Source organism: Microcoleus sp. M2_D5 (assembly GCF_036701935.1).
Lineage (GTDB): Bacteria > Cyanobacteriota > Cyanobacteriia > Cyanobacteriales > Microcoleaceae > Microcoleus.
In genome coordinates this window covers 1-53,639 of the sequence record NZ_JAUBRP010000044.1, presented here as the reverse complement: position 1 = coordinate 53,639, position 53,639 = coordinate 1, and the positions used below count along the sequence as shown (strand labels likewise).

Sequence of the window (53,639 nt, the reverse complement as noted above, 5' to 3'; positions counted from 1 at the left end):
AATCACTCAACATTTTTGTGGTACAGGCATCTTGCCTGTACTTAACCTTTGTGCAACACCAAACTATTAGCAGAAGGGTAAAAATCTGCAATCACTCAACATTTTTGTGGTACAGGCATCTTGCCTGTACTTAACCTTTGTGCAACACCAAACTATTAGCAGAAGGACACAATTCTGCAAGTTCGCAAATATTGCAATCCGGATTTCTCGCATTACAAACTGCCCTGCCGTGATAAACCAACCGAATCGACCAATTTTCCCAATCGGGCTGCGGCAACAATATCATCAAATCCCGCTCGATCCTTGTAGGATCGGTATGTTCGGTCAATCCCAACCGCTGAGTCAAACGTTTGACGTGAGTGTCTACCGTCACGCCCATATTAATACCAAAAGCGTGGGCGAGAACGACATTAGCCGTTTTGCGGGCAACTCCGGGCAATTCTAGCAGCAGTTCCATCCGCTGCGGCACTTGATTGTTAAATTTATTGACGATCGCCTGACAAGCACCTTTAATATTTTTAGACTTATTCCGGTAGAAACCAGTCGATCGCACGAGACTTTCCAATTCTTCTATATCAGCATTTGCCAAAGCAACCGCATCGGGAAAACGCTCAAACAAAGCCGGCGTTACCAAATTTACCCGATCGTCCGTACACTGAGCCGAGAGAATCGTCGCCACCAGCAACTGCACGGGAGTTTCGTAGTTGAGAGTGCAAGGAGCTTCTGGATAGAGGCGTTTGAGGCGAATCAGAATTTCGAGCGATCGTTGTTTTAAACTTAACTTTTTAGTCATTAGTCAGTAGTCAGTAGTCAGTAGTCAGTAGTCATTAGTCAGTAGTCATTAGTCATTTATTATTTGTTTTTAACTTCCAGGCACGACCGGGGAACCCATAACTAGAGGCTTTGCCTCGCTTGCGTAGGAAAAAAAGAAGATGGAAAAATAGAAAAATAGGAAAACGGAAAACTAGACATAATTCTTCCTTCTTCCTTATTCCTGAAATCCGTTACATCCGTTACATCCGTTACAGAATCCGTTGCCGAACTTCCTTATTCCTGAAATCCGTTACATCCGTTACATCCGTTACAGAATCCGTTGCCGAACTTCCTTCTTCCCTCTTCCTTCAATTACTATTGCATGAAATTTCGCAAATCAAACCCAGCCAAATTAGCAGTATCGCGAATAATCAAGAAAATCCCCAAACCCAGCAACAACACCAAACCTGTCTGCATGACATTTTCCTGAATGCGGTTCGGCAGAGGCTTGCCCCGCAGTCCTTCTATTAACAGAAAAGCTAGCTGACCCCCGTCCAAAGCAGGTAAAGGCAAGATATTAATCACAGCCAAATTGATGCTAATTAGCACAGCATACTGAAACAAACTCGCAGCATCCGATTTGGCAATCCCTGCACCAATCGCCACAATCGCCACAGGCCCGGACAACTTGTCAGCAGTCTGGCTGAAATTGCTAAGTAACTGCCCGAAACCTTGAACCGTCAGCACCACAATCCGCTCAAATTCTTTGGCGGCCTTGCTAAACGCCTCTACAAATCCGGCCCTCTGCCGCACCACAGTGCCGTTAGAAGTTAGCTGCACGCCAATGCGACCTTTGCCGTCGGGCGACTCTTCAGGAGTTACTGTCACCACAAATTTTTGTTCTTGGCGCTGAATTTCCAACGCTAGGGGTTGGTTGGGACGATCTTGGATTGCTGCGACCAATAATTTGACTGCTTCGCCGGAAGCGCCCAATTCCTTGCCGTCAACAGACAGAACAACGTCGCCCGATCGAATTCCCGCTTGTTTCGCGGCCGAACTGACTTCCGCGGCAACTTCCGGGACTTTAACTCCCGGTAGATAGTTCATTTGTGCCGCGCCGACAGTGCTCAATTGCACCACCAGCAGGAAATAAGCAAAAATTAAGTTGGCAATTACCCCTGCGCTAATGACGATCGCCCGATCAAGTACGGGGCGATTTTTGAGCAAATTCGGGTCATTTGGGGGAATTGTACTGTCTGGATCGTCGTCCGGGAAACCCACGAAACCTCCCAGGGGAAAGGCGCGGAGGGCGTATTCAGTTTCCGGGCCTTGGTACTTCCAGAGGATTGGCCCGAAACCGATGGAGAAGCGGTTGACGTGGATGTGTTGAAGTCTAGCCGCCAAGAAGTGGCCGAGTTCGTGAACGACAATCAAGATACCTAAAACTGCGATCGCTGCCAAAACTGACATGAAGGATTCCACTAACACTTTTACTGGACTTTGATTTATTTTAATATCTTTTTAATATCGGTGGCTTCGGAGGGGCAATTTTCAGTCAAACTGGAAGGTAGTGTTTTTGTCGGAAGTCCCGGCTGCTGCGATCGACCCGACGCTGCCAAACCGATCGCGCGATCGTACCTGAGTTTACCTCTAAAACCCATTCCCATTACCAATTCCCTATTACAAATTACCCATTACTAATTCCCAGTTACCCATTCGCCATTATGAAAGACACTTCTTTGAATATTATCGCTATTTCTATCTTTGCCATCACCGTTTCCATATTGTTGGGGCCCCTATTCAACTTGCCAGAAGCCGTACCTGCGATCGCCACTTTTTGCCTTTTGGGGCTAGCCACCCTTGACAGTTTCCAGTGGCAAGGTCAAGGCGGTACTATTTTATTAGATTGGCTGGGGGGAACTTCCAAACAAAAGCGCGATCGTATCCTTCACCACGAAGCCGGACACTTCCTAGTCGCGCACCTGTTGGGAATTCCCGTAACCAGCTACGCCCTCAACGCTTGGGAAGCATTTAAACAAGGTCAAACAGCCCAAGGCGGCGTCCGATTTGAAGACGAACAATTAGCATCTCAACTCCAAAGTGGCACACTTTCCGCCCAACTTTTAGACCAATACTGCACAGTGTGGATGGCCGGAATAGTCGCCGAAAAATTTGTTTACGGCAGCGCACAAGGAGGATCAGAAGACCGCACAAAAATTAGTGCAATTTTAACACAACTGCGCCGTCCTAGTTCCGAAATTCAACTCAAACAAAACTGGGGTTTGCTGCGAGCAAAAAACCTGATCGAAAGCCACAAATCAGCTTATGAAGCTCTAGTAGTAGCCATGGAAAAAAGAGCCCCTGTTGCCGAATGCTGCGACATAATTCAGCAAAATTTATAGGATAAAAAAGATTACGCACTCTTGCCTTCTACACCCGGCTTCTCTCTAAATTTGTCACTAAGCTGTTCTGGATTTAAATTGTATTTCAAAAAACTTAAATTCTTGTGGGTGGGCGTCCCGCCCGCCCTGAATATACAATTTAAATGCGCGACAGCTTAAAACAAAAAAAATGCGTAGAAACCGAGTTTAACAGCGTATTATAGGGATTAAAAATTCATGTCAGAACCAAATATTTTCCCAACAACACTGCAAACAGCCAACCCAAATACAGAAAAATTGTTGTGGCTGTTCGGTTTCCGGATCGACCCTGGCACCGAAATACCAAATCTATATACTCTAATTGTCTATGGAGAACAAGAGCCACCCTTAGTAGCCGGCGGTCAACTTGTATTTTTTACCCGTCCAGAATTAGCGATTAACGCTCTCCAATTGTGCAATATCGATGTCAGCGAACTGGGAAACCCACCCACACAAATAGACGCTATTTGCGACATTGCAGAAACGCTGTACTTGCTCGATGCCGAAGATTTTGACGAGTCAGCTACTATCCTCAACTGTTTGAACGCGCTTTTCGATTTAGTGAAAGCTACTTTAATACCGATGCCAACTGAATATAAGCGCATACTTTATGATTTTGCAGACCATTTGAATATTGAGGAAGAGTTTGCAAGTTTTTTAGACGCAGAAGATATTCAGCGATCGGAAATTGTCAATGCCATTTTGTGGTGTGTGGGAGCAATTACAGCTAAATCTAGATTGTTGACCTAGTAATTTGAGATTTAAAGTGGTCCGGGAATATACCAAAGAAACCGGATTTTTTACCAGTGTTAAAGTCTCTCATCCAGTATTTTGATAAAAAACCCGGTTTCTGCCTCTAGGATAATAGATAATATCGCCCAAGGAAATTGTGCCATGACAGTAACAGATGTACGCTTGTGGACTGTAGCCGAATACCGCCGCATGACCGAAACAGGCATTCTAAATCCCGATGAACGAGTCGAATTAATTGACGGGCAAATTATCTCAATCAGTGCAAAAAATCCTCCCCACGCAGCAACGAACCTCTGTGCAGCCGACTATCTGATAAATCTGCTGGCAGGACTTGCTTTAATTCGCATTCAAGACCCGGTTACTCTAAGTATTAAATTCAGAACCACAACCCGATATTGCTGTAGTGCAAATTGACCCTCGGCTGTACCAAGATTTTCATCCCGCACCAGACAATATTTTATTATTAATAGAAATAACTGACACGACTTTAGAAACAGACCGCAAGCGGAAAGCACCGACCTATGCTAAGGCGGGAATTACTGATTATTGGATACTTGATGTTAACACGCGGCAAGTTTATGTTTTTCGCGAACCGGGCGAGGCAAAGTACCGACAAGAAACAGTATTTAATGAAGATGATGTTTTGTCTATGCTGGCCTTTCCAGAAATAGAAGTTCAGATTTCGCAACTGTTTCCTTAAGTCTGTGGGCTGCGGGTTTATCGATATCTTTAGCTACCGACCGATATTTCGGGTAAAACCCGCCCCTTGTATGGTGCGTAGCTGCTACGGTATCTACGGGTATTGTGTATATTGATATCGATATAATTACCACAACGTTGTAGGGGCGGGTTCACAAACCATACATAACAATGACCGACAATTCATATAAACCCGCCCCCACCCCACCGTAAATCTGAACGTACATTTAGCTTGGAAAGTTGGGTATGGGCGGGTTTATGAGATTGTTTGTTTTGGGGCGATTATTGTTGGTAAACCCGCCCCTTGTATATTCAAAAAAAGAGGTATCTTGCGATTTACCGTTGGGTGGGGGCGGGTTTATGAGATTGTTTGTTTTGGGGCGATTATTGTTGGTGAACCCGCCCCTACAAATCTATCAATGCCCAATTCCCAATTATCAATTACCAATTCTTCAGAATAATCCCGATCGCTACAAAAAACTTAGTATTAGGGCGTAGCGTGAGTTATACTCCTACTGGAAAGACTGTGACTGCCAAAAAATCTCGAAATCAAAGTTTATGAGCAACACTTCCGGGCCTCAACCAGCCGCCAACAATCCCGCAACACAAAAACTCAGTTTCTCTACAAAATTAGCTTACGGTGCCGGCGACCTCGGCCCGGCAATTACCGCGAATGTGTTGGCATTTTACCTCCTAGTTTTCTTTACCAATGTCGCTGGTTTACCTGCCGGCTTAGCCAGCAATATTTTGGTAGTTGGCAAGGTTTGGGATGCCATAAATGACCCGATTGTGGGGGTTTTGAGCGATCGCACTTCTCACCCTTGGGGCCGCCGATATCCTTGGATAATATATGGTGGCATTCCCTTCGGCATATTCTTCTTATTACAGTGGATAGTACCTAGCACGGATCACACAGTGTTATTTTGGTACTATGTTGCGATCGGGATTTTGTTCAACACCGCCTACACCGCTGTCAATCTTCCCTACACTGCCCTGACTCCAGAACTTACTCAAGACTACAACGAACGCACTAGCCTTAATAGTTTTCGGTTTGCTTTCTCCATTGGCGGCAGCATTTTTTCATTAATCTTAGCTCTAATTATCTTTGCTGTATTTGAAAAAGACCCGAATCAACAATATTTAGTATTAGGTGCAATCTGTGCAGTTATCTCTGTCTTGCCTTTGTACTGGTGCGTTTTGGGAACTCGCAAGCACGTCGCAGCCCAACTATTAGAAAACGCCGAACTCGATAATTCTACATCCTTGCCACTGAAAGAACAGTTGCAGATTGCATTTAGCAATCGCCCTTTTTTGTACGTCATTGGAATTTATCTTTTTTCTTGGCTGGGAGTGCAGTTGACGGCTACTATTATTCCCTACTTTGTTGTTAACTGGATGCAACAGCCACAGTACGTTTTTAGCTTGGTGGCGATCGCAGTTCAAGGCACTGCATTAATCATGCTATTTGTTTGGAGTAAAGTCAGCGAGAGATACGGCAAAAAAGCCGTATATTTTATGGGCATGAGTCTGTGGATTATTGCCCAAGCTGGACTATTTTTCCTGCAACCAGGACAAGTATTGCAGATGTACCTATTAGCAGTCATGGCAGGTGTGGGAGTTTCCACGGCTTATCTAATACCTTGGTCGATGATACCGGATGTGATCGAACTCGACGAACTGCAAACAGGTGAAAGACGCGAAGGCGTTTTCTATTCGTTTATGGTACTGCTGCAAAAAATCGGATTGGCAGGGGGTTTGTGGTTGGTAGGCCAAGCATTAGAAAAAGCTGGATTTCTATCTACAGTTCCGGGACAGCCTGCACCCGTACAGCCGGAGTCGGCACTGTTTGCGATTCGAGTTGCGATCGGGCCCCTCCCCACAATTGCTTTAATTGCTGGGATGATTCTCACATACTTTTATCCCATAACCCGCGAAGTTCATGCAGAAATATTGTTGAAGCTGCGAGAAAGAAAAGCACAAAATCAGTAAGCGCTAATAAGGAGTAGTTGGTAATTCGTAAACTCGAAAAATAACAACTACCGATAGCTAATCCGGGCGATATTAATAGCAATCCTCCCATCCTATGCAAACTTTTTTTTTCTTTAACAATGTGTCATCTTCTTATGGCATCGGTTAATTCAAAAAAAACCGTTGCGCGTTTCCCGAAAGGATTGCTATAGGTTGCTCGGAGGGCGAATAAAAGCGATAGTTTTAGTAATAGCCCCGGAACACAGAAACCTAGTTTTTTTACGAAAATACATAAATCGCGCCGCGCCATCCGCCCCGGTAGAAAAACCCCGAATGCTTGAGTTGTTCTAAATGTCGATCGGGCTTTAAAATACCAATTATTAAATTTTATGTCTATCGCGCACTATCGAAATGAGTTTGCGATATAATTAATGCGGTAAAATAAGTATATACACTTAATCATTCATCTAACTCTTCAAAAAGTTTATAATTAAAAGAAGAAACAGATTGTTTTCGGAAATTGATTCGATTATTTGCCGTTCCCAAAACTCTGCCGAATGTGGCTAATTATATCTATAGGGGAAATGCAACACTTTTTAGCCGATCGGTTAGCGCGTAAGTTAACAAGTGCTTCTGTCGTTGACTCCGAACCGAAAAATCGCATAGAGGACAAACCAATACCAGCGCAAGCGGCGGCTGAGGTGTTACGGTCAATTGTAAAAGTTTGGTAAAGTTATGGAACCCGCTGTAGCGAAGCTGAGCAACACCAGAAAAAGTTGGCTGCGTCGCCCGGAAACCCTAAATACAAGCACAACGCAGCAGAGCCAAATGCAGTCTGATATCACTCTCCAGCAGTTGTAAAAGAACTTTTACCGCCGGCCTAGCATAAGGATTTAGTGATTTTTGTATACTATGTGAAAGTAGTGAGAACTATTAGAAGGAAGTGGGATCGACCAACTAATAATTTCGTGTGATATCCTTAAGCCAATGCTCAAAGTATCAACCTGAAGGCTCGCAGAAGAAAGCTGATTTTACCCACAAAATATCAAAGAGGTCAACATGGAAAGAGAACAGGACGCTCATATCGTACCAATTAGCAACCACAGCCGACAGGTGCAGCAATTTTCCGTTGACGAGGGAGAAGATTTAAGCGCGCAGCCTCAGAAAGGATTGAATGTAAAGCCGTTGTTGAGGACTTTTCAGCGAAAAGGCCTAATCATTATTGGGATTATAGGTTTAGTAGTCGGCGGAGTTGTTTATCAGATCCAGGGAGCTAAGAAAACATATCAAGGCGATTTTCGGATGCTAGTGGAACCCGTGACAACGGAGGCAAGAATTGCTGATCCCGCTGCTCTAGCCACTCGCAGCGAGGGGGGAGGAGTACCTAGTAGAGATTTTTTTAGTTTGGACTATGCAACTCAACTGCAAATTCTCCAGAGTCCTCAGATGCTGGGGGCTATTGTTAAACAAGTCCAAAAACGATATCCAAAATTCACTGAGAAAATTCTCCAAAAAGAATTAGCCGTTTTGCGGCTGGGAGAAGATCAGATGACGATGACTAAAATTTTGGAAGTTCGCTTCATGGGGAATGACCCGGAATTTGTTGAGTTCGTTTTACAAGAAATTAAAAAGAAATATTTAAAGTACAGTCTTGATGAACGCAAGACTCGGATTGGTGAAGGTGTTAAATTTATTGAAGACCAGCTTCCGGGACTCAATAAGCGCGTAAACAACCTGAAATCGGAGTTACAGGTGATACAGCAGCAGCAAAAGATTACCAATCCTCAAGAACAAGGCGCACAATTAATCCAGCAAGTTCGTGCCGTAGAAACTTTAGAGTTAGAAACTCAAAGGCTACTGCAAGAACAGAAAACGCTGTACGCTAACTTGCAAAAACAATTAGATTTTACACCAAATGAAGCTATTGCTGCTTCAGCTTTAAGCGAAGAACCTCAATATAAAGAGTTGCTGACCAAGGTTAAGGAAGTAGAAGGTCAGATTGCTGTAGAAACAGCACGTTTTAAATCTGCTAACCCTATAGTGGAAGCTTTAGAGCGCAAGCGGGCAAATTTAGTAGCTTTGCTCAACCAGCAAACCGATCGAATTTTGGGGCAAAATTTAGTAGGCACCCAAGCCAATTCTAAAGTTCAGAATTTTCAAAATTCTATTCGCATAGGCTTGATTAAACAATTGGTTGATACTGCTAACCAAGTTGAAGTCTTAGAAGCTCGCCTTCAGGCGATCGCCCAAAATAAAAACAATTTAAACAGGCAAGCAACAGAATTCCCCACCATAGCCCGCCGCTACAACGAACTGCAACAGCAATTAGAAGTAGCCGCCCGCACCCGCGATCAACTTCTAAGCCAGCGGGAAACTCTGCGCGTCCAAGCAGCTCAAAGCCAAGTACCTTGGGAAATAATTTCTGAACCGCGGATACCGCTAGATGAGAAGGGCAACCTGATGCCAGTTCCATCGAAAGCTAAAAACAAATTGATGATGGCAGTTGTTGGGGCGCTAGTTTTGGGTCTGGGAACTGCTATCCTCATTGAAAAAATCCGCAATATTTTCTACTGTGCTGATGACGTGAAAGATGCGGTTGATGTGCCTTTATTGGGAGCAATTCCTCTGGACAAAAATGCTAGAAAATTGCCGCCTTCTATTGCTAATGCCTATGCTTATATTGAAGGAAAAGAGGGTAATAAGAAAATTGCTGCAGAATTTATAGAAGCTTTTGACACTCTTTATACTAATATCCGCTTTCTTTCTTCAAATCGAACGATTAGCTCTGTGGTAATTGGTTCGGCTACAGTTGGCGAAGGCAAATCTACCGTTGCTTTAAACTTAGCTCATGTGGCAGCGCTAGCGGGTCAGCGAGTGCTGTTGGTAGACGCGAATTTGCATTCCCCCAGCCTGCATTTGCTGTTGGAAGTGCCTAATGTCAAGGGATTGAGCAACTTGCTAGACCATAAAAACGAACCCCATGAAATTATCCAACGATCGCATCTAGCAGATAATCTTTTTGTATTAACTGCTGGTATCCCGAATCCTGGTACTGCCAGACGGCTGGCATCATCTCAGATGCAGTATTTAATGGAAGAACTTCAGGCAAAATTTGACTTAGTTATCTACGATACGCCGCCGCTAGTTGACAGTAAAGATACGAATTTTTTAGCGGCGCGCACCGATGGCATACTGATGGTTGTAGCAATTCGGCAGGTTCCTTTTTCAGTTGTCCAAAAAGTTTTCAGTCAATTAGAAAATTTTGGCATACCATGCTTGGGCACAGTTGCGAATCATGCCCCTAAACGCAAGAAGTATCCAGCATCGAGAGCATCAGTTGTTGAAGGTAAAAATGAATATTTGAATTTGACACCAGCACCGTCTCCTATCCGCAAACTAGCTCCCAAAAAAGAGTGAGATCCAACAAAGATGACCCCTAAAAAAGATACCAGCCCTCGACAGGAGTCAATCGATTTGAAATTTGAGATTTGAGATTAAAGAATTGACTTGCGCGAGATAAATGCTCTTTCTTGAGGATTTTTGATTTTCGATTTGGGATTGATTCCACGGATAAATCACGTGGCGGGTACCACCTTTGAAATTCGCGGTCATGGAACTCCCAAAATTTTAGATTCTTGTTCAATCTCCCAGATTCGTCTGTGGAGTAAATCGAAAATCTAAAATCGTTGGACTGAGCGCGACTTGAAGCTCGCGCTCAGTCCAACCTCTTAGGCAGAAGTCTAAAATCTAAAATCTAAAATCTAAAATTGACTGAGTGCGGACTAATTTCCATCCGGGTTCGTAGGAAATGTGACGATAAAATTAGTCCAGCCATTGCTGCTTTCAACCTCAATTTTTCCCTGCAACTGTTCCACAAGTTTTTGAACCAAAGCTAAACCCAAACCTGTACCTCCTTGTTTCCAAGGATCTGCGTTGGGAACTCGATAAAATTTCTCAAAGATTCGAGGCAATTCCTCTATTGAGATGGACGATTGATTGCTGAGTGTAAATTGGATTGCTGAAGCCACAGCACTTGCTTGTCGCGAATTTGTCCTTTGTTCTCCTTGTTCCCCCTCTCCGTTTTTGCACTCAACTTTCAGAAAAATTTCGCCGTCATTGGCAGTATATTTGCAGGCATTGTTGAGGAGTTCGGCTAAAATTCGTCCCAAACTAGCGCGGTTGGAACTGATCGTGGGGAGGTGGCGCGAGCACTCTACTCGCAAATCCTGGTGGCGGTCGTGGGCCCGGGTGTAAAACGGGTCGATAATAGTAGGCAGCCAGAGTTCTAAGTTTACTGGTTCGAGGTCGATCGGACAAGTTGCAGCTTCGAGCCGCTGCAAATCTAGCAAAGCATTAATCAAGTCTGTTTCTCTAGTACATTCTGTTTCTAAAATTTCTAGGTAAATCTGGCGTCGCTCTGGTGTGGGAGAAATTCTCAGCATATGAATAGCCATTTTTATATTAGCTAAAGGCGTCCGCAGTTCGTGAGAAACTGTGCTGAGAAATTCATCTTTGAGGACGTTTAAATGCTGGAGTTCGTGAACTTTTTGCTGCAATTCGGCGGTGCGTTCTTGGACTTGGCGTTCGAGGTCAGTGTTGAGATTTTGGACTTGCTGATAGAGTTGGGCTTGCTGAATGGCGATCGCGATTTGAGTTGCCAGTTGCAGCAGCAAATCCACTTCCGAAGGCTGCCACTGACGGGATTGGGAACACTGATGAACACACATCATCCCCCACAAATTGCCGTCTTGCAAAATTGGTACAATCAAATAAGCTTTGATTTGCGCTTGGTGGAACCAGGCATATTTTTCGGCACTCAAACAGGCTTGTTCGATGTCGGGGACGGCATAAATTTCCTGTTCTATCACCGAAGCAGATTCTTGCCAAATATTATCGGGCAGGATTTCTCCTAAGATTGAAGGCCCATTTTCGGCCACTGATTCTGCCACTACAATGCCGTAGTTGCTGGACTCTAAATGCAGGATGGCTACTCGGTCAGCTTGCAAAACTTGGCGGACTTCATCGACGCTGGCGTTGAGAATTTCTTCGAGGTTTAAGGATTGGTGAATCCGCAAGGAAATGTGAGTTAACAGCCGATCGCGCTGCAATTGTTCGTGGAGTTTTGCAGTCCGTTCCCGCACCTGCTGTTCCAGTTTGGCGTTGCGGCTTTGCAACAGTTCCACTTTTTCGGCTTGCAATTGATAAACCGACTGCTGCAACTGTTTGACAACTCGGTACATTTCGGTGGGGTCGAGGACTCTGAGCAAGCTGGTCTGAGTAATAATTCCCAAGAGTTCTCTGCGCCCCCCGCACACGACCAACCGCTGCACTTGTTGCTGCTGCATTTCTTTGTGCGCCGTCCATAGGGAATCGGAAGGTTGAAGAAATTGCAGGGGAGTTCTCATGACTTTTTGAGCAGGGGTTTGCTGGAAATTTAGTTCGAGAAACTGTGCCTGCACCAGGTCATATTCGGTAATAATTCCCAGGGGTTGGTGAAAGGAATAGTGAAAAATGGAGGTATAGTCATCTTTGGGCTTCTCCATTGTTAATTCTTTGTTTTTTGTAATCACTACGCAACTGACTTGATGCTCTGACATCAGTTCGGTTATGCTTTTTAGCGAGGCGGTGTGAGGCGCTGTAATTGGCGTAGTCATTAATTCTGCTACCCGCCGCAATTTAAGAATGTTTGAAGGCTGCAATACTTGGCGAATTCTTTCCCGTGTCAGCACTCCTACCAAGTGGTGAAATTGATTGACGATCGGCAAATAGCGAATCTTGTGCTGGCGAAATAAGGATAAGGCGGTAAACACGTCTTGGTCATCGGATTCTGTGAGGGAGACCGACACCGGGGACATCACTTGGGAAATTGGTATTTTGTGCAGGGCTACTTTGTGCTGGCTGTCTATTGTGCCCGAAGCTATCAGCCTCACTAGGTCGGCGGGAGTTAATATGCCGATTAACAGTCCGCGGCTGGGGTTGTCGGATAAGTTGCCTGTGGTAATAGTCTGCTGGTTCTGCACGACGAACACGCAGCGGGCCCGCACCTTTTCCGGCGCGGCTGTTTCGGTCATCGCCCCCCGGTCTGAGGGTACAGGTGTTTTGACTAGGGGACAACTGTTTTGCAACTGACTCATCAGGGCGATCGCCACTGCTAAGGAAGTTTCTGGCCCGGCAGTGAGGGGGTAGCGATCGATCGCTTGTTCTAAGGCTGAGGAGTAAAGGGGCGGGTGGTAGAACGGCATAGTGGATGGCAGGTTGTCAGAGGGCGGCGAACGATCGGGCAAAGCCTTATGGAACGGCAGAAACAGTTCACAAAAAACCGGGCAATACTTGACATTACCGGATTTTTTGTGGCTCTTTTCGTACAGGTGAAACCCGTACAGGTGAAACTGCAAACACCTCTATACGGTTGCTGCACTCCTCAAAGGGTGAGTTGACCTTTACTTTTCTAATCATATTTAATGCTGCATTCACATCAGCATTAATCAGCGTTTCATTCCCCGACCGAAACAACCCACGTTTAACTCTCTTACCCTGGTAAGACTCTTGCTTACCGACTGGCTCTAAATCCAAAAAGCTGCACTTACTTGTATAAGATTCTTCTGTAACTGTTACCTTTATCTCCACTAACTCAGCTTTGTAAGTAATCATTTCTATGAGCTTGGCGTGAGGAATTGCTACAAACGTCGGATTCGTTTTTTTTCCTAATTCTAAATTTTGTTTCCACACCACATTTTTCCCAATAACTAACTGCCCCATTTGAGCGTCCACCAACCGCTTGACTATCAAACTGCTGGTTTGATGAATATAGTTTTCAACTCGCTTGTTTCGCTTAAAGATGATTTGCTGGATTTGAGGTGGGGTATATTTCCCTTGCTCAAGTTTAGACTGTAAAAATGCTCGGCGCTTATTGAATCCTTGATTGATTGATTTGAGATGTTTTCCATCAGAAAGAGTAGGAGTAAATGTTGGCTTATTTGATGCTAAAGCGACGAGATTATCAATCCCTAAATCTATACCTGCTATGAGTTGAGGGTTTAACTCCACCAACGTTACAGGCTTTTCACAAACAACCTCAACAACGTATGTCGCTGTGGCAGGAACTATCCTTACCTCTATGACATCTTGGGATTTTGTAGCAATTATTATGTCACTTTGAGATAAATGAAGTAGCCCATTATTTTTATTTCCCCCCCTTTTTACTATCGATTGGTTATCATAACTTAACAAGTTACGTCCACAGGTTTTATGCTTGTATTTGGTAATTCTGGGCGGGGATGAAAATTGATGGATATCTCGGTAATAAGCCTTGATTGACTTTTTCCAAGCCTCCCAATCGTGAATAACTTGTTTGAGAACTTGATTGCTAATTTTAGCAGGTAATGATTTATAGTCGGCTGTGGGTTTTAGGATGGCATATAACTGTTTTAGACTCCTGGCAGCGCCAAGTTTTGACCCAGAGTTAAAAAAGTGTTGCCTCATATAATAGTTACCATGATTGTAGAGATTTTTGGACAGCAAAGATAAGTCATCAAACTGTTTAAAAAACTGATGCTGCCGGTCTATGTAATGCCTTTCAACGACAATCATAATTTTTTGTGGGGATAAACGAAAAGTTTTTTGTGGCTTTGTTAAGCAATGTACAATAAAGTCCAGGGATTATCCGATATAGTGTAACACCTCGCCTGTGCTTGCGACTTAAATAATAGACTTTCTAATTGATTATTTCCATTAATCTGAGCTTCAGATTAATGGAAATAATCCGCAATCTCATTCATTTCAAATACGCAGGGCGGTTTTTACGACCTGCTTTTATCCTGAGACTCCCCTATAATCAAAATAAGCCGAATGTAAAGTTTTACTACAAGATTTATCCATAATGACAACTTTAAGCTTAGAGCAAATTGCAGCCAAGTTAGAAAGCCAAAATTCCGCCGATCGCATGGTGGCTTTGGCCAACTTGCGGAATGTGCCTGCAGCTATTGCGGTGCCTTTGATTAAAAAGGTGTTGAACGACGAAAGTTTGCAGGTGCGATCGATGGCTGTGTTTGCTCTTGGGGTCAAACCGACAGCAGAGTGCTATCCTATTCTAGTCAAATTGCTAGAAACAGACCCGGATTACGGCATTCGCGCTGACGCTGCAGGCGCTTTGGGCTATCTCGAAGATATCAGAGCTTTTGATGCTTTGGTGCGGGCTTTTTACGAAGATACTGAATGGCTGGTGCGCTTCAGCGCTGCTGTTTCTCTGGGGAATCTCAAAGATCCCCGGGCCCGCGATGTGCTGCTGAAAGCTCTCGACAGCGATCAAGTGGTGATCCAGCAGGCGGCAATTTCCGCTTTGGGGGAAATTAAAGATATTGGGGCGATCGATCGCATCCTCAACTTTGCTCAATCGGAAGATTGGCTGATCCGCCAGAGGCTGGCTGAAGCTTTGGGCAATTTGCCGAGTGTTAAGAGCGTTTCGGCTTTAAAATACTTAGAAAAAGATAGCAATTCTCAAGTATCTGAGGCGGCAACAATTTCTCTCGAACGCCTGTCAAAAGCAGAAGCGTGACATAAAATTTATAGTATGCTGAAAAACCCGGTTTCTTGAATAAACCGGGTTGATCCGTATTTGAGAAATTTTAATAAAATTTATAGAGTATTGAGTAAAACCAGATTATATTATATAAGCTGCTACGGCAAATATGAAGTTAAAATAGTTCTTTATATCCTTTAACCAAAACTAGCCATGAATCAAGCGCCCAATCCTTTTAACTCAACTCCCTCCAATCCGCTAGACCCCTTGGATCAACAAGTTGACGAGCAAGGTGAAGCATTGCCGAGACAGTACCACCCGGCAACTAAAAAAACTCTGCAAAAAGTCTTTATTATCCTGATAGTTGTCGGGGCAATTATTGGGGGAATTCTATCTATAGGGGTGATTTCGCTGATGCAAAAAGCAGGACTCACTGATGTGCCGGCAAGGGTACAGAATCCGAAGTAATCAACTCCGAAGAATCTGTCGATGCTGAATGCACTGATTTTCTGGGATGAAGCTTGAGAAACTATGATGTTTTGTATGGATGTTTTCAAAATAATTGATGCTTAAAAATTCTACGGCTGCGCCCGATCGCATTTCACAGCGACCGATTTCGGAAAAATTTGTCTCTGCAGGCTTTCACGCTCTTTCTGACCCCCTGCGGATTCAGATTCTGGAGTTGCTGCGGGAACAAGAATTGTGTGTTTGCGATTTGTGCGATCGGCTTGGAGTCCCTCAGCCTAAACTCTCTTTCCACCTCAAAACCTTGAAGGATGCAGCTTTAGTCCGCAGCCGCCAAGAAGGGCGCTGGATCTACTACAGCCTGAATCTAGCTCAGTTTCTCGCCCTCGAACAGTACCTCGCCGAATACCGCCGCTTCAGCCATATCCTGCCCGTGCGCCCCTGTTCCGACGCGAGTTAACCCATCAACATTTCTTAATGTGTTTACTCGCTGTTTGTCTTCCCCTATACTTGACATATCAAATTTTCTTGATATTATTCGACTGTACCCCTTAGTTATGGCATTGGGTGAGGTCAATGAACTCAGCAGAAAAGCCCAAGGTTTTCGCACTAAGTATAATTGCTTTGACCATAGGTGCGATCGGGCTCCTCAACTCCTGCACTCAAGTCCAGTCGCAAGAGTCGCAAAGCATTAAAATAGACGGTTCCAGCACGGTGTATCCAATTACGGATGCGATGGCAAAAGAATATCAAAATACGCAGCCCAAAAAAGCATCAATTACTGTTGAATTTTCCGGCACTGGTGGCGGATTTAGAAAGTTTTGTGCTGGCGAAACTGACATCAGCAACGCCTCGCGACCCATCAGCGCCGAGGAAATGGAAGCCTGCAACAAAGCAGGAATCCGCTACTACGAATTACCTGTCGCATTTGACGCGCTCACAGTAGTAGTCAATCCCAAAAACGACTGGGCAAAAGACATTACTGTAGAGGAATTGAAAAAGATTTGGGAACCCGCCGCCCAAGGAAAAATTACCCGCTGGAATCAGATTCGACCTAATTGGCCAAATCGACCCATCACCCTTTACGGTGCAGGTCAAGATTCCGGTACATTTGACTACTTCACAGAAGCCATAGTAAAAACTGCTAAAGCCAGTCGCACCGACTATACAGCTAGTGAAGATGACACAGTTTTAGTGCAAGGAATTATTAAAGACGAAAATGCTTTAGGTTACTTTGGATTGTCCTATTACGAAGACAACCAAAGTCAATTGAAAGCTGTAGGTATTGACAGAGGCAAAGGAGCAGTGTTGCCATCCCGCGAAACTGTAGAAAAAGCTCAGTATCAGCCCCTGGCACGACCTCTATTTATCTATGTCAACTACAACTCTGCTCAAAATAAAGTAGAACTACGCAACTTTGTAGAATTCTACATGAAGAAAGCTCCGACCTTAGTTAGTTCTGTGGGTTATATTCCTTTACCAAAAGAAGGCTACCAACTAATTTATCAGCACTTCTACAATGGCAAGGTGGGTACAGTTTTTGGTGGCCAAGCTCAGCTTGACTTGACTATTGGGGAGTTATTGCGACAGCAGGCAAATTTTTAGGTATCAGTGGTCATCTGTCAACTGTTGTAGCTTGTTAGCTGTTAATCTAGACTGGTAACTAAACTATAATAACCGAGGTAAAGTTATCGCGGATCTACTCAATGTTCAAGTCAGTTTCTAAAACAGTGAGAAGCTTGTTTTCACCGGAGTGCAGCAGAGAAGCGATCGCGGAATTTCTAGGTACATTTATTCTAGTTTTTGCAGGCACCGGCGCGGTGATGGTTAACAAAACTAGCGGTGGTTCCGTAACTCATTTAGGCATCAGTTTTGTATTTGGTGCAGTAGTAACTGCGATGATATACGCCCTAGGACACATCAGCGGCGCACACTTTAATCCGGCCGTAACTTTAGGCTTTTGGGCGAGCGGTTTTTTCCCAAAATACAAAGTTTTGCCTTACGTTTTAGCGCAGTGTGCGGGTGCTATCGCAGCTTCTCAAGTGCTGCTAATTACTTTAGGTAAAGTAGCAAATCTCGGTGCAACTCTCCCTCTCAACGGTAACTGGTTGCAGTCTCTAATTTTAGAAACAGTTTTGACCTTTATCTTAATGTTTGTTATCCTCGGTTCGGGACTTGACAGACGCGCTCACATCGGCTTTGCCGGGATAGCAATTGGGTTAACTGTAGGGTTAGAAGCTGCATTTATGGGGCCGATTACCGGAGCGAGTATGAATCCGGCACGATCGCTCGGCCCGGCTTTAGTTGGCGGCATTTGGGAACACCATTGGGTTTACTGGGTGGCTCCGATTTGGGGAGCGCAATTAGCAGTCGCAGTTTATCGGGAACTGTCTAACGGATTTCGGGATTTTAATTGAAAGCATCATGGCAAATTTTACGCACCAACCCAGAATTCTCTTTTTATACGGCTCGTTAAGAGAGCGTTCTTACAGCCGCTTGTTGGCGGAAGAATCGGCTCGAATTATTGAGGGCTTCGGTGCCGAAGTTAGGTTTTTCAATCCTCTTGAATTGCAGATTTACGGCAGCGTTCCCGATACTCATCCGAAGGTTCAAGAGTTGCGGGAATTGAGCCTGTGGTCGGAGGGACAAGTGTGGTCGAGTCCAGAAATGCACGGCAATATTACCGGCATTATGAAAAACCAAATTGACTGGATTCCTTTAAATATTGGGGCTGTCAGACCGACTCAAGGTCGAACTTTGGCGGTGATGCAAGTCAGCGGCGGTTCGCAGTCTTTTAATGCAGTCAATACTTTGAGAATTTTGGGCCGCTGGATGCGGATGTTTACGATTCCGAATCAGTCTTCGGTTGCGAAAGCTTATCAGGAATTTAATGAAGATGGGACGATGAAGGATTCGCCTTATCGCGATCGCGCGATCGACGTAATGGAGGAACTGTACAAGTTTACCTTGCTGTTGCGGGAGCAAACCGACTATTTGACCGATCGCTACAGCGAACGCAAGGAACAAGCCGCTAAAGAGGCGATCGCCCTAGCAAATCGCGCCCTTGAAACATCTAACTAACAACTAACAACCAATAACCAACAACTAACAAAAACCATGAAAAAAGTAATGTTTGTTTGCAAAAGAAACTCCTGCCGATCGCAAATGGCAGAAGGATTCGCTAAAACCATCGGAGCCGGCAAGATTGGAGTCACCAGTTCCGGGTTAGAATCAAGCAGAGTTCATCCGACAGCAATTCAAGTCATGTCAGAAATCGGCATTGACATCACCGATCAAACATCAAACCCATTAAACGAATTCAATGCAGAAGACTACGACGCCGTAATTTCTCTCTGTGGCTGCGGCGTGAATTTACCCGAAGCGTGGGTATTGCGAGAAGTGTTTGAAGATTGGCAACTCGACGATCCCGACGGACAACCCATCGAAACTTTTCACCGCGTTCGAGATGAAATTAAAGCACGAGTTGAAACATTAGTGGACACTCTAAAGTAAGATTAATAGTTCGCGATCGCACGGGTGGTCAGAAACCGGGTTTTTTCCCTAGAAGACGCCCTGCAGCCCGCAAAAATGGCAAAAAACCCGGTTTCTTTAGTCTTGATGCGTCAGTCCTAGTTGATAATTTGTGCTAAATTATCAGAGGCGTTCCGCCAGAACGCCTCTACATTCGTTGCGATCGCAGACCAAAAGGTGAGCAAATGATTCAGACGGCAGTCACGCCTTTCAAAAACAAAATTAACTCAGCTTTAACTAAAAAGCAGATTGCAGTTTTACAAATAAATCTCGGCAAACGCTGCAACCTCGCTTGCACTCACTGCCACGTAGAAGCTAGCCCGAAACGAACAGAAGAACTTTCCCCGGAAATTTGCGACCAATTAATTGAAATCATTCGCCGTTTTCCTCAAATTCAAACTGTTGACCTCACCGGCGGTGCTCCCGAAATGCTTTACGGTTTTAAACCGTTAGCGGAAGCTGCCAAGGCTGCAGGTAAAGAGGTAATTGTTCGTTCTAATTTGACGATTTACTTTGAAAAAGGTTTTGAAGATATTCCCGAATATTGCGCGCAGCATCAACTCAGAATTGTGGCGTCGCTTCCCTGCTATCAAGCTGACAATGTGGACAAAATGCGCGGCAGCGGTGTTTTTGACAGTTCGATTCGGGCGCTGCAAAAGCTAAATCAGTTGGGATACGGGAAAAACCCAAATTTAACTCTGGATTTGGTGTACAATCCGCAAGTGCCGGCAACAGACAAGTTTTCGCTAACACCGGAACAGGGTAAGTTAGAGCAAGATTACAAGGTTTATTTAGCCGAACATTTTGGGATTTGTTTTAATCAATTGTTTGCGATTACTAATTTGCCGGTGGGACGGACTAAGTTTCATTTGGAACATAAGAAACTTCACAAGCCTTATCTGGGGTTTTTGGAGGATAATTTTAATCCCGGTACTCTGGAACATTTAATGTGCCGTAACGAATTGTCGATCGACTATTTGGGCAATGTCTACGACTGCGATTTTAACCAAATGGAAAATCTGCCGGCGAAAACTGGCAGCGGGGAAAAGATAACTGCTGCTAAATTGCTCGCATCTGGCAGTTTAGATGTGATTCAAGAGGTGCAAACGGCTGCTTATTGTTACGGCTGTACGGCGGGTTGCGGTTCTAGCTGTGGCGGTACTTTGATTTAATGTTACATCTTGCACCAATATCAATCAAGGACTGGATACGATATCTTGTAGGGTGCGTCGCTGCCGGATTTGGGATTTACTTGCTCCTTGACGGGTGGCGACGCACCTTACTAATAAAGGACTGGATACGATATCTTGTAGGGTGCGTCGCTGCCGGATTTGGGATTTACTTGCTCCTTGACGGGTGGCGACGCACCTTACTGTATCTACAGGTTTTTGACAATGGTGCAAAATCTATGTATCTAATTTAGACGGAGATTTTAACTAATGAATGATTCGCGATCGCCCGGTGAAAATCCGCCGCCATCAAATAGGTGGAAGCTGATTTTAGGGATTGGTTTAGCTGTGGCTTTGATTGGGGCGGCAAAGTTTTTTAACTTTCAAGGAATTCTGAAAAATGCCTTGGAGTCGATCGCGAGTCTCGGCCCTTGGGGCCCGGCAGCTTTTATTCTAATTTACATTGTAGCAACGGTTCTATTTATCCCCGGTTCTTTGCTGACTCTCGGTTCTGGCGTTTTGTTCGGAGTCGTTGGCGGTTCGGTTTGTGTTTCCATCGGCTCGGTTTTAGGCGCAACTTGCGCTTTTTTGGTAGGGCGGTATTTAACTCGCGACTGGGTTTCCAAGCAGATAGAGGGCAATCAAAAATTTCAGGCGATCGACTCCGCAGTTGCTTCTGAAGGATGGAAAATTGTGCTGCTGACGCGACTTTCTCCCATTTTTCCGTTTAATTTGCTTAACTATGCTTTTGGAGTCACGCAGGTATCTCTAAAAGATTATTTTTTGGCATCTTGGATCGGCATGATTCCCGGAACAGTCATGTATGTTTATATCGGTTCCCTGGCCGGGAGTTTGGCTGCACTCGGATCTAGCGGGCGATCGCGCACTGCTGCTGAGTGGGTTCTCTACGGGATTGGTTTGGTAGCAACGATCGCCCTCACCGTTTATGCAACCCGCTTGGCAAAAAAAGCTTTAGATGAAAAAATTTCCCCTTGAACCTACAGCGCAAATTAGTAAAATTGTCAATATGTATTTACCCTTAAATTATAATACATTGCTAATTTAAAAAACTCCGTATTTTCTCTGTGTTATTTACAATTATTTTGTTATACAAACGAGATAGATATTAAAGATATCGTAAAGCAGTTACCTCAATTAGGTAAACCGAAGGTCAAAATATAAAGCTGATGCCAAAATAGAAGGCGAGGGTGCGATCGGAATAATAATTGTTTGCAGTCAGGACTGCAAGTCATACCATTTTAGATTTTAGATTTTAGATTGTAGATTTTAGATTGGGAATGACTGATGACTACCAGGGTGTGGATCTTGGCTACAGTTGCATTCTTTTCTTAAACCGATCTAACTACTTACCTGATATTAATTCTGCCGAATGACGAAGACCGTTTGATCAAGTTGACTCTGAGGGAACATTTGATGATGCAAAACCCAGCAAATCAAGCCGGCTCTGTCTCTGCGCCGCCGCCACACCAAACCAAAAAGTTGCGCCACTTTTTGGATAACATCAGCAATTCTGCTCAATCGCAGTGGCAGCAAGCGCACAGTCTTTGGCAACACAGACGGCAGCGCCGCCATTTGCTGACCCTGCTAATTCTGGGTACCACAGCTTTAACGATTAGCACAACTGCTTGCATCAGCTATTTTTTTGTGCGCGGACTAATTCTCGACAATTTAAAGCAAATAGCACTATTAAAACTAGAAAAAGGCACCGATGAAATCGACCGCTGGCTAAGCAGCCGCAAAGCAGAAATAGAAACCATTGCTTACGATCCTACGGTTGGCACTCTCAATTGGCAATTAGTCGAACCCCGGTTGCAAGGAGAAATATACAGGTTAAAAGAGTATTTCATCCTGTCATTAATTCAACCCGACGGCTCATTTATCAATACTCTAGGCAACCGCGCGAACAGTAAAGACCGCCAACACTTTAAAAAAGCAATGGCCGGACATCTCAACGTTTCCGACCCGCTGATCGGCCGCAGTACAAAAGTTTCTACGATTATTATTTCAGCTCCTATTTGGGCCTTACCTCCCGCTCCAAATCAAGTAATTGGAGTCCTATCGGGCAGCATTAAATTAGACCGAGTAACATCGGTCGCTAACAGCTTGCTGTACGGTTCCGACAGTTATGCTTTTGCTCTCAATTCACAAGGAGTGCCAATTGTTCATCCCAACAATAAATTAATCGGAAATATCGACCGGGAGGCCCCAAGCTTTTTACAGTCAAAAGACCCCGCTCTCTCCACAATTGCGCGGCAGATGATCGACCGCCAGACGAACATCGAACTGGTAAAAATAGATAACAAATGGGTGTATGTAGCCTATGCTCCCCTCAAGGAAGTTAACTGGTCGATGGCTTTAGTAATTCCCCGCGAAAATATTGAATCCCAACTGCAAGCATTAAATTTGCTGACATCCGTAGTCGCCGGACTGCTAATTCCGGCAATGCTAGCAGCCATTTGGCTAATTTACTCCTCCGAAAACAATCGCGCTCAAGCGGAGCGAGAAGCCATGCTCAACCGGATTGCTGGACGCATTCGCGCTTCTCTAGAATTAGACAAGATTGTGCAAAGTACAGTCGAAGAAATAGTAAGTTTGCTGCATCTAGAACGTGCGGCTTTTGGTTGGTACAAACCACAAGAAAAAACGTTACAAATCCTGTGGGAATATTGCCAATCTGATTGTCCGACACAAACCCTAAAGTTTGAGTCTTACTTTATAGAAAATGTGTTAGTACGGAGCGGTCAAGGCGAACCAATTATTCTTTCGAGCGACACTTGGGCGAAGGGTGTAACTCAACCGCCGGAACTTAAAGCTAATAGCTATTTAGCTGTACCTGTCCAGACTCAGAACCAGCCGCAGGGTTATTTAATTTGCAGCCACGCTACTCATTGGCTGTGGAGCCGGGAGGAAATCCAACTGTTAAAAGCTGTAGCAGACCAATTGGCTATCGCAATTACTCAAGCTCACCTTTACAGCCAAACCCAAGACCAAGTAAAACTGCTTAATAGTGCCTTAAATGAACTAAAAAAAACTCAAACTCATTTAGTGCAGAGCGAAAAGATGTCATCCCTAGGTCAAATGGTGGCCGGGATAGCGCACGAAATCAACAACCCCGTTAACTTTATTTCGGCTAATTTGCCTCACACCAGCAAATATACTAAAGATTTATTAGAGTTGGTGAGTTTATACAAAGAAGCCTTCCCAGAGGTTCCCCGGGAAATCGCCGATTTTATCGAAGAAATCGAGTTAGAATTTATCGAGGAGGATTTGCCGCATATATTGAATTCTATGAAAATAGGAAGCGAACGCATTCGCAGCATAGTTCTTTCTTTGCGGAACTTTTCTCGCCTGGATGAATCTGACAAAAAGCTGGCGGACATTCACGAAGGTATAGAAAATACTTTGCTGCTGCTCTCCAACAGCCTCAAAAATAGAATTTATACAGTCAAGAAATACGGAAAAGTGCCTTCAGTCGAGTGCTACCCGTCTCAGCTAAATCAGGTGTTTATGAACTTGCTGAGCAATGCGATCGATGCCTTGAACGAGATCGATCGCCTGGATAAAATTATTACAATTTCCACGGGAGTAGTTCGCGAAAATGGCGGTAAATTTCTGAAAGTGGCGATCGCCGACAACGGCCCCGGCATTCCCGACAGCGTTAAAGATCAAATTTTTAACCCATTTTTTACTACTAAAGATGTGGGTAAAGGCACGGGTTTGGGGTTAGCAATTAGCTACAAAATTGTAGTAGATGGACATGGTGGTAGCATCACAATTGCTAAACCTCCGGGGGGAGGAACGGAATTTTTGGTTAAAATTCCTATTAGTAACGGAAAGTAAAACGATTTTAGATTTTAGATTTTAGATTTTAGATTTGGGAAGGACTGATAAAATAAGAGTTTATAGCTTGTCTACAGTTGCCTTGTTTAAACTCGTACAAGTAGGAAGTGGGAAAGGAAACCCGCAGATTTTGTAACGTTTTAACGGAGGTAAGGGATAGAAGGAAGAGGGAAGAGGAACTCAACAGTTTTAATAAATGCTAAATTTACGCCCGTTGGCTAAAATTAGAAGAGTTTTTGTTAAAGGTGTTTTATGGCTGTTGGCAAGGATACAATTTTCGAGCGCTTTTTGTCGCCCCTGATGCGACTGGCGATCGACGAAGAAGCACTGAAACGACTCTACGAAGGTATCGACTGGGAAACAGCGGGCGATCGCTACCGACAACCCAACTTAGTTTATCCCGAATATTACAGCAGCCAAAACTTTCACGGCATTAAACGCGGCTACCTCAACCCCAGTGCCGCCGTTTCCTACGATCCCATCACGCAATATGTTTTGCCTCCCCACGAAACAGTCGTCAGGCAAGGCTTAATTGACGCTGTGCGGGTGAAACCGCGCCGAATCATCGATTTGGGATGCGGCACCGGTTCGACAACGCTCATGCTCAAGCAGGCTTTTCCCGAAGCGGAAGTAGTTGGGCTGGACTTGTCGCCTTATATGCTGGTAGTTGCCGACATGAAAGCGCAAAAAGCCGGCTTAAATATCCAGTGGTTGCACGGAAATGCCGAAAGCGTTGCTTTTGGCGATGCCAGCTTCGATTTAGTCGCAGCTTCCTTGCTGTTTCACGAGACGCCACCTGCTGTATCGCGGGCAATTTTGCGAGAAAGCTTCCGACTGCTGAAGGTTGGGGGACAAGTGGCAATTTTGGACGGAAATCAAAAAACTTTGCGGCAAACAGAGTGGCTGACTGATATCTTTGAAGAGCCTTATATTAAGTCTTACGCGGCTGGCAGCCTCGATGCTTGGGCGGGGGCGGCTGGATTCGCGGCGGTGCAAACTCACGAACACTGGTGGGTGAATCAGGTGACGCAGGGCGTGAAACCTTTGCCGGGGGAAGATTTGGAACAGGCTAAGGTGGCGAGGGGGTGGAATTGGGGCGATCGAACTCCTGATTTTGATGGCGATTTACCGGGCATTCCAGCTCCGGCTTGACTTATTGTTGAGGTGTATTTTTCGCCCTTTGGGGGCGGGTTTCATAGATGGTTAGTTTTAGGTTGAGATGGTTGGTAAAACCCGCCCCTACTAACTTGCTAATGACTGATGATTAATGACTAATGACTAATGACTCTAAAAGCAGTTTTATTTGATTTTAATGGCGTAATTGTTAATGACGAGCCAATTCACGAGAAAATAATCGCACAATTGATGCTCGATGAAAATCTCCAGCTCAAACGTGGGGAGTTTCGAGAAATTTGTTTGGGAAGGAGCGATCGCGCTTGCATTACCGAACTGCTCAAGCGCCGGGGACGATATCTAACAGAAACATATCTCGATCGACTGCTGCAGCGCAAGGCCCAAGCTTACAAAGCTCAAATAGATACTTTGGAGAAACTGCCGATTTATCCGGGTTTGGCAGAATTTATTGATAAAATTCGGCCCGCCGGACTGAAAATGGCCGTAGTTAGCGGGGCACTGCGATCGGATATAGAATTGGTGTTAGATCGGGCCGGTTTGGCAGCAAACTTTGAGTTAATTGTTGCAGGCGATGACTTGACGGCAAGCAAACCAGCACCCGACGGCTATCTATTGGCTGTGGAACTTCTCAACCAGAAATATCCCGACTTTAACCTGCAACCCATCGAGTGTTTGGCGGTAGAAGATACTTTTGCGGGGATTGAAGCGGCGAAAAAAGCGGGGATTCAGGTTGCGGGGGTGACTCACACTTACCCGTTTCACATGATTCAGCGCCAAGCTAATTGGACGGTGGACTATTTTGCTGATTTAGAGTTGGATAGAGTGGCGGCATTTTGCTCGATCGCCCCCACTGAGCCTGCTGCGGAAAACACTTGACCTTTTTAGCAGTTACGTGCTAGTGTAAGTGACGGTCTGCGAACGTGAGAGCAAGCAAAACCTGTAAGCCTTTTAGACTCGGCAATCTCGCATCTAAAATGCTAAATTAAAACTCAATCAGGGGAATTAGCTCAGTTGGTAGAGCGCTGCGATCGCACCGCAGAGGCCAGCGGTTCGAGTCCGCTATTCTCCATAAATCAGGGGCATTTCTACAGGTGACGATCGTGCTCAAAGCGAAGTGCGATCGTCACCTGCTTTGATACTCACCTATTTTATGCGATCGACTCGCTTGCTGCCTAAGTTTTAGCATCAAGAACCTGTCGAGAGCGAGAAACCCGCTTTCTATGAGTGTGCGATCGACCCGGTGGCTGCCTAACTGGTAGCATCAATAAGATAATTTCTGTAAAGAAACCGCGTTTCTAATTACACACTAATTGCTGAAAAGACGTATTTTGGTGTCTAAACCCGGTTTCCCCAAAAAATCCGGTAAGCCCGCGATCCCCACCATGATGCGATCGGTCAATCTAAAATCTAAAATCTCAAATCTAAAATGGTATCAGCCCGGTTTCTGGCGCAGTTGCACTGAATCCCCAGAAAACATTCATTTTGTCAAAAACAATAAGTTTTGTAGCTAAAAATACAACAGTCTGCTGAAGCGAGTCTTAATATCAAGTCGCTATGTGTTATTATTCTCAATCATCTGACTCATCTATTCGAGAGTAACAAGAAAAAATGACAAAGCGATTCGATCGGCGGAAATTTATTTTATACAGTTCTGCTACCCTAACATCAAGTTTATTTCTCAAAGCTTGTAGAACTCCAACTCCAACAGCAACTCCCGCCGCTTCTCCCACATCAACAGGAACTACACCAGCAGCAGCCGGTGGCGGAAACACGATCAAAGTAGGAATTTTGCATTCCTTGAGCGGCACGATGTCAATCAGCGAAAAAAGCGTTGTCGATGCCGAACAATTAGCGATCGAAGAAATCAATAAAGCTGGGGGCGTCCTCGGAAAACAAATCGAAGCAGTAATAGAAGACGGCAACTCAGACTGGCCGACTTTTGCCGAAAAAGCCAAAAAATTGATCGACCAAGATAAAGTTGTCACCGTCTTCGGCTGCTGGACTTCTGCTAGTCGCAAAGCAGTATTGCCAGTATTTGAAGAAAAAAATCATATGCTCTGGTATCCCGTACAATACGAGGGTCAAGAGTGTTCCAAAAATATCTTTTATACTGGGGCTGCCCCGAACCAACAAATCGAACCCGCAGTGGACTGGCTGCTAGAAAATAAAGGCAAAAAATTCTTCTTAGTCGGGTCTGACTACGTTTTTCCCCGCACGGCAAATACCATTATCAAGGCACAGCTAGCAGCCAAAGGTGGCGAATTAGTTGGGGAAGATTACATTCCGTTGGGTGGGACAGAAGTCACGCCAATTATTAGTAAAATTAAGGCAGCTTTGCCAGACGGCGGCGTCATTTTTAATTCCCTCAACGGCGACAGCAACGTAGCATTCTTCAAACAGTTGCAGGGTGCAGGTTTGGGCCCGGACAAATATCCGTCAATGTCGGTCAGTATTGCAGAAGAAGAAGTAAAGGCGATCGGCGTAGAATATCTTAAAGGCCATTACGCCGCCTGGAATTACTTCATGACTGTCGAATCTCCAGCAAATACAAAATTTGTGGAAGCTTTCAAGGCAAAATACGGCAAAGATAGAGTGACTAACGACCCGATGGAAGCAGCTTACATCATGGTTTACCTCTGGAAGCAAGCTGTCGAAAAAGCAGGGACAGCCGACGATTTGGAAAAAGTGCGCGCAGCAGCTTTGGGTCAAACCTTTGACGCGCCGGGGGGCACAGTAACAATGGATGTTAACCATCACCTTTCTAAATTTGTGCGCTTGGGCGAAGTTAGAGACGACGGTTTGTTTAACATAGCTTTTGCTACGCCAGAAGCAGTGAAGCCGGTGCCTTGGAATCAATTTGTTGCTGAAACAAAAGGCTTTGCTTGCGATTGGTCAGACCCCGCAAAAGGTGGCAAATTCAAAGTTTGATAGCAGATATGTAATTGCGCCCAAGTGAGGGGTGGTGGGTTTTCAACTTATTTGAGTACCATCAAATAAATTAGGAATTAGGCACTGACTAAAGAAACCGGGTTTTTTGGGATTAAAGACTATCAAGCAGTATTTTCGCAAAAAAAACCCGGTTTCTTTGTCTGGGACTATAAGTCAAAAAAAACCAGTCCCTACACCAAATATTTGAGCAAAGTAGGAGTAACACAATTGGCGATATTAGATGGTTTATTTAACGGCCTTAGCATCGGCGCTGTTTTACTAATTGCAGCCCTGGGACTAGCGATTATTTTCGGGCTGATGGGCGTAATTAATATGGCTCACGGCGAGTTGATGATGCTGGGGGCTTATACAACTTTCGTAGTGCAAAATGTCTTCAAAGGTATCGGAGGATTTGCTTTTGAAACCTACATTTTATTTGCAATTCCCCTAGCTTTTTTAGTAGCTGCACTTGTAGGATTGATTCTGGAACGCGGAGTGATTCGCTATCTTTACGGGCGGCCGCTAGAAACTCTGCTGGCAACTTGGGGCGTAAGTTTAATTTTGCAGCAGTTTGTCCGCAGCGTGAGTTGGGTGTTGGTAATTGGGATTGCGGTGTTTTGTTTGCTGTTTTTTGGCGGTTTGCGGTTGCTGAAATCTCGCCTGGATTTCGATCGCATTCGCAGCAAAATTATCGCCATAATTTTGCCTTTATCTTTGGGTATTTCCTGGGCGGTGAGCACCTTTTTAGGGCAAACTTACAAACTGGCAGTAACTCAACCTTGGTTTGGCGCTCAAAATGTGGACGTGACTGCACCGCAATGGTTGCGCGGCGGCATACCCCTGGGCAATTTTCAGTTGCCCTACGCCAGAATTTTTATTATTGTGCTGACAGGAATTTGTTTGGCGGGAATTTACCTATTTTTGCAAAAGTCTGTGTGGGGATTGCGGATTAGATCCGTGACGCAAAATCGCAGCATGAGTGCGTGTTTGGGAATTCCTACCGAACAAGTAGACGCGCTGACTTTTGCTTTGGGTTCGGGGCTGGCTGGTGTCGCTGGGTGTGCGATCAGTTTGATCGGTTCGGTAGGGTCAAATACCGGACAAAATTATATAGTCGATACTTTTATGGTGGTGGTTGTGGGCGGTGTCGGCAAGATTGTGGGGAGTGTAGTTGCTGCGATCGCGATCGGCACTGCAAATTACCTGATCGGTTCTGGAACCTTAGCATTAATGTTCGCTCCTATCAAGCCTTTAGCCGACTTCTTCACATTTTTCGCCACAACCAGCATGGCAAAAGTAATGGTATTCGCCTTAATTATGGCTTTTCTGCAAGTGAAGCCGGGAGGGATTTTCCCGCAAAAAGGGCGGACGGTAGAAAATTAAAAATTACAACTGCGAGTGTAGCGAAAAATGCAGAAAAAACATCAAAAACCCTGGGTAAAAGAAGCGGCAATTGTCAGCGCGATCGCCCTCACATTCATCTTACTCCTCCCAGGAATACTCCCCGACGTTCGGCTCAATCAATTAGGGCGATTTTTAGCACTAGCAATTGCAGCCCTCGGCATAGACTTAATTTGGGGATACACGGGTTTACTGAGTTTAGGGCATGGGGTGTTTTTTGCGATCGGCGGCTACGCCTTCGCCATGCACCTAAAACTGCAAATTCCCCCAACCGCCAGCAGTCAATTGCCAGAATTTATGAACCTCTACGGCGTTACCGAACTCCCCTGGTTTTGGCAACCATTTTATTCATTTCCCTTCTCAGCATTAGCAGTAGTTCTCATCCCCGCCATCTTGGGCGCACTTTTAGGTTATTTAGTATTCCGCAATCGGATTCGAGGCGTTTACTTTTCAATTCTCACCCAAGCAGCAACCATTGTATTTTTCAACTTCTTTAACGGTCAGCAAAAACTGATTAACGGCACCAACGGACTCACCGACTTTAAAACCTTGTTCGGAGCCACAGTCAATGACCGAGATACTCAATATATTTTCTACATTCTCACCATACTATTTCTAACAGCAAGTTACGCCCTCTGTCGGTGGCTGACCAGCGGGCGTTTCGGCCGCCTGCTAGTAGCAATTCGCGACGACGAAGTGCGCCTGCGTTTCTCAGGTTACAATCCCACAGGATATAAAGTTTTAGTCTTTGCAATTTCCGCAGGTTTAGCCGGGATTGCAGGCGCATTATTTACCGTACAAACCGGAATCATTTCGCCAAAAGCAATGGATATTGCCTTTTCAATTGAAATGGTAATCTGGGTCGCCGTCGGAGGCCGCGCCACATTATCTGGAGCAATATTGGGAGCGCTGCTAGTCAACTTTGGCAAGAGTTTTTTGAGCGAACAATTTCCCGAAGTGTGGCTATTTTTCCAAGGTGCGCTATTCCTCATAGTAGTCACAGTCCTGCCCGACGGCTTAGTCGGCTGGCTGCAAGATCAAAGTTTCGACCAAATCCGCAGCTTGTTCAGAAAACCGAAGTACGTATCTACTTACCCCAGCCTGGAACAAGACCCCCAAGTGCAGCTCGAAAAAGAAGAACTTGAACATTGAGTGCAAAAATATCGTGTATATATAAGTAGACGGACATAAATAAATTTCATTTGTAAGAGACAAACGATGCAATCGCCATAGACTTGGGAAAAGCCGCGTTTTTCTCTGAGGATACGCAAGATATATGTCCACCTACTTAGGAATGAGAATTAAATAACCTGCAATTTTAATTGTTCTTGTGGGATGGGCGTCTCGCCCGTCCCTTATAGACGGGCGAGACGCCCATCCCACAGGCTTATGCAAATTATTTAATTCACGATCCTTAGATATCATGCCAATTAAAAAAAAGAATGCAACAGTATTCTTGTCCCCCCCGCAATACAGCGGGGGGGCTAGGGGGGTCTTCGAGTGTTGCACGATTTTAGAAAAATGGTATCAGTAGCAAGCAGCTTCATTCTTTAACTTGAGGAAAAACATATGGCAGATATTATTGACTACAAAATCTACGGCGACGATTTGCAACTCATCGAGATTGAACTCGACCCCAAAGAAGGCGTCAGGGCTGAAGCTGGAACCATGACATACATGGAAGGCGACATCCAAATGCAAACATCCACAGGCGGTGGCTTATTTCAAGGTTTCAAACGAATGCTGACAGGAGAGGGTTTTTTCATTACCACCTTTGTCAACGCCGGAAATCGCAAGGCCCGCGTCGCTTTTGCCGCCCCCTATCCGGGTAAAGTAATTCCCCTCGATTTAGGCCAACTTGGCGGTAAATTTTTGTGTCAAAAAGACTCATTTCTCTGTGCGGCTAACGGCATTGAAATTGAGGTAGCTTTCACCAAGCGGCTAGGTGCCGGTTTCTTTGGCGGAGAAGGTTTTATTCTGCAAAAATTGCAGGGTGACGGGCTAGCTTTTGTTCATGCGGGAGGAACAATTATTGAGAAAAATTTGGGAGTTGGCGAAGTGCTGCGAGTAGACACCGGTTGTTTGGTAGCTTTTGCGCCGACTGTAGATTACGATATTCAGTTTGTTGGCGGGTTTAAAAATGCTTTATTTGGCGGCGAAGGCTTATTTTTGGCAAAGATGACTGGGCCTGGTAAAGTATATGTACAAAGTTTGCCGCTCTCGAAGTTAGCTGAGCGAATTATGGCTGCTTCTCCACCTCCTGTGTCGAGCAGTTCTAGCAGTTTTAGTTTAGAGTAAAATAAGCATTTATGTGGTTGTGTAGGGTGCGTCAGCCCGCAGATTTCTTGGCTTACCCAGAGACTTTTAACTGACGCACCTTCTCAGAGAAAATCAGCGCTGTCAGGTGCGTCAGCCCACAGATTTTCCGGCTTACCCAGAGACTTTTAACTGACGCACCCTACCCGGAAAAATCACCTATGAATGGCAAAGTATTAGAAATAGAAAACTTGACTGTGAGTTTTGATGGTTTTAAAGCCATCAACGGTTTAAATTTCAGTATGGATGCGGGCGAACTGCGAGTTATAATTGGCCCCAACGGTGCGGGAAAAACAACTTTTCTCGATTCAATTACCGGGAAGGTGCAGCCGACAGAGGGCAGGGTGTTATTTAAGGGACAAAATTTACGCAAGTTGTCGGAAGATAGGATTTCGCGCTTGGGAATTGGCCGCAAGTTTCAGACGCCGCGAGTTTACTTGAATTTAACGCCACGCGAAAATTTGGAATTGTCTTGCAGCCGCCATAAAAATGTTTTTTCGACTTTGTTTCAGCCTGCTTCTGCTGCTGAAAAACGCACGGTTTCCGGTTTGTTAGAAACAATTGGTTTAGTTGCTAAGGCTGATATTTCGGCGGGTTTGCTTTCTCACGGGGAAAAGCAATGGTTGGAAATTGGAATGTTGGTGGCTCAATCTCCTGATTTGTTGTTGGTAGATGAACCTGTGGCTGGTTTGACGGATGAGGAAACGATGTTAACTGGAGAGTTGTTGATTTCGCTGGCAGAAAGTCATTCGGTGTTGGTAATCGAACACGATATGGAGTTTGTGCGGCAAATTGCGCGGCAGGTTACGGTGTTGCATCAGGGTTCGGTTTTGTGCGAGGGGACTATGGATGAGGTGCAAAATGACGATCGAGTAATTGAGGTATATTTGGGAAAACCTGACAGTTGACAGTTGACAGTTGACAGTTGACGTATCATCTTTGGTAAATTAACCACAAGATTTGTAGGGGCGGGTTAACCAACAATCTTTCATCCTCACCGACTATCTACAGAAACCCGCCCCAGCGACCAAATTTGAGCGCGGGTAATTCAACGGACACGAGGCCAATTACCAATTACCGATTGCCAATTACCAATTATCCATTACCAATCTAAAGAATATGCTGCAAGTTTCTAATTTGAATGTTTATTACGGCGAAAGTCACATTTTGCGCGATGTCGATTTAAGCGTAAATGCTGGGCAAATGGTTTGCTTGCTCGGCCGCAATGGTGTGGGCAAAACTACTATGCTAAAAACGATTATGGGGTTGCTGCAACCGCGCAGTGGCACTATTGCTTTTGGTGGAGAATCTATTGCTTCTAAGTTGACTCACCAGCGGGCTAGATTGGGAATTGGTTACGTGCCTCAAGGGCGCGAAATCATTCCCCGTTTGACGGTGAAGGAAAATTTATTGTTAGGTTTGGAAGCGAAACCAACCAAAATCAAAAATCCTGAAGTTCCTGATGAAATTTTTGAGTTATTTCCGGTTTTGAAAACTATGCTCGATCGCCTGGGAGGTGATTTGAGCGGGGGACAGCAGCAGCAGTTAGCTATTGCTAGGGCTTTGATGGGTGAGCCGCAGTTGCTGGTTTTGGATGAGCCTACGGAGGGGATTCAGCCGTCGATTATTTTAGATATTGAAGCTGCGGTGCGCCGTGTGGTTGCGACTAGGGGAATTTCTGTTTTGTTGGTGGAGCAACATTTGCATTTTGTGCGGCAGGCTGACTGGTATTATGCTATGCAAAAAGGGGGGATTGTGGCTTCTGGAAGCACTAGCGAGTTAAGTGATGAGGTGATTCAAAGGTTTTTGGCTGTTTGAATAGAATTGAAGGAAGGCACGACACGGATTTTGCCTGTGACAGCGAGCGCCTCAAAGAGCAAGAAGGGCAAGCGTTTAGATTTGAAAAATGGCTTATTCGCCTGGGTTCGCTTGGTATTCTGCGATCGCAGTTTGGATTTCCTCGGCGAAGACATTTGCTTGTTCTGATTTCGAGTAAATCAGGTGTAAAACAACTTGAGTCGGTGATTCAACTTGATAAATCAAGCGATAACCGCCGCTCTTACCAACTTGGGAATCACTGTTTTTAGCCCGGACTTTGTAAACGGTGTATTGAGTCCCTGTAATCTGGTTTCCTATGAAGTTTCCTTGGATAAGCTCATCAAGGACTGGCTGAATATCGGTTTGATTTGGCGATACTTTTTAGCGAGTCCTTTGAGGCGACGTTTGAAGAGTACCGTGAATGTGACTTGGACAGACATATCAGACATTGATACCGTCCCAGAGTTCCGATATGGGAAAGGTTTGTCCCGCTTTGGCTTGGTGGAGGGAGGCTTTGAGATCGGCGAGGATTCGATCGTTGGAGTCGGTATCTGAGTCAAAATCTGAGTCGAAGTCTGGGGCGATCGCGGATTGTGTCCGACTGGTCAAAAATTCCAGAAATGCCAGCGTTTGCTCTAAAAGTGGCTCAGGAGTCCGTTCGATCGCTTCGAGAAGGCGTTGTTTAATCGGCGACATAAGACTACCTCTATGATTATTGATTTTTTCTGCCGTCTGGCATTGTGGTGCCGGCCATACTTGCTCGATCGATAGTAGCGCCATCTATATTAGCATTGCGGAGGTTGGCCCCGGAAAGATTGGCATCTCTCAAGTCGGAAAATCGCAAGTCTGCACCATCTAGATTTGTCTTTGTCAAGTTAGCTTTTCTGAGGTTAGCGTTGCTGATTCTCGCTCCTACTAATTCGGCTCCGCTTAAGTTTGTGCGAGCTAGATTGGTGTTGACAAAATCTGATATCTCGAACCGACTACCGCTGAGGTTGGCATCTGATAAATCAGAGCCTGTCAGGATGGGATTTTTTAAGTTAAGGTTAACTAATTTTACGGCTCGGAGGTCGCAGCGGGAGCAGCTTTGAGTTAGCAGCAGCGTTTCGACGTTGGCGTTGATTTGGTCGATTTGTTGCTGGGAGAAATTTTCGGCAAATTGTGGGGAGACGTAGCCGAGCTTTTTGGGGTCGTTTGCTTTTGGTTGGGGTGTTTGGATTGGGGGTGTTTGGATTTGTTGGGGTGTTTGGATTTGTTGGGGTGTTTGTGGTTGGGGTGTTGGGATTGGTTGGGGTGTTGGGATTTGTTGCGGTGTTGGGATTGGTTGCGGTGTTTCTATTTGCCCGATCGCACTTAGTTGCAGCCCCACCTTCGGCAGTTCGAGAGTTCCTGCAAAAATTAGTAGGGCGATCGACATTATTGTGAGTTTTTTCATAAATCTATAACTTTTTGTTTGCCAAAATACCATTTATATGGTATAATACCTCGAAAAGTGAATTCCCTACATTTCGCTAAATAAATCGAAATTCAGATAAAAAACTTCGGAACCATCAGGTGCGCGAATTAACTTTTCTATTACCGGAGGCAGTTGCTGTTGACGGTACAATTCGGGAATCTCGCAGAAACTTTCTTCGGTAATTTCCAAAATTTTTGGCATATCAGGAAGGGGAATCCCCAAGCGATCGCTTTTATTTAAGGTACAAATAATCAGGTATTTGCAGTCAGCCATGCTCGGACTGCTGGGAAATATTGTGGATAAATTAATTATGGTAATCAGTTCTTCTTGATGCCGCAGTAAACTATTACCGTTAGGTAAAAGACCGTAGGCATTAAAGTTTTTAACAATGCGTTCCACTCGCTCAATAGGAACAGCATAGTAAATATTTCCTAGTTCAAAGGAAACAAACTTATGAGGAGCAATTCTAACAGTGGCTTGTTTCTTGCTCCGAAAGCGGCGATTGTAATTGGCGTGAGTCATTCGATTTTAGATTTTAGATTTTAGATTGAAGATTATTGGATTTTAGATTGAAGATAATTGATTTTATATCAACTCCCTTGGCATCTAAATTATTCATCTCTCTCTTCCCTTTCTCTGTATCCTCTGCGTCCTCTGCGGTTAACTCCTTCCGATACAACCGGAATAGATATTAGGTTTTAAATAGAAGATTATTGGATTTTAGTAGGTGAGTCGGCTGCGTAGCTTTCCACTATAATTAGCGTAATCAATTACTTTTGAGCTAATTTTTGTTGGAGATTAGGGATTATTTGATGGAAAATTTGAGATTTTGGATTAAATGATTGAGTGGTGGATTAATTTGGGGATAGCTTGTAAAAGTTGGGCTTCGCTGTAAGGTTTAGTGAAGTATTGATTTGCGCCTAATTCCATTGCCATTTGCCGATGTTTTGCCCCGCTACGGGATGTCAGCATGGCTACGGGAATCTTAGCAAACCGCTGGGTCGATCTGATCGATCGCAACAATTCAAATCCATCCATCCGAGGCATTTCAATATCCACGATCGCCAAACTGCAATCAAGACCATTTTGCAACTTTTCCAGGGCATCCACGCCGTCTTTCGCCTGTACCACCCGGTAGCGAGCACGAGTCAGCGTCAGAGACAACAACTGGCGAATTGTATAGGAATCATCCACTACCAAAATCTGCGGTGACCGACTCGCACTCGCCGGCATCTCCTGCACTTTACCGGAGACAGCGGCGATCGAACTATTTACCACAGGTTGGCCCACCAAATCGTCCACATCCAGAATATTCACCACGCGCCCGTCCCCCAAAATCGTAGTCCCCAAAACGCCGCGAGGCTTGGATAGAGGAGGTGGCAAAGGTTTAACCACAATTTCCTGCTGACCGATCAGCCGTTCCACGGCCACCGCCAGCATTCCTTCGGTAGAAGCCAAAACCAGGACAGGAATTTCCTCTTGGGTCAAAGGGTCAGGAGAGGGGGCATCCGGCGGGAGGACGCTGTATTCGAGCAAATCTTGCATTCTCACCAAACGAATAAATTCCTCCCGCCACCAAAGCATCGGCTGATTGCCCGCAATGTGAACTTCCGAGGCTTTAATGTGCAGAATTTCCTCGACTGCATCCAGCGGCACTGCTATTTTATTGTGATCTGTCTTCACCATCAAAGCATCAGTAATCGACAGCAGCAGCGGCAGTTTAATGATAAAACTCGTACCTTTTCCCAGGCGAGAGTCTACCTTCACAGTCCCCCGCACAGTCCGCAAATTTGTTCGCACCACGTCGAGCCCGACTCCCCGCCCCGAAAGGTCGCTGACCCCTTCTGTAGTGCTGAAACCCGGCCAAAACAGAAAATCGTAGAGTTCGGCAATGGAAAATTCTTGAGCTTGTTCCTCCGTAGCCAAACCCTTTGTGACAATTTTACGGCGAATCATTTCCGGGTCAATGCCTTTGCCGTCATCGGCGACAGTAATAATAGTTTGACCGCCCTGGTGGCGGGCTTCTATTTCTATTTGACCGCTGGCCGGCTTGCCGCTTGCTTTCCGAACTTCGGGAATTTCGATGCCGTGGTCGAAAGCGTTTCTCACTAAGTGTATTAAGGGATCGCGCAAAGCATCGAGCAAACTTTCGTCTATTTTGGTATCTCTTCCCACTAGCAGCAGGTTGACATCTTTATCGTATGTGATACACATCTCCCGCAGGGCTCTGGGCAAGTGATCGACGGCGCGACTGAAACTCACGACTCGCAACTGCATGACGCGGCTGCGTAGTTGTTCGGTAATGCGGCGCAGTTGGTCGGTACTGCGCTCGAATTTCATGGCTAAGGTGTCTAATTTGGTGGCGGATTGAGAAATTGCTTGGGCAGTTTCGATGACTTCGGCGGCTGTCGAGTGGAACTCTGTATAACGATCCATCTCTAAGATATCGAAGTGAGCATGGGCCGGAGAGGATTTGCCGTTAGCAATCATGGGGAATTCTGTTTCTGCGGCTGCAAGTTTTCCCAATCCAGAGTTCCCGTTTCCCCCTCTCCACTCTGCAAAGCTCAGTCTGTCGTATTCTTCTCGCAACTGACCGCCGAATTGGTTCAAATCTACGATGTTGCGGCGGATGCGCTTGACTTCGCCCCGCAGTTCGGATTCTTGAAGTTCTAAATTTGTACGGTTGATGACTAATTCCCCGACTAGATTCACCAATTCAGTTAAGCGTTCTAAGTCTACCCGGATTGTCGGCCTTTGCGGGTTGGGGACTGGGAGAGAGGGGGAGATTTCGGGGAGAGTGGAGGAGGGGGAGATTTCGGGGGGAGTGGGAGTGGGGGAGAGTGGGAGAGTGGGAGAGGGGGAGATTTCGGGGATGTCGATCGCCCTTCCTTCCAATATTTGTTGGCGTGCGGTTTGCAAGTTTTGGGCGATCGTCCAACCGTCGGATTGCAACCGTTGTAGAGTCAAGTCGGGAGAGTCGATCAAAGCGCTGAGGGCGGCGGCGACTTTCCCAAAATCCGGCAATTGCAGCATTCCAGCCAAACCGGAGAGTTGGTAGTAAACCTGCTTGAGGGCGGTGACAGTTGTTGCCAAATCTGCCTCGTCAGCTTGGGAAAGCTCGGTTTCTAGGCGATTGAAGAGTGCCGGCACTTGCTGTTCAAAAATCAGTTTCAGGGTTTCCTGGGCGGGCGATTGACTGGCTGCGGTGACTGGCGACGGTTCTGACTTGCCGTACTTGGCCTGGAACTGATCGAAAATTTGGGCGATCGCCTCCAAGTTTTCCGTTTGATCCGGAGTTGTGACATCGGAGTGTTGAACTGATTCGATCGTAATCTTTTTGAGAGCATCCACCCCCTGCAGCAAAACACTCACAGTAGTCGGTTCCAGGGCCGCCAAGTCTGTGCGATCGCGCAAAATGACAAAACAGTCCTCCAGCGTGTGAGCCGCCGCCGATACGTTTTGAAAGCCCAACATCGAACCCGCACCTTTAATCGAGTGAGCCGCCCGAAACATTTCTTTAACGGCAGCTTGTCGCTCTTTCAAACCCGCAGCTTCCATCGCCAGCAGGTTCGTCTCCATTGACTGAAGAAACTCTTCGCATTCTGCGGTAAAAGCATCTATTAATTCGTTTAAATCGTCATCATTCATATTAAATTAGTCATTAGTTAGCAGTCATAAGTCATTAGTCAGTTCTTATATTATGTCCGGTTCATTTCAACCCGCACCACTCAAATAATCTGGTGAAACCGGGTTTCTTCCTAGATTTATCGTACTCAAACCGAATTTTTCGGAGAAACCGGGTTTCTTCCTAGATTTATCGTACTCAACCCGAATTTTTCGGAGAAACCGGGTTTCTTCCTAGATTTATCGTACTCAACCCGAATTTTTCGGAGAAACCCGGTTTCTTGCCCCAACGACAGAAATGCGAGCGCACTTTTTGCGTTGGGAGAGGGGGCGGGTTTATGCAGATTGTCGGTAATAATTCAAGATTTTTGATGAACCCGCCCCTACAGAATTGTGGTATTTAACCGGATTTAATATGACCAATGACTAATGACTAATGACGAATAACTAACTGCGGAAATTCGCCACCGACTTTTGCAATTGGCCCAGAGAACCAGACAGCTCGTCCAAAGATGCTTTGACATCCGCACCTTTTTGTGCAGTTGTATTCGCAATCTCGTTGACTTGCTGCATACTGTTAGCAATTCCCTCAGCCGAAACAGTTTGCTTGGCAGATGCGATAGTAATATTCTGCACCAAAGCATTCATTTCTCGACTAACTTCGATGATGGCATTGAGGTGGGTTTTAGCTTCGCTTGCTAGCTTAGTGCCTTCCACTACCTCCAGCGTCCCCGATTCCATTGCCTTCATCACGCGGCTGATTTCTTCTTGAATTGTACCGACAATTTCCGAGATTTCCTCCGTAGCGCCGGCGGATCTTTCTGCTAATTTCCGCACTTCTTCGGCAACAACTGCAAAGCCTAAACCTTGTTCGCCGGCTCGCGCCGCCTCAATAGTAGCATTCAGAGCTAATAAATTAGTTTGCGAAGCAAGTTGAGAAATCGAAGTCACAATTTTGCCAATTTGCTGCGAAGATTCGCCCAAACGTTTCATCATTTTCGAGGTAGAGGCGATCGTCAACCGGAGCCCGTTAATGCCTTCGACAGCTCGATCGACCGCCATACCGCCGACTTCAGCCGTTTGAGAAGACTGCTGAGCCACTGTTTCGGCCCGCACCGAAACATCTCGCACGTCGCGGATCGAATTCACAATCCGCTCTATTTCGCGCATGATGGCAGATATTTTTGCTGCTTGAATTTCTGCCTGTTGGGTGAGTTGACTGGTATTGTTAATTGACTCGTCGGTGGCAGATGTTACCTGTTCGGCTAAAGTTTGAATTCCCGTTACTACTTTCCGCAGAGAACCGATTAAGAAGTTGAAAGAGTCGGCGACAGCACCTAAAACATCGTTAGTCACTTCCGCCCTGACTGTCAAGTCGCCTTGAGCCGCGCCTTTAATTTCTCCCAACAATTTAAGGACTTGCTGCGTCAGAGAATCAGCTTCAGCTTTACGTTCTGCTGCTAATTTTCCTAGTCGTTCTTCTGCCTCTTTGCGCTCGGTAATGTCAAAGCGAATGGCGATATATTTGACTATTGTGCCACTGGTATCAAAGATGGGGGAGATCGTCGAATCTACCCAGTAAAACGAGCCATCTTTGCGTCGGTTTTTGATTTCCCCTTTCCACACCAAACCGCGAGAAAGTGTCACCCACATTTCTTCAAAAAATGATTTGGGATGGTAGCCGGAATTGACGAGGCGGTGGTTGCGGTGCAGGAGTTCTCCCATGCTGTAACCGGAGATTTCAATGAATCCGTCGTTGACGTAGGTAATCATGCCTTGCAGATCGGTCTCGCTGACGATCGCCGATTCGTCTAGGGCATTTTGCCGCGTTTTGAGTTCTTGCAGCAAGCGTTCCTGTGTCTCGGCCAACTGCTGCATTTGCTGCTGGGACGATCTTTCCTGGGTGACGTTGCGGCAAACGACTACGCCGCCTTTGAGTGCGCCCGTTTCGTCTTTGAGCGGCCGGCCGGTAATTTTCACCCACAGGCCCTCTGGATTCCCTGCGTGGCGGGTGAAAACCTCTACGTTCTCAGGAGATTCTCCTCTAATTGCCCGTGTTAAGGGGATCTCGGCTGTGGGATAGGGAGTTACCGTATCGGGCAAGAATAAACCGTATCTTGCCGACCATTCGTCGGGAAGAGTATCTGTCGAACCCGTGCCAAAGATATCTGCGGCGGCGGGATTGAACAACACAAAATTGCCTTTTTCGTCGGCAGCAATTATGCCGTCGCCAATGCTATTTATTAGCAGTTGCAAGAGATTGGTTTGTTGCCGAAATTGGTCTTCAGAACGGGCTAATTGGGCTGTTGTTTTTTCCAGTTGCACCATCGCCTGTTTGCTTTCAGTAACGTCGCGAGCGACTGCATACATGAGCTGTTGTTCGGTTACAGGTCGCACTTTCCACGACAGCCACCTGTAGGAACCGTCTTTGCAGCGGTAGCGATTTTCAAAAGATTTTAATTCGGCGCCACTAGCTAATTTTTCCGCTTGTTTTCGGGTTGATTCGCGATCGTCTGGATGGACTAAATCGATATAATAGTTGTCTTCGAGTTCATGCGCCTTGTAGCCGAGTGTGTTTTCCCAAGAGGGATTGATGCGCTTGAATTTGCCTTCAAAACTTATAATACAAACCAAGTCTAGGGAAAGGGTAAAAAATCGATCGCGCTCTTCTTCTGCTTTTTTGCGATCGGTAATTTCGATCGCCACACCGCCGACACCTATGGGTTTGCCGTCAGCTCCGGGCAAAGGAAAATATGACGCCAGCCAATCTCGCACGAGGCCCGGTTCGTTGACGGTTGTACCCGACACCTCAACGTTTAAAAACGGTTGGTTGGTGGCGAGAATCTGCTGCAACATCGGCTGTAGGGTATCGACCATTTGGGGTACAACTTCCCTCACCGTCTTGCCGAGGTGTTCGGCAACTGAGACGCCTGTGGTTTCCGCTAATTTCTCGTTAACTTGGACGAAGCGCAACTGCTCGTCAAAAATAAACATTGAGGCCGGGGCGGCTGTGAAAAATGCGTCAAACCGGGTTTGACGCAAAACTAATTCTCGTTCTAGGGCTTTGCGATCGGTGATGTCGCGAGCTTCGGGAATCAGCAGCACGACTTTGCCGCTGTCGTCTACGATCGGCTTGAGGGAGAAGTCCACAGTTATCACAGCACCCCCAGCAACGAGCACGTCGGCTTCGTAGCGGACAACCTCGCCGGCGGCGGCTTTTGTGAGCGCTGCTTGCACTTTTTGCTTGGCTTCTGGGGAAATTTGCCACCACAAATTATCTGTAAACTGCGTTCCTACGAAGTCTTCGCGCTCCATTCCGGCGATGTCGAGGGCTGTTTGGTTGGCTTCCAAAACGGTTCCGTCTGGTTTGAGCAGCCCCACTAATTGAAACGATTGGTCAAAAATGGCTCGGAACAGTCTTTCGCGATCGCGCAGCATCTCTTCTGCGCGTTTGCGATCGGTGATGTCGCGACTAACTGTTGCCAACCCGATCGGCTCGCCGGTTTCTGGGTTTTTGACCGTAAATAGGGTGAAGTCAACCGGAAAGTCTTCGCCGGTTTGAAAGTTCCTCAACCGGAATTCACCCTGCCAAAAACCGTCTCGCACAGTAGCCGGCACGATTTCTTCTTGGAAAATCTTACCATTTTCTACTGAGAAGAAGTCATACATACTTTTGCTTTTGACTTCTTCAATATTTGGCAATCCTGCTAGTTTCATTCCCGCGACATTCAGGTATGTTGCCTCTCCCTCCAGGGTAGCCGTGCCGATAAAATCAGAGCTACTTTCTACTAGCGAAATCAATCTTTGCTTTTCGATTTCTGCTTGCTTGCGCTCCGTGATGTCGTTGTTAGTTTCTAAAATTGCTTTCGGTTTTCCCTGTTCGTCTCGCTGCAAATTCCAGCGACTGAATACGGTAATTTTGGTATCATAATTGGTGGTGTGAATTAATTCTCCTTCCCAATAATCCTGCTCTTCTAACTGTGCCGAAATAGCGGCTAAAGGCTGGGGATAAATGGTGTGCAATAGAGTATGGGTGACTTTCCCCAGGGCGGCTTTTTTTGTCCAGCCGTACATCCGTTCGGCTCCCTGACTCCAATAATTAATGGTGCCGTCCATATCCCGAACGATCAAGCCATCGCTGGCAAGATCGAGCATTTGCAAGTTCTGCTGCAAGGCTTCTTCTGTGCGCTTGCGTTCTGTAATGTTGCGGGCGATCGTTGAGATAAATTCAACTTCTGAATTCTCGGATTTGTGGGCAACAATTACTTGAGAAACTGGTATTTCTTCGCCGTCTAAACTCTGCCAAACTGTCTCGCCGCTCCACACCCCGTCCCGGCAAGCTGCGGGGATGCCGACGTTCACAAGAGTGTCGATACTTTTGGGGGATGTCAGGTCAGAAATGCGGATTCCGGTTAAATCGGCGTCCTCGCCAACTCCCAACATTTCTCTGGCTGCGCGGTTGATATAAATGGTGCGCTGTTGGGTGTCGGCTATGCCTACCCAGTCTGTTGTGGTTTCTAAAATTGCTTTGAATCGCAAGAGTTCTTGTTCAGATTTCCGGCGCTGTGTGATGTCGCGCGCGAAGCCGACCATTCCTAAAATGTTGCCTTCTGCATCTTTGAGGGGCAATTTCTGGGTGTCGAAGGTGTGTACTTTGCCGTCGGCTAAGGTGGCTAAGTCGTTGGAGGCGGGCGCGAGGTGGTTGCCGGCCCGGAAGTTTTGGATTTGGTTCTCGGAATCGGTTTCGGCCTGGAAGTTGGCGAAGATGCGATCGACCGATATACCAATTTCTGCGTCGTCTTTGCCGATAATTTCTGCTTGGGTTTTGCCGAAGGCGGCGGCGAAACCTGCATTGACTAGGGTGTAGCGCAAGTTTCGATCTTTGACAAAAATGCAGTCTGGCGTAGCGTCAATGACTGTTCGCAGCAAGTTTTGGGAGCTTTCTACTTCTGCCAGTGTCTGCCGCAGTTGTTCTTCCATTTGCACGCGATTGGTGATATCTCTAATCGCGCAAACGAGAAATTGTCTACCGTCGGCATCTACAAAGGTAGATTTTTTGGCGGAGACAAAGCGGGTGTTTCCTGCTTGGTCTGTGATAGTTTTTTGGATTTCGGTGCTGGTATTTGTCAAAAAAACTAATTCGTCTTTTTTTCGATATGTCTCTGCTTCCTGTTTGGGCAAAAACTGGTCGTAGGATTTGCCAATTAGTTCTTCTCTGCTGTGACCTAGGTGTTGACAAAAAGCATCGTTTAATATTAACCAGCGGTGCTGTTTGTCTTTGACGTAAATCGGGTCGGGGATGCTGTTAAGGATGTTGTTTAAAAATTTTTCTGAGGCTTTTAATTGCTCTTGTACTGTGGTGCGATCGCGAATTTCCTGTTCCAATTGTGCATTAGTTTGCAGGAGCTGCTCGGTTCTTTCATTCACTCGCTGCTCTAGTTCTGCCGTTAGCTGCTGCAAGGTCGCTTCTGTCTGTTTGCGCTGGGTAATGTCGCGGCCTTCGGCGAGGATTTGAAATACTTCTCCTGTTTCATTTAACAGCGGCTTAAAGGACACATCAATTACTGTCACATGGTTGTTGGGGCCGGTGATTTCGTATTCTTCCCGGACAAACTTGCCTGCCGAGACTTGTTTAATGTTCGTTTTTAGGCGCTGCTGGTTGGTTGGAGATGATGCCCACCCTGGTGTCAGCCAAAATTTCAGCCCCAGCACTTCTGATGCTTGGAAATCGCCCAATTCTAGCGCTGTCTGATTTGCTTCGATCAGAGTACCGTCTGGATCTAATACTGCGATCGCTTGAAAAGCTTGGTCGAAGATTGCGTGAAATCGCTGGGTAGTTTCGCTCAGTGCTTGTTCTGTTTCTTTTTTAGAGCTCAAGATTTGCTTGGAACCTACTAAGAATCCGTAACGGTTGGACAAACTCAAAAAAACGAGCGCCACCATTACAGTTATCCAATCGAACACACTTTGTGCCACCTGAGAGTGGGGCAGCCCTAGGTATTCGGCGGCGTGGCCGCTGTGGCCGAAAGCGCAGCTCCAAAATATGCCTGCTGTGGCTGTGGCGAAGATGTCGAACCCGAATTGACGGTTTCGCCACAAACCTAAGCTGATTATCCAGGCGATGGCAAAGTAACACACACAAATGATGCAATTAGCAGCTCCAATTACCACCGATTGGGAAAAGTCAGGCAATGTCAGAGTCAAAGTCGTTGCGATCCAGGTATAGAGAATTTCGATCATAAGATTAAGGATGGGCAAATCGGATGCGGGCGATCGTTAGTTAAAATTATTGATGCACAGCCGTTGCAGACTTATCTGTATTGTTGATTTTTACCAGCGTTCGGAATGGGCGATCGCTTCTACATCGACAATCATTAGCAAGCGTCCTTCGGAATTGTACAGACCTTTTAAGAATGGAGCTAGGTCGGGACTGACATCTAGTGCTGAGACAATGCGATCGGGATTGAGAGGTAAAACTCCTTCGACGCGGGAGACGGCTAATCCCAGGCGCATTTTCGACAACAATCTCACGTCTCGTGGATCGGGCGCTTCTACCACTAAGATGCGGCTGTTTGGGTGGTAGGTGTCAACCGACTCAATACCTACAAACAGTCCAAAGTCTGCCGCTGCTAAGATTTCGCCCCGCAAGTTGGTTAATCCCAGCAAAAATGGCTGGGTATTGGGAACCAGGGAAATCGGTTGTTCCTTGAGGGAAAGGACTTCCCGCACTGCATCTAATTCTATGCCGAACAGACTGCCTCCTTGACCGAACAGGAGAAATTGCTTTGTTGCACTTGTCTGATTCCCCCCAGCGGGGGGAGCCGTTATTTTCATGGCTTATTTTTAGTTTCTAGTGTAGCTTACAAATTAGAGTGTTGCTTTGACCCTAAAGCCGATCGCCCATCGAGTTTTTCAGCATCACTTTGGGTGCCTCAAATGTTTCCGTTAAATAAATCGCGGTTGGGCAAATAAGCAGGTTTTTATCATTAAACATAAACTTTTATGGAATTCAAAAACCCAGTTTATTAAAAAAAAACGGGGTTTGTCGGTATAATGTTTTTTGGGAAGCGGCCGATCGCTTTATATTCGGTTTACGCTGAAAGCAGGCGCTGCACTATGTGGACGAGTTGTTGAGGTTCAAAGGGTTTACTGACGTAAGCGTCGGCCCCTAAATCAGTTCCCCAAGCTTTATCGATCTCGGTGTTTTTATGAGTACAAAATACTACGGGCAATTTGGCAGTTGTGCGATCGCCCCGCAATTCTCTGATCACTTCAAACCCGTTCATTCGTGGCATCACTACATCTAAAACGACCAAAGCCGGAGGGGTTTTGCGGATCAGGGCGATCGCTTCTTCGCCGTCACCTGCCCGCATCACATCCAATCCGGCATCTTGAAGAATGCGGCAGATAATTTCTAGTTCGCTCTTAACGTCGTCCACTACTAAAATTTTGGACATGATTCCCCACTTCCTTGCTGTTATTGACAGCGGACTACGTTTATTCAGAAGCTGACGCGATCGGCGGCGATGAGACTAGACCGCTTTGCGGACAAATTAATGTACTTCCAAATACAATATAGCCGATCGTATGGCTGAAGGTTGGCGGTCAGCGATAAAAAGCGATAAAAATTTACTTTACTAACAAAATCGCTCTGAATAAATTAATCGGCAATTAGTAATTGATTCTGGGTAATTCGCTGTGTTGAAACCAACAGCTCTTAGTAGAAGGAGCGACTGGGGTACTCAAGCGGGAGTTTCTACGTATTTTTTTGAGATTTGTTCCCAATTATCTAGTTCAGTGTCTTGTCTAAATGGTGCTGATTAAGTTATTTAATTGGCGCAAATAATAGCTACTTAAAAGTATATAGCTCGCGGTTAAAACTGGTAGCCAAAAAAAATTATTTTACTTAACAAACAGCAGTATATTGCTGAGTTAGCGCTATTATTTAATTAATAATAGAAGCCCAATTTGAGGATGGCAACAATGACATTTAAAGAATTTTATTGTCTGTAGTTTATAATTGTGGGGCCAAATAAATTGACCGCGCGGCAATCCCATTTTACCCAGTAGAGAAGTGTTGGGTTCACCAAAACTGCTACCAGCGGGCGATCGCCATCCTTGAGCTTGATTGTGGGCCCAGCCGAAAAGACTACTGCAAGATGCGGCCAGTCGATTTTAGATTTTAGATTTTAGATTTTAGATTGACGAAATTGAAGAGATTGAAGAAAGCGACCTCACTGATAAACCCAGGGGGCTGGCGATGAGGATTCAAAGCTTTTTTTTCGCTTCACGGATGAATCCGGGGGCCCCGGACGACATTGCTGGATTGTCAAATTAGTCGGCGAGAGAGAGACGGCGATCGGCTATAATAAAGGGCTAGAGGAAAAGAACACCGAAAACCCGAAAATATGGTTGCCATCCAAAGAAATCTCAACATTGCCGCCCTAGAAGCAGAATACAGTCAAAAAACACCGCGAGACATTCTCAAATTTGCCCTAGAAAATTTTGACAATATCTCCATTTCTTTCAGCGGGGCTGAAGATGTAGTTTTGATCGATATTGCCTCAAAAATCACCAAGAATTTCCGCGTTTTCACCCTAGACACCGGACGATTACACTCGGAAACTTATCAGTTTTTGGATCGAGTCAGAAAACATTACGGCATTAAATTAGAAGTAATGTTTCCCGATGCAGCCGAAGTACAAGCCCTAGTAGAAGAAAAGGGATTGTTTAGTTTTTATCAAGACGGTCACAAAGAATGCTGTGGCGTGCGGAAAGTCAGGCCGCTGCGCCGCAAACTGAATACTCTCGATGCTTGGATTACCGGTCAGCGGAAAGACCAAAGTCCCAGTACCCGCAACGGTATTCCGGTTATTGAAGTTGACACTGCATTCTCAACTCCTGACCATGAATTAATTAAATTCAATCCCTTAGCAAACTGGTCTTCGGCAGAGGTTTGGGAATACATTCGCGCTTTGGATGTGCCTTACAACAAGTTGCACGAACGCGGTTTTGTAAGCATTGGTTGCGAACCTTGTACAAAGCCGGTATTGCCGAACCAACACGAACGCGAAGGTCGCTGGTGGTGGGAAGAAGCGACCGTAAAAGAATGCGGTTTGCACGCTGGTAACGCACAAACCTAGTAGTAAATCACTCAAGGAGTAAGGTGCGCTAGGCTTACCAAACAAATCGTAAGGTGCGCCCTTACGCACCTTACTCAAGAATCAATGCACTTCACATAAATCGTAGCCGAAGAATTCGCAATTAAAATAAACACAAATTAAGCTGAGCTGGGCCTAGAACTTTGATAGAATGATCGACATTCAGAAAAGTTTTTAAAGTAGGTACTATATGCTCGCGTCAACTAGGGAATTGCTGAACACGGCCTTGAGAAATGGTTATGCGATCGGCGCTTTTAACGTCTACAACCTCGAAGGAGTAAAAGCCGTCATCAATGCGGCAGAAGCGCTGCACAGTCCTGCTATACTGCAAATTCACCCCAGTGCCATCCAATACGGAAAATCGCCTTTAGTCGCGCTGTGCATGGAAGCGGCCCGCAAATCTTTAATGCCGATCGCAGTACACTTAGATCACAGCACCTCAGAAAAAGACATTCACCTCGCCCTAGCCGCCGGCATCAAATCAACTATGGCAGACGGTTCTTTTTTGCCCTACGAACAAAACTTAATATTTAGCCGGGAAATGACTAAATTATGCCACGCTAACGGTGCGGCAGTTGAAGCAGAAATCGGCAGAATTAGCGGCCGGGAAGAAGGTTTGACAATCGAGGAGAAAGCCGCAAGGATGACCGATCCGGTATCAGCCGTAGAGTTTATCAAAGAAACTAAGGTGGATTTTTTAGCCGTAACAATTGGTAACGTTCACGGCAAATATCTCAGCGAACCGAAACTCGATTTTCCACGTCTGGCCAAAATCCGCGCTGCTGTTTCAGTGCCGTTAGTGATGCACGGTGCTAGCGGTTTGCGGGAGTCAATGATTCATCAATGTATTAAATTGGGAGTCTCTAAATTTAATGTGAATACGGAAATTCGCGAAGCTTATATGGACGTGTTAAAAAGTAGCATTTCTGAGGCAGATCCGGATTTGTTGGAAATAATGGAAAAAGCTATCGATGCCATGCAATCGGTCATTTCTGACAAACTGCAACTTTTTGGTTCTGTCGGTAAAGCTTATTTGCATCATTCTCCCTACGCGGATGACTTAACCGCAAAGAGTACCAGCAACAAACACACAAGCCGCAACCAATCAAGTTTCGATCAAATCTTAAAGCCTGTGTATAGTGAGGCTTTCTGTCTTCTTGTGAAGTAAAAAAACTAAAGTCCTGACTGCGAACCAGCGATTAAAAGGGCGGGTTTTTGAGATTGTCAATTATGGGCAGATATTTTTCGTGAACCCGCCCGTACCGTATTAGGGGTAATCGACCGGACATAATATTAGTCAGGACTTCAGTCTTCTCTAACCGTTTAAAAATCGATCGGGATCGATGCCAGATTCCCGCAGCCGCCGAATTAAAGACTGCAATTGAGCTTCCGCTGACTCTGCCCGCTGCCGTTGCTGTTCCGCTTCAGTGAGAATCCAATTGCCATCAACATCATACCAGCGCAACCACAGTCGATCGACTCCCTGAAACTCTCCTTGCCACAAACCCAAGCCCAAACTTAGGTCAGGAATCCACACTCGCGACTCGGGCAATTCTAATTCTTGATAGTGTCCGCCCTTCAATTCAAACACTCGCAATTTGTTAGTATAGCGGCTGAAAACAGCATAAATAGGAACCCGCAAAATTTGCTCGTAAACCTCCCATTTTCTTGGCGGTTCATCCTTCCTCTCGGCATCCAAAACTTGCCCGTTACCGGCAGTGTTTCCCGACTGAGGTGGCAACTTTTCCTCATCGGTATTGTCGCCTAAATCTTCTTTTTCCGTTCCCGGCGAAAGCAGTTCTACAATTACAAAAGGATTCACACCTTCCTGCCAAGTAACATAACTCATCCGCAGTTCCGATCGATCGTAAAGTCGGGGAACTCCCACAACTCCAAACCAATCCGGCCGCTTGTGCCACAGAGTGTGCTGCACGTCATAATAAAGGTTCATGTCGGTGCCGCTAAATATCTCAGAAGCCGGATAATTCCGAGGCCGAAACGTCAGACTCAACAACTGCGGCTGCAAATCGTGAAATTCGTCAGGCAAACCAGGTTCATCCGGGTCTTCGCTGGGTAAATCGTACATCGTCGGCAGCGTTTCTCTGGGCGATCGCGGCGGATCGGTTTGCGGCACAGGATATTTAAAAGGCAACATATAATATTGAGAAATGACTGCATTTATGCTAACATTATGGGAGCATCCCAATGAGAGCTTTCACAGGAGTGCAAACCGGAGAGCTAAAAGCGAGATATATCGGCTTTGCTGTGCGGGACGATCGCACTCCTAGAAAACGATTTTAACAAAATTGGGACAATCCCTTTTCTTGCTCTATTCTGTGAAGTTAATCTAAAATCTAAAATCTAAAATTGACCAAGAATTTGTTGATGGTACAAGCCCTTGAATTTATCCGTGGAATCAATCCAAAATCTAAAATCTAAAATCCTCACGCCCCCGAATTGATCTCGCGCAAGTCAATCCAAAATCTAAAATCTAAAATCTAAAATCGAATGACCGACCCGAATTTCTGCACTACGATCGACATTCCTCAACTGATTGCTCGAGAACTTTCCATTAATCTGTCTCAAGTCAATAATGCTCTGGAACTTTTCGCCGAGGGAGCAACTATTCCGTTTATTGCCCGCTACCGCAAAGAACGCACGGATTTGCTGAATGAAATTCAGTTGCGGGATATCTCCGATCGCTTCACCTATTTGACGGAAATTGAAGAGCGCAAAAAGTCGATTTTAGAGACGATTAGCTCTCAGGGGAAACTCACTGAAGAACTGCAAGCTAAAATCGAATCGTGTTTGCAAAAAAACGAACTCGAAGACCTTTATCTGCCTTACAAACCCAAGCGGCGGACGCGAGCGACAATTGCTAGGGAAAAAGGTTTGGAACCGCTGGCAGATTTTATCAAATCACTGAACTTACCGACGGCTAAACCAGCAGATTTGGAGGCGGAGGCAGCTAAATACATTTCGGAAGAAAAGGGCGTTAAAACCGCAGAAGAAGCTCTCAAAGGTGCGGCGGATATTTTGGCGGAAGCAGTTTCGGAAAAAGCGGAATTGCGGGCTTATTTGCGAGATTTTTTGATGCAAACAGGAGTTTTTGTCTCGAAAATAAAAGAGGATTTCCCGGAAGGAAGCACTAAATTTGAAATGTACCGCAATTATCAAGTTGCGGCGAGAAGCGTTCAGTCGCACAATATGTTAGCGCTGTTTCGCGGGGAAACGGAAGGGGTTTTAGATTTGGAATTGGCGTTTGATGAATCCGCCGTGATGGCTTATTTGGAATCTCAGGAAATTAGAACTAGGATACCGTTCGTTAAAGAGTTTTATCGATCGACTTTGAAGGATGCCTTCAACCGACTGATGAAGACTTCGTTAATTACAGAAGTACGATCGCACAACAAAGCAGTCGCTGATATCGAGTCCATCGCCACTTTTGAAACCAACCTCCGCGAGTTGCTGCTGTCGGCGCCGGCGGGAATGAAACCCACATTGGCGATCGATCCGGGATTTCGCACAGGGTGTAAAGTTTCCGCCCTCGATGAAACCGGGCAATTTTTAGAATATCAAGCAATTTTTCCCCACCAAGCAGCGGCTCAGCGACAGCAAGCTGGTAAAATTGTCAAGCATTTAATTGAAAAGTATAAAATTGAATTAATCGCGATCGGCAACGGTACAGCTTCCCGCGAAACAGACGAATTTGTTTCGGAAGTTTTGGCAGAAATGGACAGGAAACCGATTAAAGTCATGGTGAATGAATCCGGTGCATCGATTTATTCAGCAAGCGATGTGGCGATCGCCGAATTTCCCGACCTCGACATCACCGTCCGCGGCGCAGTCAGCATCGGACGGCGCTTGCAAGACCCCCTCGCCGAACTCGTGAAAATCGACCCTAAATCAATAGGAGTCGGTCAATACCAGCACGATGTTGACCAAAAACTGCTCAAAAAGAAACTCGACGAAACAGTCGAAAGCTGCGTTAATTATGTGGGAGTTGACTTAAACACAGCATCCAAAGAACTGCTGACATTTGTATCGGGAATGACGGCAACAGTTGCCAAAAATATAGTCAATTACCGCAACGAAAACGGCGCATTTAAAAATCGCCGCCAACTCCTGAAAGTTCCCAAACTTGGGCCCAAAGCTTTTGAACAAGCAGCCGGATTTCTCCGCATTCGCGGTGGCGAAAACCCCCTGGACAATACAGCAGTTCATCCCGAAAGCTATCCTGTAGTGCAGGCGATCGCCAAGGATTTAGACTTGCCGCTGACAGAAATAACACAAATATCGGAAAAAATCAAGACTGTAAACATCAAGAAATATGTCACCGAAAAAGTGGGAGAACCAACACTCCGAGACATTATTTCCGAACTAGAAAAACCGGGAAGAGACCCGCGCGCCGAGTTTAAATATGCCACTTTCCAAGCAGGAATCAAAGAAATCTCCGATTTGCAAGTTGGGATGGAATTAGAAGGCATAATCACGAATGTAGCTAACTTTGGAGCCTTTGTTGATGTGGGAGTGCACCAAGATGGTTTGGTTCACGTTTCTCAATTAGCCGATCGCTTCGTAGATGACCCCAAACAGATTGTTAAAGTCGGACAAGTTGTGAAAGTGCGGGTTTTGGAGGTGAATGAGAAGTTAAAGCGGGTTAGTTTGACGATGAAGTTGCAAGAAAAACCGCAACCGCAAAATGGTAATAGTGCGAGGCTTCCGGCCCCGCGCCGACGTTAAAACTTTGGGGGAAAGCTGAAAAAGGGCGATGGCGTCGGGCCCTCGCCCGTGCTACGGCTATAATTGTGTAATCCTCACCAACCTTAAAATTATATGGTTGCAAGTAAAAGCGACACCTACGTCTCTCCTGAAGATTATTTAGCAGGCGAGAAAGTCAGCCCGATCAAACACGAGTACAGACAAGGTGAAATCTATGCAATGGCAGGGGCAAGCAAAGCTCATGTCATCATTAGTGTAAATGCAGCAACTTTGTTGAGAAACCATCTTCGGGGAAGTGGCTGCATAACTTACATGGCAGACATGAAAGTTCGGAATGAGACATCAAATTTCTATTACTATCCCGATATAGCGGTGAGTTGCGATGAACGGGACAGAAATACTGCTGAAGATTTCATTATCTACCCGCGCTTAATTGTGGAAGTTTTATCGCAGACAACAGCGGCTTTTGACAGAGGTGAAAAGTTTGCTGATTACCGCACTTCCGAAAGTTTGCAAGAGTATGTGCTAATCAATCAAGAAAGAGTTAGTGTAGAGTGTTTTCGCCGGAATGCAGAGGGTTTGTGGGTGCTTTATCCTTACAGTCAAGGACAAGAAGTTCAGTTTGCTAGCGTTAATTTTAGCTGTGCGATCGAGACATTGTATGAAGATGCGATCGGGATTGGTTGATTTTAATTACTCTAGAATCACTGATATTGATACGATCGAACCGCGAAGACGCTAAGGACGCGTTCGGCGAAGCCGTTCCCGAAGGGTAGGAAGAGAAAAGAAGAAGAAGCTGGTAATTGCTATTTTTTCTTGCTGGCTTTCCAAGTGCCGCCGTAGAAGTAAAAAGGATTGTTTTTACTTAGGGTTTGCTGAATAATCGATCGCAAACTAAGAACAGGAGTGATCGATATATTCAAGCAGAGTTAAATATAAGTT

45 protein-coding genes and 1 tRNA gene are annotated in these 53,639 nt (G+C 45.6%); 30 read left to right on the top strand and 16 right to left on the bottom strand.

Annotated elements, in window-relative coordinates; translation table 11 throughout:
* Positions 1–130: 130 nt before the first annotated feature.
* The 3 genes from nth to QUA50_RS18725 form a co-directional block, all read right to left on the bottom strand.
* Complete coding sequence (nth, locus tag QUA50_RS18735) at positions 131–793, bottom strand: endonuclease III (protein WP_333261472.1); 663 nt, start codon at positions 791–793, stop codon at positions 131–133.
* 335 nt (positions 794–1,128) lie between these two features.
* Positions 1,129–2,223, bottom strand: a complete 1,095-nt coding sequence (rseP, locus tag QUA50_RS18730; RefSeq protein WP_333261469.1) for an RIP metalloprotease RseP — start codon at positions 2,221–2,223, stop codon at positions 1,129–1,131.
* 35 nt (positions 2,224–2,258) lie between these two features.
* Complete coding sequence (locus tag QUA50_RS18725) at positions 2,259–2,420, bottom strand: hypothetical protein (RefSeq protein WP_333261466.1); 162 nt, start codon at positions 2,418–2,420, stop codon at positions 2,259–2,261.
* Positions 2,421–2,477: 57 nt separating this feature from the next.
* Between QUA50_RS18725 and QUA50_RS18720 the strand changes: the two genes are divergently transcribed.
* The 7 genes from QUA50_RS18720 to QUA50_RS18690 all read left to right on the top strand — a co-directional run bounded on the left by QUA50_RS18720 (position 2,478) and on the right by QUA50_RS18690 (position 10,010).
* The gene (locus QUA50_RS18720; protein ID WP_333261464.1) at positions 2,478–3,155 is read left to right on the top strand and encodes an ATP-dependent Zn protease; all 678 of its coding nucleotides are present in this window, start codon (positions 2,478–2,480) and stop codon (positions 3,153–3,155) included.
* Positions 3,156–3,371: 216 nt separating this feature from the next.
* Positions 3,372–3,923 carry a hypothetical protein gene (locus tag QUA50_RS18715; protein ID WP_333261461.1) on the top strand — a complete coding sequence of 184 codons (552 nt, stop codon included), beginning with the start codon at positions 3,372–3,374 and terminating at the stop codon, positions 3,921–3,923.
* A gap of 144 nt (positions 3,924–4,067) precedes the next feature.
* A complete protein-coding gene (locus tag QUA50_RS18710; RefSeq protein WP_333261458.1) occupies positions 4,068–4,340 on the top strand; it encodes a hypothetical protein in 273 nt (90 codons plus the stop codon).
* Complete coding sequence (locus QUA50_RS18705) at positions 4,330–4,626, top strand: Uma2 family endonuclease (RefSeq protein WP_333261455.1); 297 nt, start codon at positions 4,330–4,332, stop codon at positions 4,624–4,626. Before QUA50_RS18710 ends, QUA50_RS18705 begins: the two co-directional genes overlap by 11 nt.
* 557 nt (positions 4,627–5,183) lie before the next feature.
* On the top strand, positions 5,184–6,614 hold the full coding sequence (locus QUA50_RS18700) for an MFS transporter (protein ID WP_333261453.1): 1,431 nt from the start codon (positions 5,184–5,186) through the stop codon (positions 6,612–6,614).
* A gap of 714 nt (positions 6,615–7,328) precedes the next feature.
* On the top strand, positions 7,329–7,454 hold the full coding sequence (locus QUA50_RS18695) for a hypothetical protein (protein ID WP_333261450.1): 126 nt from the start codon (positions 7,329–7,331) through the stop codon (positions 7,452–7,454).
* A gap of 198 nt (positions 7,455–7,652) precedes the next feature.
* Entirely contained in the window at positions 7,653–10,010 is a 2,358-nt protein-coding gene (locus tag QUA50_RS18690; protein WP_333261447.1) for a polysaccharide biosynthesis tyrosine autokinase, read from the top strand.
* Between the two features lie 365 nt (positions 10,011–10,375).
* On the opposite strand, the gene QUA50_RS18685 is transcribed toward QUA50_RS18690, so the two are convergent.
* Together QUA50_RS18685 and QUA50_RS18680 are read right to left on the bottom strand one after the other, a co-directional pair.
* Positions 10,376–12,835: a CBS domain-containing protein gene (locus tag QUA50_RS18685; RefSeq protein WP_333261591.1), complete on the bottom strand. Its 2,460-nt coding sequence runs from the start codon at positions 12,833–12,835 to the stop codon at positions 10,376–10,378.
* Positions 12,836–12,929: 94 nt separating this feature from the next.
* Entirely contained in the window at positions 12,930–14,183 is a 1,254-nt protein-coding gene (locus QUA50_RS18680) for a transposase (RefSeq protein ID WP_333261444.1), read from the bottom strand.
* Between the two features lie 289 nt (positions 14,184–14,472).
* On the opposite strand from QUA50_RS18680, the gene QUA50_RS18675 reads away from it, so the two are divergent.
* The 8 genes from QUA50_RS18675 to arsS all read left to right on the top strand — a co-directional run bounded on the left by QUA50_RS18675 (position 14,473) and on the right by arsS (position 20,279).
* A complete protein-coding gene (locus QUA50_RS18675; protein WP_333261441.1) occupies positions 14,473–15,147 on the top strand; it encodes a HEAT repeat domain-containing protein in 675 nt (224 codons plus the stop codon).
* A gap of 177 nt (positions 15,148–15,324) precedes the next feature.
* The gene (locus tag QUA50_RS18670; RefSeq protein WP_333261438.1) at positions 15,325–15,579 is read left to right on the top strand and encodes a hypothetical protein; all 255 of its coding nucleotides are present in this window, start codon (positions 15,325–15,327) and stop codon (positions 15,577–15,579) included.
* A gap of 97 nt (positions 15,580–15,676) precedes the next feature.
* Positions 15,677–16,036, top strand: coding sequence for a metalloregulator ArsR/SmtB family transcription factor (locus QUA50_RS18665; RefSeq protein ID WP_333261437.1), 360 nt, complete (start codon positions 15,677–15,679; stop codon positions 16,034–16,036).
* A 116-nt stretch (positions 16,037–16,152) separates the two neighbouring features.
* A complete protein-coding gene (locus tag QUA50_RS18660; protein WP_333261434.1) occupies positions 16,153–17,181 on the top strand; it encodes a PstS family phosphate ABC transporter substrate-binding protein in 1,029 nt (342 codons plus the stop codon).
* Positions 17,182–17,282: 101 nt separating this feature from the next.
* Positions 17,283–17,993: an MIP/aquaporin family protein gene (locus QUA50_RS18655; protein WP_333261431.1), complete on the top strand. Its 711-nt coding sequence runs from the start codon at positions 17,283–17,285 to the stop codon at positions 17,991–17,993.
* 7 nt (positions 17,994–18,000) lie between these two features.
* On the top strand, positions 18,001–18,657 hold the full coding sequence (gene arsH / locus QUA50_RS18650; RefSeq protein ID WP_333261428.1) for an arsenical resistance protein ArsH: 657 nt from the start codon (positions 18,001–18,003) through the stop codon (positions 18,655–18,657).
* A gap of 36 nt (positions 18,658–18,693) precedes the next feature.
* On the top strand, positions 18,694–19,089 hold the full coding sequence (gene arsC / locus QUA50_RS18645; protein WP_333261425.1) for an arsenate reductase, glutathione/glutaredoxin type: 396 nt from the start codon (positions 18,694–18,696) through the stop codon (positions 19,087–19,089).
* A 203-nt stretch (positions 19,090–19,292) separates the two neighbouring features.
* Positions 19,293–20,279 carry an arsenosugar biosynthesis radical SAM (seleno)protein ArsS gene (gene arsS, locus QUA50_RS18640; RefSeq protein ID WP_333261422.1) on the top strand — a complete coding sequence of 329 codons (987 nt, stop codon included), beginning with the start codon at positions 19,293–19,295 and terminating at the stop codon, positions 20,277–20,279.
* A 24-nt stretch (positions 20,280–20,303) separates the two neighbouring features.
* Here the strand turns inward: arsS and QUA50_RS18635 are convergent, their stop codons facing one another.
* Positions 20,304–20,510: a hypothetical protein gene (locus tag QUA50_RS18635; RefSeq protein ID WP_333299482.1), complete on the bottom strand. Its 207-nt coding sequence runs from the start codon at positions 20,508–20,510 to the stop codon at positions 20,304–20,306.
* 36 nt (positions 20,511–20,546) lie between these two features.
* Here QUA50_RS18635 and QUA50_RS18630 point away from each other — a divergent pair, with 36 nt between their 5' ends.
* The 11 genes from QUA50_RS18630 to urtE all read left to right on the top strand — a co-directional run bounded on the left by QUA50_RS18630 (position 20,547) and on the right by urtE (position 33,734).
* On the top strand, positions 20,547–21,272 hold the full coding sequence (locus QUA50_RS18630; protein WP_333261416.1) for a TVP38/TMEM64 family protein: 726 nt from the start codon (positions 20,547–20,549) through the stop codon (positions 21,270–21,272).
* 438 nt (positions 21,273–21,710) lie between these two features.
* Entirely contained in the window at positions 21,711–24,137 is a 2,427-nt protein-coding gene (locus tag QUA50_RS18625) for an ATP-binding protein (RefSeq protein WP_333261413.1), read from the top strand.
* A gap of 252 nt (positions 24,138–24,389) precedes the next feature.
* Positions 24,390–25,289: a methyltransferase domain-containing protein gene (locus tag QUA50_RS18620; protein ID WP_333261410.1), complete on the top strand. Its 900-nt coding sequence runs from the start codon at positions 24,390–24,392 to the stop codon at positions 25,287–25,289.
* A 129-nt stretch (positions 25,290–25,418) separates the two neighbouring features.
* Positions 25,419–26,147, top strand: a complete 729-nt coding sequence (locus QUA50_RS18615) for an HAD family phosphatase (protein WP_333260814.1) — start codon at positions 25,419–25,421, stop codon at positions 26,145–26,147.
* Positions 26,148–26,267: 120 nt separating this feature from the next.
* Positions 26,268–26,340 (top strand) — tRNA-Ala (locus tag QUA50_RS18610).
* A gap of 539 nt (positions 26,341–26,879) precedes the next feature.
* Positions 26,880–28,199: an urea ABC transporter substrate-binding protein gene (gene urtA / locus QUA50_RS18605; protein WP_333261407.1), complete on the top strand. Its 1,320-nt coding sequence runs from the start codon at positions 26,880–26,882 to the stop codon at positions 28,197–28,199.
* A 228-nt stretch (positions 28,200–28,427) separates the two neighbouring features.
* Positions 28,428–29,582: an ABC transporter permease subunit gene (locus QUA50_RS18600; protein WP_333261588.1), complete on the top strand. Its 1,155-nt coding sequence runs from the start codon at positions 28,428–28,430 to the stop codon at positions 29,580–29,582.
* A 27-nt stretch (positions 29,583–29,609) separates the two neighbouring features.
* Positions 29,610–30,752 carry an urea ABC transporter permease subunit UrtC gene (gene urtC / locus QUA50_RS18595; protein ID WP_333261405.1) on the top strand — a complete coding sequence of 381 codons (1,143 nt, stop codon included), beginning with the start codon at positions 29,610–29,612 and terminating at the stop codon, positions 30,750–30,752.
* Positions 30,753–31,169: 417 nt separating this feature from the next.
* Positions 31,170–31,898: a TIGR00266 family protein gene (locus tag QUA50_RS18590; protein ID WP_333261403.1), complete on the top strand. Its 729-nt coding sequence runs from the start codon at positions 31,170–31,172 to the stop codon at positions 31,896–31,898.
* 179 nt (positions 31,899–32,077) lie between these two features.
* Positions 32,078–32,824 carry an urea ABC transporter ATP-binding protein UrtD gene (gene urtD, locus QUA50_RS18585; RefSeq protein ID WP_333261400.1) on the top strand — a complete coding sequence of 249 codons (747 nt, stop codon included), beginning with the start codon at positions 32,078–32,080 and terminating at the stop codon, positions 32,822–32,824.
* Positions 32,825–33,035: 211 nt separating this feature from the next.
* Complete coding sequence (urtE, locus tag QUA50_RS18580; protein ID WP_333261397.1) at positions 33,036–33,734, top strand: urea ABC transporter ATP-binding subunit UrtE; 699 nt, start codon at positions 33,036–33,038, stop codon at positions 33,732–33,734.
* A 93-nt stretch (positions 33,735–33,827) separates the two neighbouring features.
* On the opposite strand, the gene QUA50_RS18575 is transcribed toward urtE, so the two are convergent.
* The 9 genes from QUA50_RS18575 to QUA50_RS18535 form a co-directional block, all read right to left on the bottom strand.
* Entirely contained in the window at positions 33,828–33,959 is a 132-nt protein-coding gene (locus QUA50_RS18575) for a hypothetical protein (RefSeq protein WP_333261395.1), read from the bottom strand.
* Between the two features lie 89 nt (positions 33,960–34,048).
* The gene (locus QUA50_RS18570; RefSeq protein ID WP_333420545.1) at positions 34,049–34,183 is read right to left on the bottom strand and encodes a hypothetical protein; all 135 of its coding nucleotides are present in this window, start codon (positions 34,181–34,183) and stop codon (positions 34,049–34,051) included.
* A complete protein-coding gene (locus tag QUA50_RS18565) occupies positions 34,176–34,430 on the bottom strand; it encodes a hypothetical protein (RefSeq protein WP_333261392.1) in 255 nt (84 codons plus the stop codon). The genes QUA50_RS18570 and QUA50_RS18565 overlap by 8 nt, the downstream gene beginning before the upstream one ends.
* 16 nt (positions 34,431–34,446) lie before the next feature.
* Positions 34,447–35,169: a pentapeptide repeat-containing protein gene (locus QUA50_RS18560; RefSeq protein ID WP_333261391.1), complete on the bottom strand. Its 723-nt coding sequence runs from the start codon at positions 35,167–35,169 to the stop codon at positions 34,447–34,449.
* A gap of 66 nt (positions 35,170–35,235) precedes the next feature.
* Positions 35,236–35,712, bottom strand: coding sequence for a chemotaxis protein CheW (locus QUA50_RS18555; RefSeq protein ID WP_333261388.1), 477 nt, complete (start codon positions 35,710–35,712; stop codon positions 35,236–35,238).
* Positions 35,713–36,024: 312 nt separating this feature from the next.
* Positions 36,025–38,838 (bottom strand): hybrid sensor histidine kinase/response regulator, encoded by a 2,814-nt coding sequence (locus QUA50_RS18550; protein ID WP_333261385.1) that lies wholly within the window; start codon positions 38,836–38,838, stop codon positions 36,025–36,027.
* 423 nt (positions 38,839–39,261) lie between these two features.
* Positions 39,262–45,054 (bottom strand): PAS domain S-box protein, encoded by a 5,793-nt coding sequence (locus QUA50_RS18545; RefSeq protein WP_333261382.1) that lies wholly within the window; start codon positions 45,052–45,054, stop codon positions 39,262–39,264.
* A 90-nt stretch (positions 45,055–45,144) separates the two neighbouring features.
* The gene (locus QUA50_RS18540; protein WP_333080154.1) at positions 45,145–45,648 is read right to left on the bottom strand and encodes a chemotaxis protein CheW; all 504 of its coding nucleotides are present in this window, start codon (positions 45,646–45,648) and stop codon (positions 45,145–45,147) included.
* A gap of 257 nt (positions 45,649–45,905) precedes the next feature.
* Positions 45,906–46,271: a response regulator gene (locus tag QUA50_RS18535; protein ID WP_333058429.1), complete on the bottom strand. Its 366-nt coding sequence runs from the start codon at positions 46,269–46,271 to the stop codon at positions 45,906–45,908.
* A gap of 951 nt (positions 46,272–47,222) precedes the next feature.
* Between QUA50_RS18535 and QUA50_RS18530 the strand changes: the two genes are divergently transcribed.
* Complete coding sequence (locus tag QUA50_RS18530) at positions 47,223–47,957, top strand: phosphoadenylyl-sulfate reductase (RefSeq protein WP_333058431.1); 735 nt, start codon at positions 47,223–47,225, stop codon at positions 47,955–47,957.
* 208 nt (positions 47,958–48,165) lie between these two features.
* Complete coding sequence (locus QUA50_RS18525; protein ID WP_333261378.1) at positions 48,166–49,143, top strand: class II fructose-bisphosphate aldolase; 978 nt, start codon at positions 48,166–48,168, stop codon at positions 49,141–49,143.
* Between the two features lie 147 nt (positions 49,144–49,290).
* Here the strand turns inward: QUA50_RS18525 and QUA50_RS18520 are convergent, their stop codons facing one another.
* Positions 49,291–50,130: a Uma2 family endonuclease gene (locus tag QUA50_RS18520; RefSeq protein WP_333261375.1), complete on the bottom strand. Its 840-nt coding sequence runs from the start codon at positions 50,128–50,130 to the stop codon at positions 49,291–49,293.
* A gap of 353 nt (positions 50,131–50,483) precedes the next feature.
* Between QUA50_RS18520 and QUA50_RS18515 the strand changes: the two genes are divergently transcribed.
* Complete coding sequence (locus QUA50_RS18515) at positions 50,484–52,718, top strand: Tex family protein (RefSeq protein ID WP_333261372.1); 2,235 nt, start codon at positions 50,484–50,486, stop codon at positions 52,716–52,718.
* Between the two features lie 93 nt (positions 52,719–52,811).
* Positions 52,812–53,384 (top strand): Uma2 family endonuclease, encoded by a 573-nt coding sequence (locus QUA50_RS18510; RefSeq protein WP_333261370.1) that lies wholly within the window; start codon positions 52,812–52,814, stop codon positions 53,382–53,384.
* Positions 53,385–53,639 lie beyond the last annotated feature (255 nt).

Coding starts and splice junctions, on each gene's coding strand:
- nth (WP_333261472.1), bottom strand. CDS start 793: ATGACTAAAAAGTTAAGTTTAAAACAACGATCGCTCGAAATTCTGATT.
- rseP (WP_333261469.1), bottom strand. CDS start 2,223: ATGTCAGTTTTGGCAGCGATCGCAGTTTTAGGTATCTTGATTGTCGTT.
- QUA50_RS18725 (WP_333261466.1), bottom strand. CDS start 2,420: ATGGGAATGGGTTTTAGAGGTAAACTCAGGTACGATCGCGCGATCGGT.
- QUA50_RS18720 (WP_333261464.1), top strand. CDS start 2,478: ATGAAAGACACTTCTTTGAATATTATCGCTATTTCTATCTTTGCCATC.
- QUA50_RS18715 (WP_333261461.1), top strand. CDS start 3,372: ATGTCAGAACCAAATATTTTCCCAACAACACTGCAAACAGCCAACCCA.
- QUA50_RS18710 (WP_333261458.1), top strand. CDS start 4,068: ATGACAGTAACAGATGTACGCTTGTGGACTGTAGCCGAATACCGCCGC.
- QUA50_RS18700 (WP_333261453.1), top strand. CDS start 5,184: ATGAGCAACACTTCCGGGCCTCAACCAGCCGCCAACAATCCCGCAACA.
- QUA50_RS18695 (WP_333261450.1), top strand. CDS start 7,329: ATGGAACCCGCTGTAGCGAAGCTGAGCAACACCAGAAAAAGTTGGCTG.
- QUA50_RS18690 (WP_333261447.1), top strand. CDS start 7,653: ATGGAAAGAGAACAGGACGCTCATATCGTACCAATTAGCAACCACAGC.
- QUA50_RS18685 (WP_333261591.1), bottom strand. CDS start 12,835: ATGCCGTTCTACCACCCGCCCCTTTACTCCTCAGCCTTAGAACAAGCG.
- QUA50_RS18680 (WP_333261444.1), bottom strand. CDS start 14,183: ATGATTGTCGTTGAAAGGCATTACATAGACCGGCAGCATCAGTTTTTT.
- QUA50_RS18675 (WP_333261441.1), top strand. CDS start 14,473: ATGACAACTTTAAGCTTAGAGCAAATTGCAGCCAAGTTAGAAAGCCAA.
- QUA50_RS18670 (WP_333261438.1), top strand. CDS start 15,325: ATGAATCAAGCGCCCAATCCTTTTAACTCAACTCCCTCCAATCCGCTA.
- QUA50_RS18665 (WP_333261437.1), top strand. CDS start 15,677: ATGCTTAAAAATTCTACGGCTGCGCCCGATCGCATTTCACAGCGACCG.
- QUA50_RS18660 (WP_333261434.1), top strand. CDS start 16,153: ATGAACTCAGCAGAAAAGCCCAAGGTTTTCGCACTAAGTATAATTGCT.
- QUA50_RS18655 (WP_333261431.1), top strand. CDS start 17,283: ATGTTCAAGTCAGTTTCTAAAACAGTGAGAAGCTTGTTTTCACCGGAG.
- arsH (WP_333261428.1), top strand. CDS start 18,001: ATGGCAAATTTTACGCACCAACCCAGAATTCTCTTTTTATACGGCTCG.
- arsC (WP_333261425.1), top strand. CDS start 18,694: ATGAAAAAAGTAATGTTTGTTTGCAAAAGAAACTCCTGCCGATCGCAA.
- arsS (WP_333261422.1), top strand. CDS start 19,293: ATGATTCAGACGGCAGTCACGCCTTTCAAAAACAAAATTAACTCAGCT.
- QUA50_RS18630 (WP_333261416.1), top strand. CDS start 20,547: ATGAATGATTCGCGATCGCCCGGTGAAAATCCGCCGCCATCAAATAGG.
- QUA50_RS18625 (WP_333261413.1), top strand. CDS start 21,711: ATGATGCAAAACCCAGCAAATCAAGCCGGCTCTGTCTCTGCGCCGCCG.
- QUA50_RS18620 (WP_333261410.1), top strand. CDS start 24,390: ATGGCTGTTGGCAAGGATACAATTTTCGAGCGCTTTTTGTCGCCCCTG.
- QUA50_RS18615 (WP_333260814.1), top strand. CDS start 25,419: ATGACTCTAAAAGCAGTTTTATTTGATTTTAATGGCGTAATTGTTAAT.
- urtA (WP_333261407.1), top strand. CDS start 26,880: ATGACAAAGCGATTCGATCGGCGGAAATTTATTTTATACAGTTCTGCT.
- urtC (WP_333261405.1), top strand. CDS start 29,610: ATGCAGAAAAAACATCAAAAACCCTGGGTAAAAGAAGCGGCAATTGTC.
- QUA50_RS18590 (WP_333261403.1), top strand. CDS start 31,170: ATGGCAGATATTATTGACTACAAAATCTACGGCGACGATTTGCAACTC.
- urtD (WP_333261400.1), top strand. CDS start 32,078: ATGAATGGCAAAGTATTAGAAATAGAAAACTTGACTGTGAGTTTTGAT.
- urtE (WP_333261397.1), top strand. CDS start 33,036: ATGCTGCAAGTTTCTAATTTGAATGTTTATTACGGCGAAAGTCACATT.
- QUA50_RS18570 (WP_333420545.1), bottom strand. CDS start 34,183: ATGTCTGATATGTCTGTCCAAGTCACATTCACGGTACTCTTCAAACGT.
- QUA50_RS18565 (WP_333261392.1), bottom strand. CDS start 34,430: ATGTCGCCGATTAAACAACGCCTTCTCGAAGCGATCGAACGGACTCCT.
- QUA50_RS18560 (WP_333261391.1), bottom strand. CDS start 35,169: ATGAAAAAACTCACAATAATGTCGATCGCCCTACTAATTTTTGCAGGA.
- QUA50_RS18555 (WP_333261388.1), bottom strand. CDS start 35,712: ATGACTCACGCCAATTACAATCGCCGCTTTCGGAGCAAGAAACAAGCC.
- QUA50_RS18550 (WP_333261385.1), bottom strand. CDS start 38,838: ATGAATGATGACGATTTAAACGAATTAATAGATGCTTTTACCGCAGAA.
- QUA50_RS18545 (WP_333261382.1), bottom strand. CDS start 45,054: ATGATCGAAATTCTCTATACCTGGATCGCAACGACTTTGACTCTGACA.
- QUA50_RS18540 (WP_333080154.1), bottom strand. CDS start 45,648: ATGAAAATAACGGCTCCCCCCGCTGGGGGGAATCAGACAAGTGCAACA.
- QUA50_RS18535 (WP_333058429.1), bottom strand. CDS start 46,271: ATGTCCAAAATTTTAGTAGTGGACGACGTTAAGAGCGAACTAGAAATT.
- QUA50_RS18530 (WP_333058431.1), top strand. CDS start 47,223: ATGGTTGCCATCCAAAGAAATCTCAACATTGCCGCCCTAGAAGCAGAA.
- QUA50_RS18525 (WP_333261378.1), top strand. CDS start 48,166: ATGCTCGCGTCAACTAGGGAATTGCTGAACACGGCCTTGAGAAATGGT.
- QUA50_RS18520 (WP_333261375.1), bottom strand. CDS start 50,130: ATGTTGCCTTTTAAATATCCTGTGCCGCAAACCGATCCGCCGCGATCG.
- QUA50_RS18515 (WP_333261372.1), top strand. CDS start 50,484: ATGACCGACCCGAATTTCTGCACTACGATCGACATTCCTCAACTGATT.
- QUA50_RS18510 (WP_333261370.1), top strand. CDS start 52,812: ATGGTTGCAAGTAAAAGCGACACCTACGTCTCTCCTGAAGATTATTTA.